This is a genomic window from Streptomyces sp. NPDC060366, from assembly GCF_042725135.1.
Classification (GTDB): domain Bacteria; phylum Actinomycetota; class Actinomycetes; order Streptomycetales; family Streptomycetaceae; genus Streptomyces.
Genome location: NZ_JBHXDC010000002.1, coordinates 765,542 through 821,676, shown reverse-complemented (window position 1 = coordinate 821,676; position 56,135 = coordinate 765,542). Strand labels below are relative to the sequence as shown.

Here is a 56,135-nt window from a genome sequence, read left to right as displayed (position 1 = left end):
CCGCCCCGTACCGGCTCGGGCGCACCGTACTGCGCACGTCCACCGCCGGCACGGCTGCCTGCGCGCTGCTCCTGGGCCGCACGGGCCGCTGGTCCTGATCGCCGGGCGGACACCCTCCGCGCCGGCGGGCGGATAGCATGCCTCAGTACGGAAGCGACCAGGGACGACCGGCCGACCGACGCGAGGAGACCCGGACCATGGCGGGAGAACGACAGGCCGACTGCCTGTTCTGCAAGATCGTCGCCGGGGAGGTGCCCGCCACCGTCGTACGTGAGACGGACACCACCGTGGCCTTCAGGGACATCAACCCGCAGGCCCCCACCCATGTACTGGTGATCCCCAAGGTCCACTACCCGGACGCGGCGGCGCTCGCCGCCGCCGAGCCGCAGATCGCCGCCGACATACTGCGCGAGTCCGCCGAGGTCGCCGCCGAGGACAAGACCGTCGGCACCGGCTACCGGATCGTCTTCAACACCGGCAGCGGCGCCGGCCAGACCGTCTTCCACGCGCACGCCCACGTACTGGGCGGACGCGGCCTCAACTGGCCCCCCGGGTAGGCGGAGCCGACACCGTGTCCGTACGAGAGCTCGTCGTCCTCGGCACCGCCAGCCAGGTCCCCACCCGGCACCGCAACCACAACGGCTATCTGCTGCGCTGGGACGGCGAGGGCATCCTCTTCGACCCGGGCGACGGCACCCAGCGCCAGATGGCGCGCGCCTCGGTCGCGGCGTACGACATCAACCGCATCTGCGTCACGCACTTCCACGGAGACCACTCGCTCGGTCTCGCCGGAGTGATCCAGCGCATCAACCTGGACGGCGTCCCGCACGAGGTCACCGCGCACTACCCGGCGAGCGGACACGTCTTCTTCAGGAGGCTGCGTTACGCGACGGCGTACCGCGAGAGCGTCGACATCACCGAGGCACCCGTCGAAGCCGACGGCGTACTCGCCCGCACCGACTCGTACACCCTCCGGGCGCACAAGCTCTCGCACCCCGTCGAGTCCTACGGCTACCGGATCACCGAGCCCGACGGCCGCAGGATGCTCCCCGAACGCCTCGCCGCGCACGGCATCAAGGGGCCCGACGTCGGACGCCTCCAGCGGGACGGCGAACTGCGCGGGGTGACGCTCGCCGACGTCAGCGAGGAGCGCAGGGGCCAGAACTTCGCCTTCGTCATGGACACCCGGCTCTGCGACGGCGTGCACGCCCTGGCCGACGGCTGCGACATGCTGGTCATCGAGTCCACCTTCCTCGACGAGGACCGTCAACTGGCGGACGACCACGGTCATCTGACGGCGGGCCAGGCGGGAGCGGTGGCACGCCAGGCCGGCGTACGGCACCTCGTACTGACGCACTTCTCGCAGCGCTACAGCGACCCGGCGGAGTTCGAGCGGCAGGCCAGGGCGGCCGGATACGACGGCGAGCTGACCGTCGCCGCTGACCTCGTGCGGGTGCCGCTCCCCAAGCGCTCGCCCTGACCCGCGCCCGGCCCCGACCGGTGCCTGCCCGGTGGCCGACCCGGCGGCAGCCCCCACGGCCTGTTTCACGCCGACTGTCAGTGCCATCGGGCACACTGTCCGGATCCGTAAGCCGATCCGGGAGCGCGACCGTGACCCCACGTGAAGGAACGCCGCAGGCACACACCGCCGATGTCGACCCGCTGGGCGCCCTGCGCTCCCCCGACGACCCGGACTGCGACGTCTACCTGACCGGCACGGTCTTCCTCGACATCATCTTCACCGGCCTCGACAGCGCCCCCGTGCGCGGCACCGAGTCCTGGGCCAGGGGCATGGGTTCGAGCCCCGGCGGCATCGCCAACATGGCCAGCGCGCTGGCCCGGCTGGGACTGCGCACCTCGCTGTCGGCCGCCTTCGGCGACGACCACTACGGGGAGTACTGCTGGGACGCGCTGGAGCAGGGCGAGGGCATCGACCTCTCCCGCTCACGCACCGTCCCCGGCTGGCACTCACCCGTCACGGTCTCCATGGCGTACGAGGGCGAGCGCACGATGGTCTCGCACGGCCACGAGGCGCCGCCGCCCGAAGGCACCCTGCCCGAGTGCCCGCCACGCGCGCGTGCCGCCGTCGCCGCGCTCACACCGGGCCGCAGCGAGGGGTGGATCGCCCGCGCCGCCGGCCACGGCGCACGGGTCTTCGCCGACGTGGGGTGGGACGACACGGGCCGCTGGGACCTCGCCGGACTCCCCGACCTGGCGCACTGCGAGGCGTTCCTGCCCAACGCCGAGGAGGCGATGCGCTACACCCGCGCCGAATGCCCCAGGGCCGCCGCGCGGGCGCTCGCCGAGCTGGTGCCGCTGGTGGTCGTGACCCTGGGCGCGGAGGGCGCGTACGCGGTCGACAGCGCCACCGGCGCCACCGCCGAGGTGCCGGCCATCGACGTGGAGGCGCTCGACCCGACGGGCGCGGGCGACGTGTTCGTCGCCGGGTTCGTCACCGGCACCCTCGCCGGCTGGCCGCTCGCCGACCGGCTCGCCTTCTCCGGGCTCACGGCGGCCCTGTCGGTCCAGGAGTTCGGCGGATCGCTGTCGGCCCCCGGCTGGGCGGAGATCGCCGCCTGGTGGGGCTACGTCCAGGAGTCGTCCGACCAGGACCCGGCGGCGCTGCGCCGGTACGCCTTCCTGGCGGGGCTCCTGCCCGCGCCGAGCAGGCCGTGGCCGCTGCGCAGGGCCGTACCGACGATCGGGTTCGGCCGCTCGGGCTGACGCGCCGGGTCCCTTCCGGAGACTGTTCGAAACGCCCGTCCGAAAGGCGCGCGGAAAAGCCCTACGGGCTTGTCGGTGCGGAGTCGTACGCTGGTACCCAGAGGTTGTCGAGCGGCGAGAACCCTGCAACGGGAGGTATGTGCAGGCCACAGTGCCGGCCCATGACTCAGACACCCACAGTCCGTACCCCCGCGCCCGGTCAGGCGCGAGCCCACTTCACCATCCCCGCCAAGCACCCGATGGTGACGATCCTGGGTTCCGGTGACTCGCTGTTGCGCGTGATCGAGAAGGCGTTCCCGGCCGCCGACATCCATGTCCGGGGCAATCAGATCAGTGCCGTGGGCGACGCGGCCGAGGTCGCGCTGATCCAGAGCCTGTTCGACGAGATGATGCTGGTGCTCCGCACCGGTCAGCCGATGACGGAGGACGCAGTGGAACGCTCGATCGCCATGCTCAGGGCGAGCGAGAACGGCGGCGCGGACGGACCCGAGACCCCCGCCGAAGTTCTCACGCAGAACATCGTCTCCAGCCGTGGGCGCACGATCCGCCCCAAGACGCTCAACCAGAAGCGTTACGTGGACGCGATCGACAAGCACACGATCGTCTTCGGCATCGGCCCGGCGGGCACCGGCAAGACCTATCTCGCCATGGCCAAGGCCGTGCAGGCCCTCCAGTCCAAGCAGGTCACCAGGATCATCCTGACCAGGCCCGCGGTGGAGGCGGGGGAGAGACTCGGCTTCCTGCCCGGCACGCTGTACGAGAAGATCGACCCGTATCTGCGCCCGCTCTACGACGCGCTGCACGACATGCTCGACCCCGACTCGATCCCGCGCCTGATGGCCGCGGGCACGATCGAGGTCGCGCCCCTGGCGTACATGCGAGGCCGGACGCTGAACGACGCGTTCATCATCCTCGACGAGGCGCAGAACACCAGCTCGCAGCAGATGAAGATGTTCCTGACGAGGCTCGGCTTCGACTCGAAGATCGTCATCACGGGCGATGTCACCCAGGTCGATCTCCCCGGCGGCACGAAGAGCGGGCTGCGCCAGGTCCAGGACATCCTGCACGACGTCGAGGACGTGCACTTCTCCCGGCTCACATCGGACGATGTCGTCCGGCACAAGCTCGTCGGCCGTATCGTCGACGCCTACGAGCAGTACGACAGCCGTAACGGCAACGAACAGCACAGCTGAGCCGGCACCTCGCGGCCCAGCGGCATCTATCCGGGAGAGTCACACCGCACCATGTCGATCGACGTCAACAACGAGTCAGGCACCGAGGTCGACGAGCAGGCGATCCTCGGGGCCGCCCGCTACGCGCTCACCCGGATGCGTATCCACCCCCTCTCCGAGCTCTCGGTGATCGTGGTGGACTCCGCCGCCATGGAGCAGTTGCACATGCAGTGGATGGACCTTCCCGGTCCGACCGACGTCATGTCCTTCCCGATGGACGAGCTGCGTCCACCGGTGAAGGACGAGGAGGAGCCCCCGCAGGGGCTCCTCGGTGACGTCGTGCTCTGCCCGGAGGTCGCGAAGGCCCAGGGCGAGGAAGCGCCGACGCGGCACTCCATGGACGAGGAGCTTCAGCTCCTCACCGTCCACGGTGTCCTGCACCTCCTCGGGTACGACCACGAGGAGCCGGACGAGAAGGCTGAGATGTTCGGCCTCCAGGCGGCCATCGTGGACGGCTGGCGGGCCGAGCAGGGCCTCACCGGTCCCTCTCCCGCACCGACCGTCTCGTGATCGCGCAACTGATCATCGGGGCGGTCGCGCTGGTCGTCGTCGCCTGGCTGGCGGCCTGCGCCGAGGCGGGGCTCGCCCGCGTCTCCACGTTCCGGGCGGCGGAGGCCGAGCGCTCCGGGCGGCGCGGCGCCGACAAGCTGGCGCAGATCGCCGCCGACCCGACGCGGTATCTCAACGTGGCGCTGCTGGTGCGCGTCGCCTGCGAGATGGCGGCCGGGGTGCTGGTCACGTACGTCTGCCTGGAGGAGTTCACGGAGACCTGGATCTCGCTGCTCGTCGCGATCGGCGTGATGGTCCTCGTGAGCTACGTCGCCGTGGGCGTCTCGCCGCGCACCATCGGCCGCCAGCACCCGCTGAACACGGCGACCGCCGCGGCGTACGTCCTGCTGCCGCTGGCCCGGATCATGGGGCCGGTCCCGCAGCTGCTGATCCTCCTGGGCAACGCCCTCACGCCGGGCAAGGGCTTCCGCAAGGGACCGTTCGCGAGCGAGGCCGAGCTGCGGGCGATGGTCGACCTCGCCGAGCAGGAGTCGCTGATCGAGGACGACGAGCGCCGGATGGTGCACTCGGTCTTCGAGCTCGGGGACACGCTGGTGCGTGAGGTCATGGTCCCGCGTACGGACCTGGTCTGCATCGAGCGCTACAAGACGATCAGGCAGGCCCTGACGCTGGCGCTGCGCTCCGGCTTCTCCCGGATCCCGGTCACGGGGGAGAACGAGGACGACATCGTCGGCATCGTCTACCTCAAGGACCTCGTCAGGAAGACGCACATCAACCGTGACTCCGAGGCCGATCTGGTCTCCACGGCGATGCGCCCGGCGGCGTTCGTGCCGGACACCAAGAACGCGGGCGATCTGCTCCGCGAGATGCAGCAGGAGCGCAATCACGTCGCCGTCGTCATCGACGAGTACGGCGGCACGGCCGGCATCGTGACGATCGAGGACATCCTGGAGGAGATCGTCGGCGAGATCACGGACGAGTACGACCGTGAGCTGCCGCCTGTCGAGGAGACGGGCACCGACTCCTACCGGGTCACGGCCCGGCTCGACATCGGCGATCTCGGGGAGCTGTACGGGCTCGACGAGTTCGACGACGAGGACGTGGAGACGGTCGGCGGTCTGCTCGCGAAGGCGCTGGGCCGGGTGCCGATCGCCGGGGCGAGCGCGCTGGTGGAGCTGCCGGACGGGCGCACGCTGCGGCTGACGGCGGAGTCCCCGGCCGGCCGGCGGAACAAGATCGTGACGGTCCTCGCGGAGCCGGCCGAGCGGACGACGGCGCGGTGAGCGCCGCGGTGCGGGACGGCTCGCTGTCGCGGGACGAACTGCGCGCGTTCTGCCTGGAGTTCAACGCCGTGACGGAGGAGTTCCCCTTCAACCCGGAGACCTCGGTCTTCAAGGTCGTGGGGAAGGTGTTCGCGCTCACGGCCCTGGACGCCGAGCCGTTGAAGGTCTCGCTCAAGTGCGACCCGGACGAGGCGATCCGGCTCCGTGCCGCCCATCCGGAGATCGTCCCCGGCTGGCACCTCAACAAGCGGCACTGGAACACGGTCACGGTCGCCGGACTGCCCGCCGGGACGGTCCGCGAGCTGATCGAGGACAGTTACGACCTGGTGGTGGCCGGTCTGCCGAAGGCGGAGCGCCTTCGGCTGGACCGGCCGTAGGTGGTGCGGCTCAGTTGTTGGGCCGCAGCCTGCGGCGCACCTGGCGCCGGACCGCCGGACCGATCCGCAGCGGTGAGCCGTTCTCCAGGTCGGCCAGGCGCCGCTCCATGGAGTTGAGCTTCTTCTGGAGTTCGTTGTTCTTCTTGGTGAGCATCTCGATACGGCGGTCGGTGACGGTGTGACGCTCGTGCAGCCGGCTGAACCGGTAGTGCAGCGAGCCGTCGTCCGTGCCGTCCCACACACCGAGGGACGGCGGGAGGTCGAGGGCGCCGAGCCGCAGGTCGTACGCGGCGCCGCCGTCGCCGTGCGTGAAGGTGTTCTCCAGGCCGTTCCGGTCGAGGAAGCCGATGAAGCGGTCGAAGCGTTCCTTGTGCCCGTTCAGCATCTCGCTGAAGTCGGCCTGGTCGTACAGCTCCTGCGGGTGGATGTCGGCGGGTGTGGCGCTGAGCATCCGGTGCGGTATGCCGAAGTAGCGGCACAGCTCCAGGGTCCGCGAGTCGTGGACGAGCACGACGCTGGGGGTGCCGGCGAGCAGGGGCGCGATGTTGCCGTGGATGCGGGTGCCGTAGACGAAGTCGTACGTCGCCAGCTCGTCCATCCATGTCTTGGGATCCAGCGGGACCCTGACCCGGTTCTCCTCGAACAGCGGGTGGGTCAGCCGGCGGGGGAAGCGGGTCTTCGGGCCGGTGACGGCGGAAGTGTCGCCCCAGAAGAGGATCTCGGCGTCGGCGAGGTTCTGCGCGTAGTACCTGAGGTGCGGGAAGCGTTCCAGCGCGTGGCGGGCCAGGCCCTCCAGGTCGCCGACGGTTGTCGCGCCCGGCGACATGTTGATCACGATCCGGGAGTGGGCGTCTATCGTGCCCGGGTCCCGGGGGGTCGGGAAGGTGTCGCCGTGGAGGAACATCGACGGACAGCCGATGACCTCGATGTGCTTCTTGAAACCGAGCCGCTCCAGGTAGGAGGCGGTCAGCTCACCGCGTACGCCCATGGAGGCGGACCTGTCCAGGACGGCCCTGACGAACCGCTTGACCGAGGTCTCGATGGGCCCCAGCTTGGCGGTGTTGTAGTCATGAGTCGCCTGCGCGCCCACACCCACGACCACGACGGGGATGGTGAGCTGCTCGATCAGGGTGGAGAGTTTGTCCAGCGCGCCCTTGAAGGACGGACGGAAGGCATTGGCGAGGGGCACGACGAAGACGTCGTACTGCTCATTGATCTGGCGCGCCCGCTCGGCCGTCGGGACGGTGCTGAGCCCGTTGGAGGTGATCTCGGTGCGCTCGGTGAGAAGGATCTTGTGCGCGGCGTCGCTGAAGAGCAGGTTCCCGGAGTTCGTGCCGATCAGGTCCTTCTGGATGAACTCCTGCTGACTGGCGACGTAGAACGGGCTCTTACCAGAGCGTATGAGTATGCGCTTCATGACCTTCTTCCTCGTTTGCTCAGACACACCTGGTCTGGGAGCCCGGCAAGCGCTCTCCCCCACCGGCACCGGTCTCGGTCAGTGACCGGGCCGCGTGGAACGGGACGATACCCGAGATCAAAAGCTAGAAGACATGGGTATTTCATGCTTTGTTGGGATGCCGTTCATGTGATCTACAGCTCGTGCGTGATGCCGGAATCGTGGAGTTCAACGCTGCGTCAGGTGAGCTGTGCGCTCCGTGTGTCGGCGGCGCTCCGGTGACGGTGGAACCCGTCCGCCGGGACACCCGTCATACAGCGGTCCCAAGTCGTCGGAAGGACAATCGACCAGTGATCGGCAAACTGCAGTGCGTGGTGCTGGACTGCCCCGATGTGGGGGTACTCGCACGGTTCTACCAGGCGCTTCTGGGCGGCGACGTCAACCGGCCCGATCCCCGGTGGGCCGTGGGTGACGGCTTCGCCACCCTGCACACCGGGGACGGCCCTGTCCTCGCCTTTCAGCGGGTGCCGGGGTACCGGGCGCCGCGGTGGCCGGACGCCGCGTATCCGCAGCAGTTCCATCTGGATCTCGACGTCGAGGACATCGACCTGGCCCAGGAGCAAGTGCTCGGTCTCGGTGCGACGTTGCTTCTCGTCGATCCCGCCGGGTGGCGGGTCTTCGCGGATCCGGCGGGGCATCCCTTCTGTCTTCTCGGCTGACGAGGGCGGGCCGCTTCGCCGGTGAACCGGCTCTCTATGCTCGGGCCATGACGCAGAGCACCGACCTCGATCCCGAGGACCGCAAGATCATTACGTTGGCCCGCAGCGCCCGTGCGCGTAACGGGGTACCCGAGGGGGCCGCCGTGCGGGACGACACCGGGCGGACCTATGTCGCCGGGACCGTCGGCCTCGACTCCCTCAAGCTCAGCGCGCTGCGGACCGCCGTCGCCATGGCCGTCGCGAGCGGCGCCACCTCGCTGGAGGCCGCGGCGGTCGTCACCGACGATCAGGCGCCGAGCGAGGAGGACCGGGCCGCCGTACGCGATCTCGGCGGGCCCGGAACACCCGTACTGGTGGCCGCTCCCGACGGGACCCTGCGGCTGACCGTCAGTGCCGGCTGAGGCATCCGGAGGGTCCGTCTGCGGGCCGACTGGTCGGCGGGGGCGGGACGATCGGGGAGAATGGGCGCCATGAGCGCTCGTACCCCTTCGTCTCCCGAGACTTCCGCCGAACCGTCCGAAGCCCCCCACCGGGCCGGTTTCGCCTGCTTCGTCGGTCGCCCCAACGCGGGCAAGTCCACCCTCACGAACGCTCTGGTCGGCACGAAGGTGGCCATCACGTCGAGCCGGCCGCAGACCACGCGGCACACGGTGCGCGGCATCGTGCACCGGCCCGAGGCGCAGCTGATCCTGGTCGACACCCCCGGTCTCCACAAGCCGCGCACGCTGCTCGGCGAGCGGCTGAACGACGTCGTGCGGACCACCTGGGCCGAGGTCGACGTCATCGGGTTCTGTGTGCCCGCGGACCAGAAGCTAGGCCCCGGTGACCGCTTCATCGCCAAGGAGCTCGCCGGGATCAGGAAGACGCCGAAGGTCGCGCTCGTCACGAAGACCGACCTCGTCGACTCCCGCGTCCTGGCCGAGCAGCTGATCGCGATCGACCAGCTCGGCAAGGAGCTGGGCTTCGAGTGGGCGGAGATCGTCCCGGTCTCGGCCGTCAGCGGCGACCAGGTGGGCCTCGTCGCCGATCTGCTGGTCCCGCTGCTGCCGCAGAGCCCGCCGCTCTACCCGGAGGGCGACCTCACCGACGAGCCCGAGATGGTCATGGTGGCCGAGCTGATCCGCGAGGCCGCGCTCGAAGGCGTACGGGACGAGCTGCCGCACTCGATCGCGGTCGTGGTCGAGGAGATGCTGCCGCGCGAGGACCGGCCGGCGGACAAGCCGCTGCTGGACATCCACGCGAACGTCTACATCGAGCGGCCGAGCCAGAAGGGGATCATCATCGGCCCCAAGGGCAAGCGGCTCAAGGAGGTCGGGACGAAGTCCCGCAAGCACATCGAGGCGCTGTTGGGCACGCCGGTCTTCCTGGACCTGCACGTCAAGGTCGCCAAGGACTGGCAGCGCGATCCCAAGCAGCTGCGCAAGCTGGGCTTCTGAGCGCGGTCGGGCCCGCAGGTCCGGTTTCCGGGCGCGGGCCGATCCACAGCCCAGCGGAACGGGGCTTTTCCGGGCATTTGACCCGTACCCCCGATGATCCCGCATACTGATACGGCCCCGCGCGGACCGCGCGGCTCCGCTAGGCTGCGGCACATCATGCGTTTCGGGCTGCTTCTCCTTAGCTGCCGCGGCGAGGGTCTGTAGTCGTAGGCCGACCCCCTCCCCGCGGAGTCTGGTGATGCGGTTTTCCCGCCCCGTCGGCCGTCCCAGCGGACACACGAGGAGCCCAACGCAATGTCTGAGCGCACTTCCGAGCGCATGTCCGACCCCGCGGCAGGCGGATCGGCCGTCGGCCGTCCCACCCCCGTCACCAACGCCACGCACACCCAGAAGCCGTCCGGGATGCCGATCCACAAGTACGGGCGTTACGAGGCCGTGGACATCCCCGACCGCACGTGGCCGGACAATCGCGTCACCCAGGCGCCCCGCTGGCTCTCCACCGATCTGCGCGACGGCAATCAGGCCCTGATCGACCCCATGTCGCCCGCCCGCAAGCGCGAGATGTTCGACCTGCTGGTGCGCATGGGCTACAAGGAGATCGAGGTCGGTTTCCCGTCGTCCGGCGAGACCGACTTCGGCTTCGTGCGGTCGATCATCGAAGAGGGCGCCATCCCCGAGGACGTGACCATCTCCGTCCTGACGCAGGCCAGGGAAGAGCTGATCGAGCGCACCGTCCAGTCGCTCGTCGGCGCCCACCGCGCCACCGTCCACCTGTACAACGCCACCGCCCCCACCTTCCGCCGCGTCGTCTTCCGCGGCACCCGTGAGCAGGTCAGGCAGATCGCCGTGGACGGTACGCGGCTGGTCTCCGAGTACGCCGAGAAGATCCTGGGCCCGGAGACGGTCTTCGGCTACCAGTACAGCCCGGAGATCTTCACCGACACCGAGCTGGACTTCGCCCTGGAGGTCTGCGAGGGCGTCATGGACGTCTGGCAGCCCGAGGAGGGCCGCGAGATCATCCTCAACCTGCCGGCCACCGTCGAGCGCTCCACCCCCTCCACGCACGCCGACCGCTTCGAGTGGATGTCGCGGAACCTGTCCCGGCGCGAGCACGTCTGCCTCTCCGTGCACCCGCACAACGACCGCGGCACCGCCGTCGCCGCCGCCGAGCTGGCGATCATGGCCGGGGCCGACCGTATCGAGGGCTGTCTGTTCGGCCAGGGCGAGCGCACCGGCAACGTCGACCTGGTGACCCTGGGCATGAACCTGTTCTCCCAGGGCGTCGACCCGCAGATCGACTTCTCGCAGATCGACGAGATCCGTCGCACCAGCGAGTACTGCAACCAGATGGAGATCCACCCGCGCCACCCCTACGCGGGCGACCTCGTCTACACCTCCTTCTCCGGCTCGCACCAGGACGCCATCAAGAAGGGCTTCGACGCCATGGAGGCCGACGCGGCCGCCCAGGGCAAGACCGTCGACGAGATCGAGTGGGCCGTGCCGTACCTGCCGATCGACCCCAAGGACGTGGGCCGTTCGTACGAGGCGGTCATCCGGGTCAACTCGCAGTCCGGCAAGGGCGGCATCGCCTACGTACTGAAGAACGACCACAAGCTGGACCTGCCGCGCCGGATGCAGATCGAGTTCTCCCGGATCATCCAGGCGAAGACGGACTCCGAGGGCGGCGAGGTCACGCCCAGGGAGATCTGGTCGGCCTTCGAGGACGAGTACCTGCCCAACCCCGGCGACGCCAACGCCCGTTGGGGCCGGATCCAGCTGCGTTCGGGCCAGAGCACGACCGACAAGGACGGCACGGACACCCTCACCGTCGAAGCCGTCGTGGACGGCGCGGACACCGTACTCACCGGCTCCGGCAACGGGCCGATTTCGGCCTTCTTCGCCGCCCTGGCCGCCGTCGGGGTCGACGCCCGGCTGCTGGACTACTCCGAGCACACCATGAGCGAGGGCGCCAGCGCGCAGGCCGCCTCGTACATCGAGTGCGCCATCGACGGAAAGGTGCTCTGGGGTATCGGCATTGACGCCAACACCACGCGCGCCTCGCTGAAAGCCGTTGTCTCCGCGGTGAACCGCGCAACGCGCTGACCTGAGCGTTTACCGGCCCCGTCCACCTGTCACGGTGGGCGGGGTTCGGCCATGTCGTGGCGACCTGACGCCGAGGTAATGACGCCGCATCGTTGCTGTGGTTAACATCACGTCAATGCGGCAAAGTTGCCGAAGCGTTACGGAGGTGCGCGACGTGCTGCCAGGCCAGGGATCGAACGGCAGGAAACTGCGTATCTGCGGCATCAACACCGCGTGGAACACGATCGGGGACGGGGAGTTCTTCTGCCCCGACTGCGGCGGTGACCGCAACTACCGCCGTCGCACCGGGCGTCGCCGCTTCGCCGTGCTCGGAGTGCCGCTGGTGCCGCGCGGCTCGGCCGGTCCCGTCGTCGAATGCGCCGCCTGTCACGGCCACTTCGGCACGGACATCCTCGACCACCCCACCACCGTCCGCTTCTCCGCGATGCTCCGCGACGCCGTCCACACGGTGGCGCTCGCCGTCCTCGCCGCGGGCGGCACGTCCTCCCGTACGGTCCGGGAGACCGCCGTCGGCACGGTCAGGGCGGCCGGGATCGAGGACTGCACCGAGGAGCAGCTCACGGAGCTGGTGGAGGCGCTGGCAGCCGACACGGGGCGGTTCCTGATCGACCCGGGGCCCTGCGGGGCCGCGCTCGCCATCGAGCTGCACGAGGCGCTGGAGCCGCTGGCCCCGCACCTCGCCGCGGCCGGCCGGGAGTCGATCCTGCTCCAGGGCGCGCGGATCGCGTTGGCCGACGGGCCGTACAGCGCGGCGGAGCGCGATGTGCTCTCCACCGTCGGCGGCGCGCTGCAACTGTGCGCCGACGACACGGCCCGGCTGCTCGAATCGGCCCGTACGCCGTCGTCCTGAGCCCTTCCCTGCTGAAGACTTCGCCCCCTGAAGCCTTCTCCGGAGCGGCCGGCCCCCGAGTCGTGCCTCCCGGCGCCCGGCGTACTCCTGCGGGAGTAACCGCGCGCCCCGGTCACCCGGGGCAGTAACACCCATCTCGCTCTCACGCGCGACGACCGCGGCTCCTTCCGCCGCGAGGCTGGACTCCGACTCTGACCGGCTGCGCAGAAGGGGGGCCCGCGATGGGGCCCGATATCAAACGCCGACGTCTGCTGCCCTGGGCGGTGGTCGGACTGTGGGTGGTCGTGATCGCCGTGGCCGCGATGTTCGCCGGGAAGCTCGGTGACGTACAGCGCGACGAGGCCGTCGACTACCTCCCGGCGAGCGCCGACTCCACCCATGTGGAGAAGGTCCGGCAGGAGCTGCCCGGCGGTGAGACGACCGATCTGATCGTCGTCTACCACCGCGACGGCGGACTCACCGCCGCCGACCGGACGACCGCCGAGGAGCAGCTGGCGCGGGTCGCGACCGAGCAGAAGCTCACCGCCCCGCCCAAGGGAATCCCGTCCGAGGACGGCACGGTCGTTATGTACCCGATCGCGAGCGCCGTGCCCGACGAGCCGGGCGTCGACAAGGAGGCCGCGCAGATCGCCTTCGTCGAGGACGTACGGGCCCTCACCACGGAGGGCGGCGGAAGCGGCGCGGGCGGCGGCGGCAGCGGACTCGACATCGAGGTCGCCGGGGCCGGCGCCGTCCAGTCCGACATGGAGGCCGTCTTCGAGTCCATCGACGGCACCCTGATGGTGGCGACCGTGCTGGTCGTCGCCGTCCTGCTGATCATCACCTACCGCAGCCCGTTCCTGTGGATCGTGCCGCTGTTCGTCGTCGGCGCCGCGGCCGTCAGCTCCATGGCGGTCGTCTACGGACTGGTGCGGTCCTTCGACACCGTCGTGAGCAGCCAGAGCTCGGCGATCATGACGGTGCTGGTGTTCGGCGCGGGCACCGATTACGCGCTGCTGCTGGTCGCCCGCTACCGGGAGGAGCTGCGCCGCGTACCCCTGCCGTACGACGCCATGCGCATCGCTCTGCGCGGCTGCGGTCCCGCCGTCCTCGCCTCCTCCGGCACCGTCGCCGCCGGTCTGCTGTGCCTCATGGCCGCCGACCTCAACAGCAGCAGCGGCATGGGACCGATCGCCGCCGTCGGCGTCGTGTGCGCGCTCATCGCGATGCTCACGCTGCTCCCCGCCATCCTGGTGCTGCTCGGCCGCCGCGTCTTCTGGCCGCTGATCCCCGTCCACGGCAGCGAGGGCAAGCAGCGCCGCTCCTTCTTCGCCGCCATGGGCACCTCCGCCGCCCGCAGGCCGGTCGCCGTGCTCGCCACCGGTCTGGTGGTGCTCGGTGCCCTCGCCCTCGGCGTACTGAACCTTCCCGGCGCGCTCAAGCAGGAGGACGGCTTCATCGACCGGCCCGAGTCGGTCGTCGGCATGGCGCGCCTGGCGGACGCCTTCCCGGGGCAGAGCGCGCAGCCCATCAGCATCATGGCGCCGAACGGCAAGGCCGACGCGGCGCTCGACACCGCCCGCTCCGTCTCCGGCGTCGCCGAGGCCGAACGGGGCCGCAGCGGCGGCGGCTGGACGGAGATCACCGTCTTCGCGAAGGACGCGCCGGAGTCGGCGGGGGAGAGCGCCACCATCGAACGGCTGCGGTCCACCCTCGACGGGGAGACATACGTCGGCGGGCCCAGCGCCCAGCAGATCGACCTCGCCGACACCAACGCCAGAGACAGGCTCTACGTCATCCCTCTCGTCGTCGTCGCCGTCCTGCTGATCCTGATCGCCCTGCTGCGCAGCCTCGTCGCGCCCCTGATGCTGGTGGTCGCCGTCGTGGTCGTCTGGGGCGCGTCGATGGGCATCGGCGGGCTGGTCTTCGAGCCACTGCTCGGCTTCGCCGGGATGGATCCGGGGCTCGCGCTGCTCTCGTTCGTCTTCCTCGTCGCCCTCGGTGTGGACTACGGCATCTTCCTGATGCACCGGATGCGCGAAGAGGCGCTGAAGGGCGCGGAGCCCGAAGAGGCCGCGCTGACCGCGCTGCGCACCACGGGCGGGGTGATCGCCTCGGCCGGTGTCGTACTCGCCGCGACGTTCGGTGTCCTGGCCAGTCTGCCGCTGGTGATGCTCGTCGAGATGGGCCTTCTCGTGGCCGTGGGCGTCCTGCTGGACACCTTCCTGGTCCGTACGTATCTGGTGACGAGCGCGAGCGTGCTGCTCGGCCGCAAGGTCTGGTGGCCGGGAGCGCTGTCCCGGCCGCCGGCCGCGCCACGGTCCGACGGCGGCCGGGGCGGACAGGACGGACCCGGCGACCGCGAGCGGGAGCCGGTCGGCACCGGGGCCTGAACGGCGGCGTGTGGGCGGTGCGTTGCGGCTTTCGAGGACGGGGCCGCGGCGCACCGGACGACTTCGTGCGGGCCCGTACCGTGCCGCGGCGTGACGAGAGAGGATGGACCCGTGTCAGACACTCCGAGCAGAGGACCACGCACCGAACGTGTCTTCGCGGTGCTCAACCGCGATCCGCTCGAGGCACCGCACCAATTGCGCACGGACCTGGCGGTCACCGGAGTCGTCGGCGTGCTGGGACTCCTGCTCGCCCTGGCCCTGCCCGGCGACGGCGATCCCCTCGACGCGCTCGGCTGGGCGATGTTCGCCGCCGTCACCACGTCCCTGATCTGGCGGCGGCGCCACCCGGTGCCCGTCCTGCTGGTGATGGTCGTCCTCGTCGGCACCTACCACGCACTGGACTACTCGCACGCGGCCACCACACCGGCCACGATGGTCGCCCTCTACACCGTCGCCGTCACCGGTCCGCCGATGCGCGCGGCGCTGCTCGGTGTCGGCACCGTCGGTCTCACGCTCACGGTGATGTTCCTCCTCAACACCGACCGCGGCCTGGAGATGCTCCGCACGTCCGGCTGGATCATCGCCGTCGTCGTCATCGGCATGGACGTACGCGTCTACCGCAAGTACATCGCGGCGATGGTGGAACGCGCGGAGCGCGCCGAACGGACCCGCGAGGAGGAGGCGGCCCGACGCGTCGCCGAGGAACGCCTGCGGATCGCCCGGGACCTGCACGACCTGCTGGCCCACAGCATCACGCTCATCGGCGTCCAGACGTCGGTGGCGTCGCACGTCCTGACCGTCACCCCCGACCGGCTGGACCGGGCCGCGATCTCGCAGGCGCTCGACGGCATCTCGGACACCTGCCGCGACGCGCGCTCCGAACTGCGCACCACCCTGGAGGTGCTGCGCTCCGCCGGAACCGCCGAGGGCGACGAGGGGACCTGGGACGGGGCCCTGCCCGACCTGTCCGCGCTGCCCGGCCTCGTGGAGGCCGCACGGACGGCGGGCGCGGAGACACTGCTCACGGTGCGGACGGAGGGCGTACGCGTACCGCCGGTGGCCGAGGCCGCCGCGTACCGGATCGTGCAGGAATCGCTCACCAACGCCGTACGGCACGCCGGCCCCGCCCCACGGGTGCGGGTGCGCGTGGAGACGCGGGACGGGGCGCTGCACGTCACCGTGACCGACAACGGGGGCGCGCCCGGCGGCAAGGAGGCGCCCGTCGAGCCCGGCTACGGCATCGTCGGCATGCGGGAGCGGGCCCGCAGCGTCGGGGGCACGCTCGACGCCGGACCGTTCGACGACGGCTTCCGGGTGGCCGCGGTCCTGCCCCTGCGGGAGCACGGCGACCCGGCGGAGGGGGACCCGGCGGGCGACCCGGTGGCCGGGGAGCGGACGGGCGACAGGCGGGCGGTCGGCGGCCCGGCCGGTCCGGGCGGCCGACGGGAGCCGGTCGTATGATCCGCGTCCTGCTCGCCGACGACCAGCGCCTCGTCAGGGCGGCCTTCGCGATGCTCGTCGAGTCCGCCGCCGACATGGAGGTCGTGGGCCAGGCCGGCACCGGCCGGGAAGCCGTCGAACTGGCCCGCTCCGCACGGGCCGACCTCGTCGTCATGGACATCCGGATGCCCGAGATGGACGGTATCGAGGCGACCCGGCTGATCGCCGCCGACGAGGACCTCGCGGGCGTCAAGGTGCTCGTCCTCACCACGTACGACACCGACGACCATGTCGTGGAGGCGCTGCGCGCCGGGGCTTCCGGCTTCCTCGTGAAGGACACCAGACCGGCCGAACTCCTCACCGCCATCAGGACGGTGGCGGCCGGCGACTCCCTGCTCTCACCGGGCCCGACGGCGCGCCTGATCGCCCGCGTGCTGAGCGCGCGCAGCGTCCCGGACACCTCACCGGCCCGCGGCCCCGACTGCCTCTCGGCCCGCGAACGGCAGGTGCTCGCCCTCGTCGCACGCGGCCTCACCAACACGGAGATCGCGGAGTCCCTCGGCCTCAGCCCGCTGACCGCCAAGACACATGTGAGCCGCATCATGGGCAAACTGGACGCGCGGGACCGGGCACAACTCGTGATCATCGCCTACGAGTCGGGGCTGGTGACCCCCGGTGACATCAGGGTCACGGCGCCCGGCGGCGGCTGACCGCCCCCGTCACGAAATCCGGGGCGGCAGCCATCGGCACCCTCCCGGTGCGGGAGAATGGCCCCCATGAGCCTGTTCCGCGACGACGGCATCGTGCTGCGCACCCAGAAGCTGGGTGAGGCGGACCGCATCATCACGTTCCTCACCCGCGGCCACGGCCGCGTCCGGGCCGTCGCACGCGGAGTCCGCCGTACGAAGTCGAAGTTCGGCGCGAGGCTCGAACCGTTCTCCCATGTCGACGTGCAGTTCTTCTCACGCGGCAGCGAACTCGTCGGGCGCGGACTGCCGCTCTGTACGCAGAGCGAGACCATCGCCCCGTACGGCGGCGCCATCGTCACCGACTACCCCCGCTACACGGCCGGTACGGCCATGCTGGAGACCGCCGAGCGGTTCACCGACCACGAGGGCGAGCCCGCCGTCCAGCAGTATCTGCTCCTCGTCGGCGGACTGCGCACGCTCTCGCGCGCGGAGCACGCCCCGCATCTGATCCTCGACGCCTTCCTGCTGCGCTCCCTCGCGGTGAACGGGTACGCGCCGAGCTTCGACGACTGCGCGAAGTGCGGGCTCGACGGGCCGAACCGCTTCTTCTCGGTCGCGGCGGGGGGCGTCATATGCGCCGACTGCCGGGTACCGGGCAGCGTCGTACCGTCGTCGGAGGCGGTCGGTCTCCTCAGCGCGCTGCTGACCGGGGACTGGGGGACGGCGGACGCGTGCGAGGCTCGTCATGTCCGGGAGGGCAGCGGGCTGGTGTCCGCGTATCTGCACTGGCATCTGGAGCGCGGTCTGCGCTCACTCAGATATGTAGAGAAGAATTAGGAGACACGAGCGCATGGCACGACGCGGAATCCTGGGACGGCCCCGCCGCGAGTACAAGGTCCCCGAGCCGCACCCCTCCGGTGCGGTGCCGCCGAAGATCCCCGGCGAGCTGGTGCCCAAGCACGTCGCGTGCGTCATGGACGGCAACGGCCGCTGGGCCAAGGAGCGCGGTCTGCCGCGCACCGAGGGCCACAAGGTCGGCGAGGGCGTCGTGCTGGACGTGCTCAAGGGCTGCCTGGAGATGGGCGTCAAGAACCTCTCCCTGTACGCCTTCTCCACCGAGAACTGGAAGCGCACGCCCGACGAGGTGCGCTTCCTGATGAACTTCAACCGCGATGTCATCCGGCGCCGCCGTGACGAGATGAACGAACTCGGCATCCGGATCCGCTGGGTCGGCCGGATGCCCAAGATGTGGAAGTCGGTCGTCCAGGAGCTCCAGGTCGCGCAGGAGCAGACCGTCGACAACGACGCCATGACGCTGTACTTCTGCGTCAACTACGGTGGCCGCGCGGAGATCGCGGACGCCGCGCGGGCTCTCGCCGAGGACGTGGCGTCGGGGAAGCTCGACCCGTCCAAGGTCAACGAGAAGACCTTCGCCAAGTACCTGTACTACCCGGACATGCCGGACGTGGATCTCTTCCTGCGGCCGAGCGGTGAGCAGCGGACGTCCAACTACCTGATCTGGCAGAGCAGTTACGCCGAGATGATCTTCCAGGACGTGCTCTGGCCCGACTTCGACCGGCGGGATCTGTGGCGGGCCTGTCTGGAGTACGCGCACCGGGACCGCCGTTTCGGTGGGGCGCTGCCCAACCTGTCCGACAAGTCGGGCGAGTTGAGCGAGAAGAACCACGAGGGCGAGGGCGAGTAGGGCTTCTCCGCCGGGGCCGGGACCGGCGGCGTACGGGGCGGGACTTCGAGGACACGGCCCGGCGCCGGTCCCGCGCCGGTCACCGGCCCGTCAGGTCCTGACCGGCCGAGGGGCCCGTGCCCGCTCCGGGGTGCGCCCCGGGAGCGTTCCCCGACGCGCACTCCGCGCAGGTGCCGAAGACCTCCACCGTGTGGGCCACGGCCACGAAGCCGTGCTCGGCCGCGATCGTCTCGGCCCACTGCTCCACGGCCGGACCCTCGACCTCGACGGCCTTGCCGCACACCCGGCACACCAGATGGTGGTGGTGATCACCGGTCGAGCAGCGCCGGTAGACGGACTCCCCGTCGTTCGTGCGCAGCACGTCGACGTCGCCCGCGTCGGCGAGCGACTGGAGCGTGCGGTAGACCGTCGTCAGCCCGACCGAGTCGCCGCGGTGCTTCAGCATGTCGTGAAGCTCCTGCGCGCTGCGGAACTCGTCCACCTCGTCCAGCGCGGCGGCCACCGCGGCACGCTGCCGGGTCGATCGGCCGCGTACAGGGGCGGTGCTCGCCCCACCGCCAGGCGCAGTCGTCACGGATGCCTCCAATACTTCTGCCCGGATCGCTCGTCTGTCGGGCCATTCTGCCAGCTCGTGTCAGACCGTGGCCTCGTCCGACGGTCCACGCATGGCGGGAACGGCCGGAATGTCCGCCGGGTCCTCGGTGCGTTCGCTCTCCGCCGACCTCGCCGCCCGTGCCCGCCGTCTCGCGAGCGGGGTCGCGAGCACCGTCAGGACGAGGAAGACGCCGATGGCCAGCAACACAATTGTCGCTCCGGGCGGTACGTCCTGGTAGTACGAGGTGACCGTGCCGGCCAGCGTGACCGCCGTACCGATCACCACCGCCAGTACGAAGGTGACGGCGAAAGACCGGGTGATCTGCTGCGCCGCCGCGACCGGCACCACCATCAGCGCGCTGACCAGCAGCAGGCCCACGACCCGCATCGCGACGGTGACGGTCACGGCGGCCGTGACGGCGACGAGCAGGTTGAGGGCGCGCACCGGCAGCCCGGTGACCCGCGCGAACTCCTCGTCCTGGCTGACGGCGAACAGCTGCCGCCGCAGCCCCACGGTGACCAGCACCACCAGGGCCGCCAGGATCCAGATCGCGTCCAGATCGGCCTCGGAGACCGTGGAGAGCGAGCCGAAGAGATACGAGCTGAGGTTGGCGTTGGAGCCGGTCGGCGAGAGGTTGATCAGCAGGACGCCGCCCGCCATACCGCCGTAGAAGAGCATGGCCAGCGCGATGTCACCGCGGGTGCGGCCGTACGCCCTGATCAGCTCCATCGCGATGGAGCCGACGATCGCCACGAGCGTCGCCATCCAGACGGGGCTGGTGGAGAGCAGGAAGCCCAGCCCGACGCCGGTCATGGCGACATGGCCGATGCCGTCGCCCATCAGCGCCTGGCGCCGCTGGACGAGATAGATGCCGACGGCGGGCGCGATGACGCCGACCAGCACGGCCGCGATCAGGGCCCGCTGCATGAGGGCGGTCTCAAGGATTTCCATGATCAGGTCAGCAGTCCTGTACGGAGCGGCTCTTCGGCCGTGTGCGGGTGGCAGCCCTGGTTGGTCAGGGGCTCGGGGTCGTGGCCGGTCGGCGCGTGCTGCCCGGGGGCGGTCCTCGGCGGCGGCCCGTCGTGCGTCACACAGCCGTCGCGCAGCACCACGGCGCGGTCGATCAGCGGCTCCAGCGGGCCCAGTTCGTGCAGGACGAGCAGTACGGTCGTACCGGCCGCCACCTGGTCACGCAGCGTGGCCGCCAGGATCTCCTGGCTGGCCAGGTCGACGCCCGCCATCGGCTCGTCCATGATCAGCAGTTCGGGTTCGGCGGCGAGGGCGCGCGCGATGAGCACCCGCTGGTGCTGACCGCCGGAGAGGGCCTCGACCGAGTCCTTGGCGCGGTCCGCGAGACCCACCAGCTCGATGGCGTGCCGAACGGCCGCCCGGTCGGCCTTGGAGGGCCACCTCAGCAGCCCGGAGCGGGAGAGCCGCCCCGAGGACACGACCTCGCGGACGGTCGCGGGCACGCCGCTCGCGGCTGTGGTGCGCTGCGGTACGTAGCCGACGCGCGCCCAGTCGCGGAAACGCCGCAGCGGGGTGCCGAACAGGGTCACCTCACCACCGGTGAGCGGGACTTGGCCGATCACGGAGCGTACGGCGGTGGACTTGCCCGAGCCGTTGGCACCGAGCAGCGCGACGACCTCACCGCGCCGGACGGTGAGGTCGATCCCGCGCAGTACGGGGCGGGCGCCGAGCGTGGCGGTGGCGCCGCGCAGCGACAGGACGGTGGTGGGGGGCGTGGGTGCGGCGGCGTCCTGCCCGGCCGCCTCTGTCCGCCCGCTGTGTGTCGTCGCCACGTTCCGTACCTCCGTTGCCGCTGTCGCCCGGTTCACTTCGCGCCGAGGGCCTTCTCCAGCGCGGCGAGGTTGGACTCCATGACCTCGACGTAGTCAGCGCCCTTGGACTTCTTCGTGATTCCCTCGATGGGGTCCAGGACGTCCGTCCTCAGGCCGCTGTCGGCGGCGACCGTCTTCGCCGTCTTGTCGCTGACCAGTGTCTCGAAGAAGACCGTGCCGACCTTGTCCCGGGTCGCGATGGACCGCAGTTCCTTGATCCGCGCCGGACTGGGCTCGGACTCGGGGGAGAGGCCGGAGATGGACTCCTGCTTGAGACCGTAGCGCTCGGCGAGATAGCCGAAGGCCGAGTGCGTGGTGATGAAGGTCTTGGTGGAGGTGTCGGCGAGGCCCTTGTCGAACGCGGTGTCGAGGGTGGTGAGCCGCTCGACCAGCGCGGTGGTGTTCTTGCGGTACGCGGCGGCGTTGTCCGGGTCCGCCTTCTCCAGCGAGGCGCCGACGCCCTTGGCGACCTCGGCGTACTTCACGGGGTCGAGCCAGATGTGCGGGTCGGTGCCCGCCTCGCCCTCGTCCGCGTGCTCCTCGTCCGCGTGCTCCTCACCGGCGTGCTCGTCGCCGTGGGAGTGGCCGACCTCCGAGCCGTGCTTCTCCAGCGTGGTGAGGGTCGCGGCGTCGACGGTGTTCTTCACACCCGCGGCGGTGATGGCCTCGTCGACGGCGGGCTGGAGGCCCTTGAGGTAGAGGATGTAGTCGGCCTCGCCGAGCTGGGCGGCCTGCCGGGTGCCCAGCTCCAGATCGTGCGGCTCGACGCCGGGCCTGGTGAGGGTGGAGACGTCGACGTGCGTCCCGCCTATCTCCTCGGCCAGATACTGCATGGGGTAGAACGACGCGATCACCGCGAGCTTGCCGTCGCCTTTGCCGCCCGCACCGCCCCCGCCGTCGGCCGCGTCCGAGGGGGAACACGCGGACAGCGCGACCAGGCCGAGGGTGACGGATCCGGCGAGCGCGGCGGTGGGTATCAGGCGTCGTACGTTCATGACAGTCATTTTCAACAAAAGTGGAAACGATTGTCAACAAGGAGTGGTGAGGGCCACCGCGGGACACCGATTTGATACAGGGGGTGCGCCCGCCGCTAATCTGAAGCATTCGCCGTTCGTCGTCGTAATGAAGAGAGCACCGTGGCCGCCGACAAGATCGACAGCATCGTCAACCTGAGCAAGCGCCGTGGCTTCGTCTACCCGTGCAGCGAGATCTACGGCGGACAGCGTGCCGCCTGGGACTACGGGCCGCTCGGGGTCGAGCTGAAGGAGAACATCAAGCGCCAGTGGTGGCGTTACATGGTCACTTCGCGCGAGGACGTTGTCGGTCTCGACTCGTCGGTGATCCTGGCCTCCGAGGTCTGGGAGGCCTCGGGTCACGTCGCCACGTTCACCGACCCGCTCACCGAGTGCACCTCCTGCCACAAGCGTTACCGCGCCGACCACTTGGAGGAGGCGTACGAGGAGAAGCACGGCAAGCCGCCGGTCAACGGCCTCAAGGACCTCAACTGCCCCAACTGTGGCAACAAGGGCACCTTCACCGAGCCCAAGTCGTTCTCCGGGCTCCTCTCCACCCACCTCGGCCCGACGCAGGACTCCGGCTCCGTCGCGTATCTGCGCCCCGAGACCGCCCAGGGCATCTTCACCAACTTCGCCCAGGTGCAGCAGACGTCGCGCAAGAAGCCGCCGTTCGGTATCGCCCAGATGGGCAAGTCCTTCCGTAACGAGATCACGCCCGGCAACTTCATCTTCCGCACGCGCGAGTTCGAGCAGATGGAGATGGAATTCTTCGTCAAGCCCGGCGAGGACGAGACGTGGCAGGACTACTGGATGGAGCAGCGCTGGAACTGGTACCGGGACCTGGGCCTGCGCGAGGAGAACATGCGCTGGTTCGAGCACCCGAAGGAGAAGCTCTCCCACTACTCCAAGCGCACCGCCGACATCGAGTACCGCTTCAGCTTCGGCGGCTCGGAGTGGGGCGAGCTCGAGGGCGTCGCGAACCGCACGGACTTCGACCTCACCGCGCACTCCAAGGCTTCGGGCCACGACCTGTCGTACTTCGACCAGGAGGCCGGTGAGCGCTGGACTCCGTACGTCATCGAGCCCGCCGCCGGTGTCGGCCGCGCGATGCTGGCCTTCCTCCTCGACGCGTACAACGAGGACGAGGCGCCGAACGCGAAGGGTGTGCTGGAGAAGCGCACGGTGATGCGGCTCGACCCGCGCCTGGCGCCGGTCAAGGTCGCGGTGCTGCCGCTGTCGCGCAACCCGCAGCTCTCGCCGAAGGCGAAGGGGCTCTCGGCGGACCTGCGGAAGAACTGGAACATCGAGTTCGACGACGCGGGCGCGATCGGCCGGCGTTACCGCAGGCAGGACGAGATCGGCACGCCGTTCTGCGTCACCGTCGACTTCGACACCCTCGACGACGACGCCGTGACGGTGCGCGAGCGCGACACGATGAAGCAGGAGCGTGTCTCGCTGAGCCAGATCCAGGGCTACCTCGGCGAGCGCCTGCTCGGCTGCTGATCACCGCCGCGGATCACGTTCGTGGCTCGAAGCCCCCGGTTCCGTGACGGAGCCGGGGGCTTCGTCGCACACTGCTGACTGGCCGCATCCGTCTACAGGAGGCACTCATGCCGCCCACGACCAGCAGCAAGGTAAGCCGATGGGACCAGCACGGCCGCGAGCATGTCGTTCATGTCCAAAAGGCCGGCATGCAGCGGACGTTGACCTGCGACACCTGCGGCTGGAGCAAGAACGCGCAGTTCCTGCCGTGGCTCAAGGCGGAGGAACATCTCGCCGAGGCGCACCAGGCGACCGTCGACCCGACGGTGTCCGGCAGCGGCTGAGAGCCGTCGCGGGGCGGCGGGGGCGGCGAGAGGCGTGCGGCAGAGCCGGGTCCGTGCCGGGAAAATGAGGTGACGGGCGCCACCCGCCCGGTGGTAGCGTCTTGCGCATGTTCTTCCAGATCTACGAGTGAGAACGCGGCGGTCACGGTCCGCCTCTCACCAGACGAATCCGCAGATCACTTCGCCTTCACCAATTCGGGAGAACCCGTGGCAAAGAGCCGGAACAACCTTCTCGGCGTGGGCGGACAGCGTAAGAAGCTGTCCCGTGCCGATCAGCAGGGCAACGGCCCCGGCCGGAACGCCGACCGCAAGGTCGCCGAGGACAAGAAGCAGGAACTGGTCCGCAAGATGCGCGAGCGCGCGACCGGTTCGGAGTCCGAGGAGCCGACCGCGGACGCGGCGGACACCACCGACGCGAACAGCGCGGCCGATGTGACCGACGGGTCCGCCGCCCAGTCCTGACACACCGCTTCGGCGCGACGACGGCCCGGACCACCTCGGTGGTCCGGGCCGCCGTCGCGTGGTCCGTCAGCCGGGCCGGGAGCGCAGCGCGGTCCGTCCGCTCGGCGACTCGTGCGGCCCGGGAGCGGACGTCGGCAGATCCCTGGCACGCCCGATCGGGGAGAAGAGCAGGATCAGCGCGGCCAGCGGCACCCCGGCGGTGGTGATCCACATCGCCGTACGGATTCCGAGCACCGTACCGAGCGTGCCGCCCAGCAGGGCGCCCAGCGGGATCGTGCCGTAGTTGAGGAAGGCCGTGCTCGCCGTGAGGCGGCCGAGCAACTCCGGCGGGCAGTAGCGCTGCTGGAAGCTCGCCTTGATCACATTGCCCGCCACCACACCCGCGGCGACACAGAATCCGCCCGCGACGTAGAACAGCACCCCGGCGCCGCCCACGGTCAGCGGGATGAGCAGGGCGAACACCGCCAGGCCCAGCTCGAAGACCAGCGTCGCGCGCGCCGTCCCCACCCGGGCCGCGACCCGGCGCGCCAGGAAGGCCCCCGCCACGCCGCCGGCGCCGGCCGCGGCGACGAGCCCGCCGACCGGCCCGGGGTCCAGGCCGACCGTCCGGACCAGGAAGACCACGAGGATCGACTGGTATCCCATCAGGGCCAGATTGGACGCGGCGCCGAAGAGCGTCAGCGTACGGAGCCAGGGGTCACCGGCGACCAGCCGCAGGCCCTCGCCGACCTCGGCGGCCAGCGCGCCGCGCCGGCGTGGGGTTCGCGGGACGCGCGGCTCGCGGTGGCGGATGCGCGACAGACACAGGAGCGATACGAGGAAGGTCGCCGCGTTGGCGAACATCCCGTTGACCGCGCCCGCCAACTGCGCGATCAGTCCGCCCGATCCGAGCCCGGCGATCTGCGCGGCGGACGCGCTGCCGTGCAGTTTGGCGTTTCCCTCGGGCTGGTCCTCGGGGGCCAGGATGGTGGGGAGATAGGCGGTGTACGCGGTCTGGAAGAACACGGCGGCCGTGCCCGTCAGCAGCGCCACGACCACCAGCAGACCGATGCTCAGCAGACCCGCCCACGCGGCGAGCGGGACGGCGGTGAACAGCGCCAGTGAGAGAGCGGCGGCGGCCAGCATGATCGGTCTGCGCCGGGTCCGGTCCACCCAGACGCCGACCGGCAGGCCGATGACCAGCCAGGGCGCCCAGGTCGCCGCGGTCAGCACGCCGACCTCGAACGTGCCCGCGTGCAGGGTGGAGACGGCGATCAGCGGCATCGCGACCCCGGTGACCGACGTACCGAACTTGCCGGCGGTCTCGCCGAGCCACAGCAGCCGGAAGTCGTGGTGACGGCGCAGCAGCCCGCCGCGTATCGCGCCCGTCCCGCGCTTCACGGGGTGCCGCTCCCGGTCCCGCGCGCCTTGCGGGGGAAGGACTGGAGCTGTACGACGACGGGCAGGGCCGCGGGGTCCGCCTCGGTGTCGGGACCGGGTGTGTGGCGGGCGATGACGGCCATCAACTCCGCGTTGAGCGCGCCCAGTTGGTCCGGGGTGAGACGAAGGTCGTGCCAGTCCGAGACCGTACCGGCGGCGCGCCAGCCGTCGTCCCAGTCCTCGTTCAGATAGTCCGTGACCCGGCTGAAGTACTGGCCCACCAGCTCGTGGAGATAGACGGACAGGGCGCCACGGGTGCGGGGATCGTCGCGGAAGTCCGCGGTGTTCAACTCGTTCGGGACACCGGTCCTGCGCCACCAGCGCTCGCGCTTGGTGCCGCGCCCGGTCTCCTCCTCGATGAAGCCGTGCTCGGCGAGATGGCGCAGATGCCAGCTGACGGTGCCGGTGTTCTCACCGAGGCGCTCGGCGAGGCCGGTGGCGGTGGCGGGCCCGTCGAGGCTGATCGCTTCGAGGATGTTCATCCGCAGGGGGTGGGCGAGCCCGCGCAGACTGCGGGCGTCGATACGGCGGGTGGGGCGCGTGGCCGGCCGCGACGGGCTCTCGGGTTCGTCGGACATGACCGCATCGTATGTTGCAGAGGATCCTCTGCATAGGAGTCTCTGCAACATGGGTCTCCAACAGGTCGGCCGGGTCCGGCCGGACGCGTCAGGCAGCCGCGTCAGGCCGCCGAGTCCGGCACCGACGCCGGCTCCAGCCGCGCGGCGTTGCGGCGCGCCGTTCCCCGCGCCCACTCCCCGCTCGTCAGCGCGCCGACCACCAGCACACAGAACCCGAGCCCGGCGATGATCCACCAGGCGGGCCGGCTCGCGGCGGCGAAGCCCGCCTCGTCGATGCCGCCCCGGTGCGTGGCCGCCGACGCGCCCGCCGCCAGCACCGCTCCGATCACCGCGACGCCCAGCGTCTGCCCGATCTGCCGGCTGGTCGACGCGACCGCGGCGGCCACCCCCGACTGCGCCAGCGGCATCCCGGAGACCGCGGTGTTGGTGATCGGCGCGTTCACCAGGCCGAAGCCCGCGCCGAACAGCACGTATCCGGTGAACAGCAGCGCCGTGTGCCTCTCCGCCTCGAAGACCGCGAACAGCAGCCCGCTCGCCGCGATGGCCGTGCCCGCGAGCAGCAGCGGGAGCCGCGGCCCCCTCGTGCCGACGAGCCGCCCCGACAGCGGCGCGCAGACGAAGGCGAGCGCCGCCATCGGCAGCATGTAGAGCCCGGCGTCCAGGGCGGAGAGGTCCCGCACGTTCTGGAGATAGAGCGTGTTCATGAACAGGAAGCCGCCGAGACCGCCGAACGCGCACACGGCGATGACCGTCGCCCCGCTGAACGGCGCGCTGCGGAAGAAGCGCAGATCGATCAGCGGCTCGGGGCGCCTCGGCTCGTACAGCACCAGCCCGGTCAGCGCGCACACCGCGACCCCGGCGAAGAACAGGATCAGCGGCGACGTCCAGCCGGCCGCCGGCGCCTCGATGATCGCGTACGTCAGCGCGCCGAGGGTGGCCATGACCAGCAGTTGGCCCACAGGGTCGGGGCGGCGCGGCTTCGCGGCACGCGACTCGGGGACGAACCGCCAGGTCAGCACGAACGCCGTGAGCCCCACCGGCAGGTTGATCAGGAAGATCGCGCGCCAGCCGACCGTCTCGACCAGCAGCCCGCCGATCAGCGGCCCGGCCGCCATCGAGATGCCGACGACCCCGCCCCAGACGCCGATCGCGCGGGCGCGCTCACGTGGGTCGGTGAAGGTGTTGGTGATGATCGACATCGCGACCGGGTTGAGCATCGAGCCGCCGACGGCCTGCACCATCCGGAACGCGACCAGCGATTCGAGATTCGGCGCGAGCGAGCACAGCAGCGACCCGAGCGTGAAGACCACGAGTCCGGTCTTGAAGACGCGCCGCCGGCCGATGCGGTCGGCCGTGGAGCCCGCGAGCATCAGCAGTGAGGCGATGACCAGGGTGTACGCGTCGATGGTCCACTGCATGCCGGCGAGCGTGGTGTGCAACTCCTTCTGCATGGACGGCAGCGCCACGTTGAGCACCGTGTTGTCGAGACTGACGATCAGCAGACTCATGCAGCAGGTCCCCAGAATCACCATCCGCCGGCGTGGACCGCACTGCGGCGTGGACTCTTTCGACGGCTCCGGCGAGGAGAAGTGCTGGGGAGCTGGCATGGGCCGATCGTAGGTCCGGCACTCGGCGGCCCTCCTGCCGCCATGCGCGACAATGGGGGGATGACCGCTCCGCTCGCCCCCGCCCTCGCACCGCCCGGCACGCTCGCCGTCGGCCCGTACACGGTGCGCCCGCCGGTGGTGCTCGCACCCATGGCCGGCATCACCAACGCCCCGTTCCGGACGCTGTGCCGGGAGTTCTCGGGCGGCAAGGGGCTGTTCGTCAGCGAGATGATCACCACGCGGGCGCTGGTCGAGCGCAACGAGAAGACGATGCAGCTCATCCGCTTCGACGCGACCGAGACACCGCGCTCGATCCAGCTGTACGGGGTCGACCCGGTCACCGTCGGCAAGGCCGTCCGCATGATCGCGGACGAGGGCCTGGCCGACCACATCGACCTGAACTTCGGCTGCCCCGTCCCCAAGGTCACCCGCAAGGGCGGCGGCTCGGCCCTCCCGTACAAGCGGCCCCTGCTGCGCGCGATCCTGCACGAGGCCGTCTCGAACGCCGGGGACCTGCCGGTCACCATGAAGATGCGCAAGGGCATCGACGACGGTCACCTCACCTATCTGGACGCGGGCCGTATCGCGGTCGAGGAGGGCGTGACGGCGATCGCCCTGCACGGCAGGACCGCGGCGCAGCACTACGGCGGTACGGCCGACTGGGAGGCCATCGCCCGCCTCAAGGAGCACGTCCCCGAGATCCCCGTCCTCGGCAACGGCGACATCTGGTCGGCGGACGACGCGCTGCGGATGGTCCGCGAGACCGGCTGCGACGGCGTGGTCGTGGGGCGCGGCTGCCTCGGCCGGCCGTGGATCTTCGGCGATCTGGTGGCGGCCTTCGAGGGCACGGGAGAGCTCGCCCGGCCCGCGCTGCGCGAGGTCGCCGGGGTCATGCGGCGGCACGCGGAGCTGCTGGGGGAGTGGATCGGCGACGAGGCGCGCGGGGTGATCGACTTCCGTAAGCACGTGGCCTGGTACCTGAAGGGCTTCTCGGTCGGTTCCGAGATGCGCAAGAAGCTCGCGATCACCTCGTCCCTCGCCGAACTGGACGCGCTGCTGGGTCAGTTGGATCTGGACCAGCCGTGGCCGGACGGCGCCGACGGCCCGCGCGGCCGGACGTCGGGGAACAACCGGGTGGTTCTGCCGGACGGCTGGCTGAAGGACCCGTACGACTGCGCGGGCATCGGCGCCGACGCGGAACTGGACACGTCCGGGGGCTGAACGAGGCACGGGGAGGGGCGTGATTCTCGCCACGTCTGATAGGCGCTTCGCTCAGACGAGCGGTTGGTGGGCGGCTGCACTTCCGGAAGGGGTGGCACTGGGTGCCACCCCTTCCGCGTTCGAGAGGTGAACTCAGAAGTCGCTATACCCGCTCGGATGAGCGGGTTGCGTCATGCAAAGGTCATGCCCGGTTCGAGGCATGAAGGGGGCCGGAGCGGCTGATTCCCCGTCATGCGCATTCGATCCAGTGGCGGACGGGTGGTTGCGGCCGTATGACGGACAGGTGGACATATCCAGGCACCTTCGATCTGGGTATGTTCCTCGCCGTCAGGGCAGCCAGCGTCTCCCGGAGGAGCCGAGATCCGTGTCCGAAAGCAAAGACACCCACGTAGCGACAGACACCGCCCCGCAGGACCAGAAGTTCGTCTATGACTTCACCGAGGGCAACAAGGATCTCAAGGGCCTCCTCGGTGGCAAGGGCGCCAACCTCGCCGAGATGACCAACCTCGGTCTGCCCGTCCCTCCGGGCTTCACCATCACCAGCGAAGCGTGCAAGGTCTACCTCGCCACCGGTACGGAGCCGGCCGCCCTGCGTGACGAGGTCGGCGCGCACCTCGACGCCCTCGAACGGAAGATGGGCAAGAAGCTCGGCCAGGCCGACGACCCGCTGCTCGTCTCCGTACGGTCCGGCGCCAAGTTCTCCATGCCCGGGATGATGGACACCGTCCTCAACATCGGCCTCTCGGACAAGTCCGTCGCCGGTCTCGCCAAGCAGTCCGGCGACGAGCGCTTCGCCTGGGACTCCTACCGCAGGCTCATCCAGATGTTCGGCAAGACCGTCCTCGGCGTCGACGGCGACCTCTTCGAGGAGGCGCTGGAGGACGCCAAGCGGGCGAAGAAGGCCGCCACCGACATCGACCTCGACGCGGCCGATCTGAAGAAGCTGGTCAAGCAGTTCAAGAAGATCGTCTCGCGCGACGCGGGCCGCGACTTCCCGCAGGACCCGCGCGAGCAGATGGACCTCGCCATCCGCTCCGTCTTCGAGTCCTGGAACACCGACCGCGCCAAGCTCTACCGCCGCCAGGAGCGCATCCCCGGCGACCTCGGCACCGCCGTCAACATCTGCTCCATGGTCTTCGGCAACCTCGGCCCGGACTCCGGCACCGGCGTCGCCTTCACGCGCGACCCGGCCAGCGGCCACCAGGGCGTCTACGGGGACTACCTCCAGAACGCGCAGGGCGAGGACGTCGTCGCCGGAATCCGCAACACCGTGCCGCTCGCCGACCTGGAGACCATCGACAAGAGGTCGTACGACCGGCTGCTGGAGATCATGGAGATCCTGGAGACGCACTACCGGGACCTCTGCGACATCGAATTCACCATCGAGCGCGGTGAGTTGTGGATGCTCCAGACCCGCGTCGGCAAGCGCACCGCGGGCGCCGCCTTCCGTATCGCGACCCAGCTCGTCGACCAGGGCCTGATCGACGAGGCGGAGGCGCTCCAGCGCGTCAACGGCTCCCAGCTCGCCCAGCTGATGTTCCCGCGCTTCGACGACGGTGCGAAGGCCGAGCTGCTCGGGCGCGGTATCGCCGCGTCACCCGGTGCCGCCGTCGGCAAGGCCGTCTTCGACTCGTACACCGCCGTCAAGTGGTCGCGCTCCGGCGAGCGGGTCATCCTCATCCGCCGCGAGACCAACCCCGACGACCTGGACGGCATGATCGCTGCCGAGGGCATCCTCACCTCGCGCGGCGGCAAGACCTCGCACGCCGCCGTCGTCGCCCGCGGCATGGGCAAGACCTGCGTCTGCGGCGCCGAGGAGCTGGAGGTCGACACCAAGCGGCGCCGGATGACGGTCGGCAAGACCGTCATCGAGGAGGGCGACACCGTCTCCGTCGACGGCTCGACCGGCAAGGTCTACCTCGGAGAGGTCCCGGTCGTCCCCTCGCCGGTGGTCGAGTACTTCGAGGGCCGCATGCACGCCGGGGCCGACGACGCCGACGAACTGGTCGAGGCCGTGCACCGGATGATGGCGTACGCCGACCGGCGCCGCCGGCTGCGGGTGCGCGCCAACGCCGACAACGCCGAGGACGCGCTGCGGGCGCGCCGCTTCGGCGCGCAGGGCATCGGACTGTGCCGCACCGAGCACATGTTCCTCGGTGAACGCCGGGCCATGGTCGAGAAGTTGATCCTCGCCGACACCGACGACGAGCGGGAGCAGGCGCTGAAGACACTGCTGCCGTACCAGAAGAAGGACTTCGTCGAGCTGTTCGAGGCGATGGACGGACTGCCCGTCACCGTAAGGCTCCTGGATCCGCCGCTGCACGAATTCCTGCCCGACATCACGGAGCTGTCGGTACGGGTCGCGCTCGCCGAGTCCCGCAAGGACCACAACGAGAACGATCTGCGGCTCCTCCAGGCCGTGCACAAGCTGCACGAGCAGAACCCGATGCTGGGACTGCGCGGCGTACGGCTCGGCCTGGTCATCCCCGGACTGTTCGCGATGCAGGTACGGGCGATCGCCGAGGCCGCGGCCGAGCGCAAACACGCCAAGGGCGACCCGCGGGCCGAGATCATGATCCCGCTCGTCGGCACCGTCCAGGAGCTGGAGATCGTCCGCGAGGAGGCCGAGCGGGTCATCGCGGAGGTGCGGAAGTCCACCGGGATCGACCTCAGGCTGTCCCTCGGCACGATGATCGAGCTGCCGCGTGCCGCGCTGACGGCAGGTCAGATCGCGGAGGCCGCCGAGTTCTTCTCCTTCGGTACGAACGACCTCACCCAGACCGTGTGGGGGTTCTCCCGCGACGACGTCGAGGCGAGCTTCTTCACCGCGTACCTGGAGAAGGGCATCTTCGGGGTGTCTCCGTTCGAGACGATCGACATGGACGGCGTCGGCGCGCTCGTACGCGGCGCGTGCGAGGCCGGCCGCAGGACGCGGCCCGATCTGAAGCTGGGTGTCTGCGGCGAGCACGGCGGCGACCCCGAGTCGGTGCACTTCTTCCACGAGGTGGGGCTGGACTACGTGTCCTGCTCGCCGTTCCGGATCCCCGTGGCCCGTCTGGAGGCCGGGCGGGCGGCGGCGCAGTCGGACGGCCGCGGCGACACGCGCTGAACCGGGCCGTATCCGTCCTCGGTGCCGTGCCCGACTCGCTGTCGCACGGCACCGAATGTGAAATCCCTTACGGTCGCTCTTCCCGCAATCGATAAGACCGTTACGGAAACAAATCGGGGTGCGGCCGGTGGATCCCCACCCGCCGACCGCACCCCATTTACCGGCCGGGCACGGAGCCGCAACCCTCACCGACCGCCGCCGAGCGAGCAAAGCCCCCCACGGCCTTCACTTCGCCTTTCCGGTGGCTCGGGTTTCGCGCCTGACCTGGTACAGCCTTTCGTTTCGCACCCATTGCGCGCGATGCGTTTCAACTGTGGCTGAAACTCCGTGGTGACGGCCTGTGATGGCATGCATACTCATCGCTGGGGTCGATTGCGGATGCAACAGAGGAAACAAGTGGGGGATAGGTGCTGCGAATTCACTTCACGGGGAGAGACCTCGGCGCGGTCCGGACGGCCGCCGGTCCCGACCCGCTGTGGGAAACGATTCTCAGCTTTCACCGATTGCGGGACCGGCGGGGCGCGCTCGCTTTCGGGGAATGGCGCACGGAAACCAGGGTGAGGTTGAAAGGTGAAACACGTCTGCTCGCCGCGCTGGTGCCGCAGCGCGGCTATTTCCCGGATTTCCTGACGCCCCCGGAGGGCCGCTCCGGGCTGGAGGACGGGCTGGAGGCGCTGCGCGCGACGCCGGGGGACCAGGTCCGTACGGAACTGGCCCTGCTCGGCGCCGGGTCGCCCGCGCTCCCCGCCCGGATCGGCGCGCTGTCCGAGGACGACCCGGCCGAACTGGGCCGGCTCGCCGGGGCGCTGCGCGCCTACCACCGGGCCGCCGTGGAGCCGTACTGGCCGCACATCCGGGCACGCGCCGAGGCGGACCGCGTCGTCAGGGGCCGGGCGCTGCTCGACGGCGGCGCCGACGAACTGCTCGCCACGCTCCCGCCGGTGATCCGCTGGCGGGCGCCGGTCCTGGAGGCGGACTATCCGGTGGACCGTGAACTCTTCCTGGACGGGCGGGGGTTGCTTCTCCAGCCGTCGTTCTTCTGCCGGGGGACACCCGTCGTCTACCGCGATCCGGCGCTGCCGCCGGTACTGGTCTACCCCGTCACCCACGTGGACGCGCCGACCGCCGCCGGCCATCGCGGCCGGGGCACGGGACCGTCCCTCGGCCGACTGGTCGGCCGTACGCGCTCGGCCGTCCTCGGCGCCATCGAGCACGGCACGACCACCAGCGAACTCGCCCGCAGGGCAGGGGTGTCGCTCGCCTCGGCCAGCCAGCACGCGTGCGTCCTGCGCGAGGCGGGACTGGTGGTGACCCTGCGGCACGGCAACGCCGTCCTGCACACGCTGACCCCCCTGGGCGCCGCCCTGCTGAACGGCGGCGCCCAGGGTGTGCCGGGGCCCGAACGGGCCCGCCGGACGGGGGCTACGTCCGGAACGGCCCCGTCACCTCGTACGTGATGCCGCCCGACGAGCTGCCGCTCGTGCCGCGCTGGCTGGAGAAGTACAGCCGCGAGCCGTCCGGCGAGAACGCCGGACCGGTGATCTCGGAGCCGGACTGCCCGCCCACGCGCAGGAACGGCGCGACGACGTCGTCCGGCGTGATCACGCAGATCTCCAGGTTCCCGCCGTCCTCCGCGACGAAGAGATCACCGGACGACGAACCGGTGACGTTGTCGACACCGGTCAGCGGGGCGCCGCCACCGGTGACGAGCGAGTCGTCGTACGTCAACTCGTAGGTGGACGCGGCCGGATCGACCCGCCACACACGGTTGTCGCCCTTCGTGGTGAACCACACCGAGCCGTCCGCGTAGTAGCACCCCTCGCCGCCGTTGAACCGCTTGGCTCCCGAGACCTGGTCACGGGTGACGGTCGGCGTGCCGTCCGGGTCCGGCACCGTCGCCCAGGTGAAGGTGCCCGAGGTGGCGGTGGAGGCCCGCAGCACCTGGAGGGTGCCCGAGGAGAGATCGCCCCAGGTGGTGGGCGTGAAGCGGTAGAAGCACCCGTTCGTCTCGTCCTCGGTCAGATAGATCACCCGGCGCACCGGGTCGGCCGCCGCGGCCTCGTGCTTGAACCGGCCCATCGCGTCGCGCCGTACCGCCGCGTCGACGCCCCACGGGTCGGTCTCGTACACATACCCGCGGTCCACCTCCTCGCAGGACAGCCAGGTGTTCCACGGCGTGCTGCCGCCCGCGCAGTTCTGCCGGGTGCCGGAGAGGATCCGGTACGCGCCGGTGATCGCGCCGGCCGAGGAGAACCGGATCGCGCCCGCGCCGCCGGACGGGTTGATCTCCGAGTTCGAGACATAGATCCAGCCGCTGCCGTCGGCGTAACAGGCGCTGCCGTCAGGGGCGTTGTGCCAGGTGTACGACGTGCCGGGCACGGTCTGCCCGGACCGGGCGACAACCCTGCTGGTGAATCCGGCGGGCAGCCGGATGTTGTTGCCGTCGGCCGCGCCGAGCGCGCCGTACGGTCCCGCGCCCGGCTGCGCGGGGTCGGCGTACGCGGCGCCGCGCCAGAGTGTGCCGCCGAGTGCGGCGGCTGAGCCGGTGACGATCGCTCCACGCAGAAAATTGCGACGTTCCACTGGGCCGCTCCATTGGGGTGGGGTGGGTGTGCGGTCGCGTGCAGCGAGAAACATAGAGCGACGGGGGTGGCCACCGGCTGAACACGGAGGTGACTGCGGATGAGTTCTGGGCCCGGCGGCGGCGCGGGGCCGGGCCCCGCTGAATCCGGGCTGTCAGGCCGACGCGGCTCCGTCGATCACGAGGTCGGCGCCCACGACCGACGCCGCGTCCGGCGAGGCGAGATACAGCACCGCCGCCGCCACTTCCTCCGTCGCCGACACCCGGCCGAGCGGCGACTCCTGCTTCATCCGCGCCGTCCGGTCGGCCGCGCTCTCGCCCGGCCGCAGCGACATCGTGGTGTCGGCCGCGCCGGGGCTGACGGCGTTGATCCGCACCCCGTCCCGGATGTGGTCGAGGGCGGCGGCCCGGCTCAGCGCCGAGACGGCGGCCTTCGACGTCAGATAGCCGGCCAGATTCGGGACGCGCAGGTGCGCGCCGAGGTTGGAGGCGACATTGACGACGGCGCCGCCGCCGTTGGCCCGCATGTACGCGATCTCCGCCTGGAGGCAGTGCAGAACGCCGGTGACGTTGACGTCGAGCAGCGCCTGCCAGTCCTCGACGGGCAGATCGGCGAGGGGCGCGCCGCCCCGGAATATCCCCGCGTTGTTGACGGCGACGTCCAGGCTCCCGAAGTGTTCGACGCTCTCGCGCACCAGGGCGCGCACGTCGTCCGCGCGGGAGACGTCGGCGGTGACGACCAGCGACTCGCCGCCCGCCGCCTCGACCAGGGCGCGGGTCTCCTCCAGCGGCGCGCTGCCCCGGCCGGAGAGGACGACCGAGGCGCCCTCGGCCGCGAACGCCACGGCGACGGCGCGGCCGATTCCGGAACCGGCACCGGTGACGAGGACGGTCCTGCCGGTGAAGCGATCGGACATGGGTGACTCCCTTGGTACGTACGGATGGTGGGTGCGGACGATTTACTGGAACGATCGTTCTGTTATAAGGGCGGCAGAAGCGCCGCCCGAAGGTCTGTCGAACGCGTGCTTTTGTCCCGCCGGTCCCCGGAGCGGGTCTCAGTCGAGCAGGCTCAACGCCTGCTCGGCCGCGTCCCGCACCCGCGCGGGGTCCTGCGAGGTCTTGCCGACGATCTGCATGCCCTGCATCAGCACGAGCAGCATCCGCGCCAGTGCGCGCGGGTCGCGGTCCGGCGCCAACTCGCCCCGGCCCTGGGCCCGGACGAGCGCCGAGTGGATCAGCGTCTCGATGTGCTGCCAGCTCAGCTCCACCCGGCGAGCCGCCTCGCTGTCGTGCGGCCCCAGTTCGGCGGCCGTGTTGGTGATGAAGCAGCCCTTCTCGCGCCGTGGGTCGGTGCTGGCGTCGCCGGCGAACCGCCGCACCACCGCCCGCACCGCGGGCAGCGCCGGACCCGGCTTCGACAGCGCGTCGAGCAGCGACGGGTCGCGGGTCTCGCCGTACCGGTCCATGGCCTTCAGGTACAGCTCGCGCTTGTTGCCGAACGTCGCGTAGATGCTGGCGCGGCCGATGCCGAGGTGCTCGACGAGGTCCGCCATGGACGTCGCCTCGTAGCCGCGCCGCCAGAACAGCTCTAGGGCCGACTGGAGCGCGGCGTCCGGATCGAATTCCTTGGTCCTGGCCACGGACCGGACTCTAGGCTCAACTGGAACGCTCGGTCAAGATTTGATACGGGAGGCGTAGACCGTCACCGACACCGACTCGTCGTCCAGGCAGTGTCCCGTCTCCAGGTCGAAACGCTGCTTCAGCAGCGGCGACGCCACGAAGGCGCGGCCGCCCTGGGTGCCGGTCAGCCCGCGTGAGAGCACCTGGGCGCCGGAGTACGGGTCGCGGTTGTCGATCGCGTACGTACGGCCCGCCCGGTCCATGAAGAGCGCGACCTGCCGCCCGTCCGGCAGCAGCGCGGCCACGCCCCGGCCCGCGATGAGCGCGGACCGGTCGCAGACCGGGAACCAGGCCCCGCCGACGAGGAGTTGGAGGCTCGCCTCCACGCGGCCGGCCGTCAGGCCCGTCGGGCTCGTGGGACTCATCGTGCTCATCGGGCCGTCACCCCTTCCAGGGTCAGAAATGTCAGATCCGGCTTCACCTGGTCGCGCTCCGGCACGAACCGCACCGTCGGATCCGGCGCGTCCGGCGCGTTGACGAAGGAGACGAAGCGGCGCAGCCGCTCCGGGTCGTCCAGCGTCTCGGCCCACTCGTCGCGGTAGCCCGTCACATGGTCGGCCATCAGCTTCTCCAACTCGCCGCACAGGCCCAGCGAGTCGTGGACGACGACGTCCCGTACATGGTCGAGACCGCCCTCGATCCGGCCCAGCCACGCCGAGGTGCGCTCCAGCCGGTCGGCGGTGCGGATGTAGAACATCAGGAAGCGGTCGATCAGCCGCACCAGCGACTCGTCGTCCAGATCCCGCGCCAGCAGGTCGGCGTGGCGCGGCTCTGCGCCGCCGTTGCCGCCGACGTACAGATTCCAGCCCTCCGCCGTCGCGATGATCCCGAAGTCCTTGCCGCGCGCCTCGGCGCACTCCCGGGCACAGCCCGAGACCGCCGACTTGAGCTTGTGCGGCGCGCGCAGGCCCCGGTAGCGCAGCTCCAGATCGATGGCCATCTTCACCGAGTCCTGCACGCCGTACCGGCACCAGGTCTGTCCGACGCACGACTTCACCGTCCGCAGCGCCTTCCCGTACGCGTGCCCGGACTCGAACCCCGCCTCGACCAACCTCGCCCAGATCTGCGGCAGTTGGTCTACCCGCGCACCGAAGAGATCGATGCGCTGGCCGCCCGTGATCTTCGTGTAGAGCCCGAAGTCCCGTGCCACCTCACCGATCACGATGAGCTTCTCGGGTGTGATCTCGCCGCCCGGAATACGCGGCACGATCGAGTACGAGCCGTTGCGCTGCAAGTTGGCCAGGAAGTGGTCGTTGGTGTCCTGGAGCGCGGCCTGTTCCCCGTCCAGGACATGGCCGCTCAGCCCCAGCGTCGGCGCGAGGGAGGCGATGATCGAGGCGACGGTCGGCTTGCAGACCTCGCAGCCGTCACCGCCGCGCGCGCTCTCGCGGCCGTGCGAGTCCAGCAGCGAGGCGTACGACGTCACACGCAGGGTCCGCACGATCTCGTACAACTCGCCGCGCGTGTGCTTGAAGCAGCCGCACAGCCCGCTGTCACCGGAGGCGGGCAGGAGCTGGCCGATCACCTTCACGCAACTGCCGCAGCCCGTAGCGGCCCTGGTGCACTTCTTCACCTCCGGCAGCGTCGCGCACGCGGCGATCGCACCCTTCGTCACGTTGTGACAGCTACAGATCACCGCGCTGTCCGGCAGCGAGCCCGGACCGAGCGCCGCCGGCGCCCCGACCCCCGGCGGCAGGACGAGCTGTTCCGGCGGTACGGGCGGTACGGAACCGGTCAGCGGGCGCAGCATCCCGTACGCGTCGGCGTCACCGACCAGCACGCCCCCGAGCAGCGCGCCGTCCGCGCCGACGACGACCTTCTTGTAGACGCCGGAGCGGGAGTCCGCGTACACGACGTCGAGACAGCCGGGGGCGGCGCCGTGCGCGTCGCCGAAGGACGCGACGTCGACCCCGAGCAGCTTGAGCTTCGTGGACAGATCGGCCCCGGTGAACTCGTGGGCGTCCTCGGTGACTTCGGCGATCGCGTCCGCCGCGGTCAGCGCCATCTCGTAGCCCGGCGCCACCAGTCCGTACACCTTCCCGTCCGCCGTGAGCGCGCACTCGCCGATCGCGAAGATCCGCGGATCCGACGTACGGCACCGCTCGTCCACCGCGACACCGCCGCGCTCGCCGACCCGCAGCCCCGCGTCGCGCGCGAGCTGGTCCCGGGGCCGTACGCCCGCCGAGAAGACGACGAGGTCGGTCGCCAGTACCGAACCGTCCGACAGGGTCATGCCGTTGACGACGCCCTCCGCGTCCGTCGTCACCTCCTGTGTGCCGACGCCCGTGTGGACCGTCAGTCCCATGCCCTCGATGGTGCGCAGCAGCGCCGCGCCTCCGCCGTCGTCCACCTGGACGGGCATCAGACGGGGTGCGAACTCCACGACATGCGTGTCGAGTTCGAGCCCCCGCAACGCGCCCGCCGCCTCGAGGCCGAGCAGCCCGCCGCCCACCACGGCGCCGGTGCGGGCGGTCTTCGCGTACTCCTCGATCGCCAGCAGGTCCTCGATCGTGCGGTAGACGAAGCAGCCGGTGGCGTCCTTGCCCGGCACGGGCGGTACGAACGGGTACGAGCCGGTGGCCAGCACGAGCGTGTCGTACGTGAAGGTCAGCCCGGCGCGCGAGGTGACCGTGCGCGCCGCCCGGTCGACGGTCTCGGCCGGATCGTCCAGATGCAGCTCGATTCCGTGCCGCTCCATGAAGTCCGGCTCGACCAGGGAGAGTTCGTCGGGGGTGCGGCCGTCGAAGTACGAACTCAGCCGTACCCGGTCGTAGGCGGCGCGCGGCTCCTCGCAGAGCACCACGACCCGCGCCCGACCGGTGGTGCCGCGCTCGGCGAGGGCTTCGAGGAACCGCTGGCCGACCATGCCGTGGCCGACGACCACGATGGTGGGGAGGGGCGTTGTGTCGGGCATCTCAGGAGCCTCCGTCGGGAGTGAGCAGGTGGAGCAGCGGGGTGGTGGGCGGCAGCGGTTCGTCGTCCTCCCAGGTGCGGGCGAGCGCGCCGATCGTGGTCAGGTCGCCGAGGAGTACGCCGCCGACGAGACGGTCGCCCCGGACGACGACCTTGCGGTAGGCACCGCGGGTGGCGTCGGTCAGCTGGACGACGTCGTCGCCGGGCAGGGGTGTCGTCTCGCCGAACGCGGCGAGGTCGAGCGGGCCGGAGGGCCCGTCCGTGGGCGGGACTTGGGGGCCCTGGCCACCGAGGGCCGCGAGGGTGAGCCGGGTGAGTGCGCGGGTCCCGGTGTAGCGCGCGGCCCGGCCCGTTGTCCGGCCGGCGGTGAGCGACCGGGCCAGCGCGTCGGCCTGTTCGATGGCGGCCCCGGCGAGACCGTAGAGCCGGTCGCCGTGTTCCGCGCAGTCCCCGATCGCGTGGATGTACGGGTCCGACGTCCTCAGCTCGTCGTCCACGACGATGCCGCGCCGGACGTCGAGCCCGGCGGCGCGGGCGAGGCCGGTGCGGGGGCGTACGCCGCAGGCCAGGACGGTGAGTTCGGCGTCGAGCCGGAAGCCGTCGGCGAGTTCGACGGCTGCCAGCCGGCCGGGGCCGGCGTCGCTGCCGGGGTCGCCTTCGCTCTCGTCGAGCACGAGGCCCCTTACACGGCACTCCGTGTGGACCTCCACGCCCCACGACTCCAGATGGCGCCTGAGCAACAGCGAGCCCGAGCGGTCCAGTTGACGCTCCATCAGATACTCGCCCTGCTGCGCGAGCACCACCTGGGCGCCGCGCTCCGCGAGCGCGCGGGCGGCCGAGACCCCCAGGAGCCCGCCACCGATCACGACGGCGCGGGTTCCGGGCCGTACTTCCGCCGAGAGCGCCAGGCAGTCGTCCATGGTCCGGAAGGAGTGCACCCCGGCCGGCAGACCGTGCCGGTCCGCCTGCCGGAGCCCGCGCAACGCCGGCAGGACGGGGTTCGAACCGGTCGCGAGGACCAGCCGGTCGTACGGGACGACGCTCCCGTCGTCGCACCGCACCAGCCGGTCGGCGCGGTCGATCCGGACCGCCCTGACACCGCGCCGTACGGCGCCGGGCGCCGGTGGCAGGGAGATGACATCGGGGCCGTACCGCCCGGCGAGCACTTCGCCGAGCAGGACCCGGTTGTACGGGGCGTGCGTCTCCTCGCCGAGCAGGGTGACCGTCGTCGCGGGGGTGTCGGCGGGAGCGGTGCCGGAGGCGGCGTCGGCGGCGAGGCGCTGGGCCAGCCGTACGCCGGCCGTGCCCCCGCCGATCACCACGATCTCCGTCGCCCTGCCGTCAGCTGCCATGTCCGCAGACTGCGTGGCCGGTGTTACCCGGCGGCACCACCACTGTTTCCCGCTCGGAACGCTGCGCTCAGCGCGCTCCGGAACGGGGTGTGAGGCCGCGTCGAACCTGGTCGCGAGGTCCCGGGCACGGGCGTGCAGTGGCGTTCGCCACCTCGCCCCGAATCCGTGTCAGGGCCAACCACCTCGTCCCATAGGCTCCCGATCATGCCCGAGATATCGCTGACCATGATCGTCGTTCTCTGCCTCGCGGCAGCCGCCGCCGGGTGGATCGACGCCGTGGTGGGCGGGGGCGGACTGCTGCTCCTGCCCGCGCTGCTGCTCGGTCTGCCGAACGTCCCGGCGGCGCACATCCTCGGTACGAACAAGGCCGTGGCGATCGTCGGCACCACCGGCGCCGCCGTCACTTATGTGCGCAAGGCGCCGGTGGACGTGAAGAGCGCCGTACGGATCGGGCTGATGGCGCTGGCAGGGTCGATGGCCGGGGCGTTCTTCGCCGCCGGGATCAGCAGCGATGTCCTGCGCCCCGTGATCATGGTGGTCCTTCTCGGGGTCGCGGCCTTCGTGATGCTGCGGCCGGCCTTCGGCAGGGCTCAGGCGGGCGGGCCGGTCTCCCGGGGCCGCCATGTCACCGCGATCGTCCTGGTCGGCGGCGGGATCGGCTTCTACGACGGGCTGTTCGGTCCCGGCACCGGCACGTTCCTCGTACTGGCGCTGACCGCCGTACTGCACCTGGATCTGGTGACGGCGTCGGCCACCGCGAAGATCGTCAACGTCTGCACCAACGGCGGGGCGCTCGCGATGTTCGCCTACCAGGGCACCGTGTTGTGGCAACTGGCCGCGCTGATGGCGGTGTTCAACCTGGCGGGCGGGATGTTCGGCGCGCGGATGGCGCTCAGGAAGGGCAGCGAGTTCGTCCGCGGGGTGCTGCTCGTCGTGGTGTTCTCGCTGGTCGCGAAGCTGGCCTTCGACCAGTGGACGGCCTGACCACCACCGCCGGCCCGCCCCGGTGGACTACCGGACGCCGATGAGGTGCGCGTACGTCACCACGTTGCCCTGGTAGCCGGTCTTCTCGGAGAATCCGCCGCCGCAGGTGATGACCCGCAGTTCGGCCCGGTCCTTCTTCCCGTAGACCTTCTGGTCGGGGAAGCTGTCGTTGTCGTAGACCTCGACGGCGTCGACCGTGAACACGGCGGTCCGCCCGTCCTGGCGGGTGACCTCGATCCGCTGCCCCTTCTTCAGGGTGCCCAGGCTGTAGAAGACGGCCGGACCGCGCGCGTTGTCCACATGTCCCGCGATGATCGCCGTGCCCTTGGCTCCCGGGGTGGTGCCGTCCTCGTACCAGCCCGCGACATCGCCTTTCCCGGCCGGCGGGACGTCGAGGCTGCCGTCCTTCGCCAGCCCCAGCCGGGTGACGGGCGCGTCGACGCCGATCTCGGGTATCCGCAGCCGTAGGGGCGGGGAGGCGGGCATCGGGTCGGCGGCGGCGTCCGTGTGAAAGCCGGGCCCGGCGGCGAACGCCTGGGCGGCCGACGGGATCGGCGGGGTGACGGTCCGCGAGCCGTTCTGCACGAGCCACAGACCGACGCACGCGGCGCCGGCCACCAGCAAGGCCTTGCCCTTGGTGGTCATCGGTCGGCCGGCGCGGTCATGGGTCCTCCGGAAGTTGTTCCCCCGCCCCCGGCAGCGATGAGCGTGACGGGGGCGGGGGCCACGGCGGTACGGGGGCGGTGGAGGCCGCCAGGGCCGGTCCGAAGGACGGGCCCCGCCCCGTCAGCTGTCCTGCGCGCCGCTCGCCCGGCGGCGCAGGAGCCGGGTCCCGCCGACGGCGGCAGCGGCCAGAACGACCGCCCCCGCCGCGATCCGGGTGGTGTCGGGGCCGACGCTGCCGCCGACCCCCGTCCGTACATGGCCTGACGGCTGATGCTCGCGGTGGTGCTCGACCGTCAGGTCGCCGCGGGCCTCCCGGCCGTTCTGGCAGCGTACGAAGATGGCGTAGGTACCCGCCCGGGTGTTCTCGGGCACCCGGAACCGGCCCACGACGAAGTCCTTGTCGTCACCGGGCCGCAGACGGAACTCGCCCGCGCCCAGTGAACTCGCGTCGCCCCTGCCGTGCCCGTCCTTGCCGCAGGCGGTGGTGTTGACCGTGACGCTCTCGCCGGGCTCGGAGGTCGACGGGAACAGCTCCAGCCCACCCCGGTCGCCGGCGAACGCGGCGGTGGGGGCCGCGAGGGACAACCCGAGCGAGGCGGCCGCCAGCGCGGTACCGGTCAGCAGGCGGGCGGTGGTGCGCATGGGTTCCTCCGTGGCGGCGCGGTTCTCGTCTCTTCCGAGATAAGGCGCAGCACGGCGCGCACGCCTGCTGATGGAGGATCAGATTGGTCGGTTCACTACGGCGTGTCCCACTTGCCAGTTGATATTCCCGCAGGTCAGCTGTGTGTGATCGGGTGGGAGACATGCCAGGTGACCCGTCGTGCCGAACGGGTGAGCCCCGGCGGAGGCGCTCCGCCCGGCAGAGGTTTCGGACGGCTCAGACGACGTCCCACCCCACCGCTTCGTACGCCGCGGCCACCGTCCCCATCAGCTCCGCGTCGACCGTGAACGCCACCTCGTCGATCCGGTCCACGGGCGCGATGCCCTGCGAGTTGGTGATGAAGGCCGACCTGTACGAGGGCAGATCGGCCAGTGTCACCGGTCGCCGTACGGAAGGCAGCCGCGGCTCCAGCAGCGCCATGGTGATCCCCAGCAGCGAGGGCGCCTGTGGCCAGACCACGTGCGTGCCGTCCCAGAAGGCGATGTTGGTGATGGCTCCCTCCGTCACCAGCCCGCCGGGCGCGGTCAGCAGCGCCTCGTCGAACCCGGCGCGCTCGGCCCGCAGCAGGTAGTACGTCTGCGCGAAGCCGCCCAGGTGCTTGATGTGCGGGACCTCGCGGGCGAACGGCACCGACATCAGGCCGTGCGGCCGGCCGTCCTTGGTCGTCGGCGGCCTGACGGTGATCATCACCCGCGCCTCCTTGTCGCCGTCCGGCCAGTGCACATGGACGCGGGCCGACGCGTCGGACACCTCACGCAGCGCGTGCCGCAGCAGTTCCCGTACGCGCTCCCCGGCCAGGCCCGCGCCGAACAGCTCACGGGTCGCCGAGTCGAGCCTGGCGAGATGCAGATCCAGTCCGCGCACCCGGCCAGCCCTGACCTGCATGGCGGTGAAGTGGCCGTAGCCGCTGAGCGCCGGGACCCGGAGCGTGGTCTCCGTGGCGGGCTCTCCGTTGACCTCGATAGCCTCAGTAGGTGCCATGGGCCCACGGTAGGACCGGTCAGTCCTCGATCAGCCTGCGGGGTCCGGGGCCGTGCGCGGCCAGTTCGTCGCCGGGGTTGGACAGGACGCAGCGGTCCAGCGAGAGACAGCCGCAGCCGATGCAGTCGGCGAGGTTGTCGCGCAGCCGCTGGAGGGTGCGGATCCTGATGTTCAGGTCGTTGTGCCAGCACTCGGAGATCCGGGCCCAGTCCTCCCTGGTGGGCGTACGGTCCTCCGGCAGCAGCCCCAGCACGTCGCGGATCAGCGCGAGCGGGATGCCGAGGCGCTGCGAGGTGCGGATGAAGGCGACACGCCGGAGCGTGTCACGGGTGTAGCGCCGCTGGTTGCCCGTGGTGCGGCGGCTGGTGATCAGCCCCTCGCGCTCGTAGAAGCGCAGGGCGGAGGGGGCGACACCACTGCGTTCGGCCAGCTCGCCGACCGTGGCTTCCTTGGCGTTCCAGGCGAGTTGCGTCATACGGCCCACAGTAGCTTGACCTGAACCATGGTTTAAGTATCACGCTCGTACCCATGAACACCACCACGCACGATTCAGCCACCGAAACGAGCCGGCGGTCCGCTCGGACTCCGGCTCCCCAGGCGCCCCTCAAACTGGCCGTCATCATGGCCAGCAACCGTGAGGGACGGTTCGGCCCCGTCGTATCCGACTGGTTCGTCTCCCGCGCCGCCGGGCGCACCGATTTCACCGTCGACCTCATCGACCTCGCCGACACCGATCTGCCGACGGCGCTCTCCTTCAGCCCGCCCGTCTCGGTCCGGGGCCAGCTCGGCAAGGTCACCCACCGGCTGGCCGACGCCGACGCGTTCGTGATCGTCACCCCCGAGTACAACCACTCCTACCCCGCGTCCCTCAAGGCCCTGATCGACTGGCACTTCGACGAGTGGCGGGCCAAGCCCATCGGGTTCGTCTCCTACGGCGGCATCTCCGGCGGCCTGCGCGCCGTCGAGCATCTGCGCCAGGTCTTCGCCGAACTGCACGCCGTCGCCGTACGCGACACGGTCTCCTTCCACAACGCCGGCGCGCTCTTCGACGACCAGGGCCGGCACCGGGACCCGTCCGGCGCCGCCACCGCCGCCACGGCGATGCTCGACCAGATCGCCTGGTGGGGCCTGGCCCTGCGGGACGCCAAATCCGCTCGCGCCTACGCCGGTTGACCGAGCCGGGCCATGGCCGGGCCATATCGTGGAGCGGGGCGCCCATGACGGACTCCTGGTGTCCGGGGGTGCCTGTGCCCGCCGCCACGCCCCGCAGTTCGCGGCGGCCAGAGAGAAGGAGTGACGCGGATGACCGGTCCGGAGTTTCTGACCGTACTGACCACCACCGACAGCGCCGCGAAGGCGGAGGCCCTGGCCCGGGGCGCGGTGGAGGCGCGGCTCGCCGCGTGCGCGCAGATCTCGGCGCCGGTCACGTCCGTCTACCACTGGCGGGGCGCGATCGAGACGACGGAGGAGTGGCAGGTGCTCCTCAAGACGACCGCCGCCTGCTACGACGCGCTGGAGGCGCATCTGACGGCGGCGCACGACTACGACACGCCGGAGATCCTCGCGTTCCCGGTGGTACGGGGCAGCGCGCCGTACCTGGCCTGGCTGGCGGACGAGACGGCGCCCGGCGACATCGCCTAAGCCGTCCGGTCCGTCCGGTCCGCGCGTCCCGTGAGTTCGCGGGCACGGCGGACCGTCGCCGCGTCGACCATCGCGCCCCCGCTGTCGCGGAACGCGCCGCTGCCCGCGTCCAGCCGGTGCTCGAACAGGTCCAACAGGGCGTGCGCGTCGGCCAGTTCGCCGGGGGCGACGCCGAACACCTCGTTGGCGACGGCGACCTGGACCGGGTGGATACAGGCACGCCCCTGGAAACCGAGCCCGCGCAGCCGCAGGCTCGACACCCGGAACGCCTCGGGATCCGAGGTGTGCACCGACACGGGTGCCACGGCCGAGACGAGACCGCGCGCGGCCGTGTGCGCGACCGTCAGGCCGCGAGCCCAGTCGAGCAGCTGGTCCCCGGGGACGGGGTCCGGGGCCATCCGCAGATCCGCCCGCAGGTCGACCTCGCCGAGCTGGAGATGGCGTACTCCGGGGCGGCCCGCGGTGTCACCGAGCGAGAGCACCCCGGTGGCGCTCTCGATCAGCAGCCCGAGCGCGACCTCAGGGGCGGCGGCCACCAGCGCGACCAGCGCGTCCAGATCTGTCCCGGCCGTCGCCTTCGGCATCCACAGCCCGTCGACACGGCCCGTCGCCAGCAGCGCTCGGGCGTCGTCCCGGCCACGGGCGCCCTCGTTGATCCGTACCCACAGCTCTGGGCCCCCGGTGGTGCGCTCCTCGGCGAAAGCGACGGCGGCGGCACGCGCCCCGTCCTTCCTCGACGGCGCGACGGCGTCCTCCAGATCGAGGATCAGCGCGTCCGCCCCCGAGCGCGGCGCGGCGCGCAGAAAGCGGGGCTGGTCGGCGGGTACATACAGATGGGAGCGGGGCGGCTGACCGGGTACGGACGCTGACATGAGCACTCCTTACACATCATGAATCAGATGATGCATTTTCCATGATGGTGATGTAGTTTGCGACTCACCATACTTCAAGACCGGGTGTCACGTACGGAAGTGGGCGTGGTCCCCGGACCCGTGACCCGGACTCGTAACTACGGGAGGACCGCGGCGTGTTCGAAGCCGACAGCGTGACGATTACCGTGCTGGTCGAGAACCAGGTGGACATGCTGCTGCCCGACCAGGCCAGCCCCACCGGCGGCCACGGGGGCGAGGGCGTGGACGACCACTGCGTCTCCCGGTACGGCCTGATCGAGCACTTCGATCCCAAGCGCGTGCCGCCCCAGGCCGAGAACGGCATCAGCTTCCTGGTCGAGGCGGTACGCGGACGCCACAGCGTGCGCGTCCTGTTCGACGTCGGCCTCACCGGCACCGTCCTCGAACACAACATGCGGGTGCTCGGCGTCGACCCCGCGTCCATCGACCATGTCGTCATCAGCCACGGCCACCCGGATCATTTCGGTGGAATCCACCGCTTCCTCGACCTCGCCGGGCGCCGTATCCCCGTCGCCACCCACGCCGACGCGGAACTCCCGCGCTACGCCGTGATGGGCGACGGCCGCACCTCCTCCGTCTACAACGCCGCGTTCCGGTTCGGCGAGGTCGAGAGGTCCGGCGGCGTACCCGTACTGACCCAGGACTCCCTCGACCTCGGCTGCGGCGTGCACACCACCGGGGTGATCCCCAGGAAGATCGCCTTCGAGGCGGGCGCCGCACCGGCGTTCAAGCCCGGCGACCCCGGCCTCTACCAGGTCTCGCCGGAGGGAAAGCTCCGCCGCGACGAGGTCATGGACGAGATGGGGCTCGTGATCGACGTACGCGGTGAAGGGCTCGTCGTCCTCACCGGCTGCGCGCACGCCGGCGTCGTCAACACGATCGAGCAGGCGCGCGTGGTGTGCGGACCCAAGCCCGTGCGCGCCGTCATGGGCGGTTTCCACCTCGGCTTCCCCACCACCCCGGCGGAGAACGTCGAGCTGACCGCCGCCGCGTTCGCCGAACTGGAGGTCGCGACCGTCATGCCGATGCACTGCTCCGGACTGCGCACCCACACCCGGCTGTCCACCGACATGTCCGCCAACTACGTGCAGCCCGCGGTCGGCACCGTGCTGCGCTTCGGCCGCTGATGACCGGCGACCTGCGGGGCATCCGGGTGATCGCGGTCGAACAGGCCGTCGCCGCACCCCTGTGCACCCGCCATCTGGCCGACCTCGGAGCCGAGGTCGTCAAGATCGAGCGGCCCGGCGGCGGCGACTTCGCCCGCGGCTACGACGAGAGCGTGCACGGTCTGGCCAGCCACTTCGTCTGGCTCAACCGGGGCAAGCGCAGCGTCGTACTCGACCTGAAGACCGAGCCGGGGCGCCGGGCGCTGCGCCAACTGCTCGCCGGGGCCGACGTCCTGGTCTGCAATCTGGCGCCCGGCGCCCTGAACCGGATCATCACCGACGAGGCCCTGGCGGAACTCAACCCGCGCCTGGTGCGCTGCTACCTCTCCGGCTACGGCCCGAGCGGCCCGTACGCCGACCGCAAGGCGTACGACGCGCTGGTGCAGGGCGAGGCCGGCACGATCTCCGCCACGGGCACGCCCGAGACCCCGGCCAAACCCGGCGTCTCCCTCGCGGACCTGGCAGGTGGCTCGTACGCGCTCAGCGCCGTCACCTCGGCCCTGTACGCACGCGAACGGACCGGCCTCGGGCAGCGGATCGACGTCGCGCTGTTCGACGTGCTGCTGGAGTGGATGAGCCCGCTGCTGCTCGCCGAACTGCACTCCGGTTCCGCGCCCGCGCCGGCCGGACTGCGGCACGCCAGCATCGCCCCGTACGGGCCGTACACGACGGCCGACGGGCAGGACGTGCTGATCGCCGTGCAGAACGAGGGGCAGTGGCAGCGGCTCTGCCGCACCGTGCTCGACGACTCCGCGCTGCTCGACGACCCGGACTTCAGCTCGAACAGCGCGCGCGTACGGCACCGTGAACGCACCGAACGGGCGGTGCAGGCACGGCTGATCGCCCTGTCCACCGCCGAGGTCACCGCCCGCCTCGAAGCGGCGGACGTGCCGCACGCGCGGCTGAACCAGATCGCCGACGTACTGGCCCATCCGCAGGCGGAGGCCACCGGACGCTGGTCGGAGGCGACGCTGCCGGACGGGCGGGCGGTCCGGGTGGTCACATCGCCGCTGCACCGCGCGCCCGAGCCGCCGGGCGGCCGGAGGGTGCCCGGACTGGGGGAGCACACCGCGGAGGTACTGGCCGAACTCGGGCTGTCCGAGGCGGACATGGCGGAGCGGGAGCCCGCGGGATAGGACCTGTCCGTCCTTCGATCGCCGCTTGCGCCGTCCGGGCCGGCCCGGACGGCGCAAGCAGCCCTGCCGGTCTCAGTCGTTGTCGACGTCGAACGGGTCGGCCACCGGCCGGCCCGTCAAGTGCTTGCCCAGTGCCAGGAAGCTGCGCGAGAGGTGCCACTCCGTGGCCTTCGCCAGCGCGTCGCCGTCGCCGAGGCGGGCGGCGGCCAGCATGGAACGGTGTTCGTTGGAGGTCTCGTCGGCGCGGTCGTGGAGTACCTGGAGCACGTCCCACGGGAACTTCTGCCAGAGCTGGTCGATCTCCGCCGACAGCCCCTCGTTGCCGCACTTGGCGTAGAAGAGGAAGTGGAACTGGTAGTTGGCCGCGTTCAGCCGCGCCCTGTCCCCCTCCTCCGCCGCCTGCTCCATGTCGGTGACCAGCCGCTCGGCCAGGTCGATGTCCAGCGGCGAGAGCCGCCGGGCGGCGCGCTGCATGGCGTACGGCTCCACGAGACGCCGAAGCAGGTAGACGGTCTTGACCTGCTCGTAGTCGGCGTCCGCGACCCTGACACCCTTGTGCGGCTCGCCGACCAGCACACCCTCGGCCTCCAGCAGGCGCAGCGCCTCGCGGACCGGCGTGATGCTGGTGTCGAACATCGCGGCGAGCACGTCCTGCTGGATACGGCTGCCACGGGGCAGCTCGCCCTCGCTGATCATCCGCCGCAGCTCGGTCGCGATGCGATCCCGCTTGGTCGGCGCCTTGGCGGACGACTTGGCCGGTTTCGGCACGGTTTTGGCGACGCCCTTGGGTACGACGCCGTCAGTCGTGGTGGTCTTGGTTCGTCGGGACTGCGGCGGCATGTCGTGGTCCTTCTGTCGTGGGCGCTCGGGGAGCGGTGGGGGGAGCGGGCGGCGGGCCTGACGAGTGTCGCATCGAACGGAACGAACGGTGTGGCGTGGGCAATTGAGGACGGACCGGCGGACCGGCGGGCGGGCGGACATCAGTCGGCGGGTGCGGTGCGCAGCCCGTCGTGGAACGCGGCGAGCGCGGTGGCGAAGGCTTCGGGTTCGTCCAGATAGGCGACATGGCCCGCGCCCGGCACGACGGCGCTGCTGCCCCCGAGCCGTTCGGCGAGTGCGTCGGCCGCCGCGGCGGGGACCCGGTGGTCCCGCGCGCCGCGCAACACCTGACAGGGCAGGCCGAGCGGGCCCGGCCGCGCGTGCGCGGTCCAGCCGAGTGTGGCGCGCAGTGAGTCGAGCAGGACCTCGGGCCGGGTGCCCGCCATCGCGCGGCGCAGCAGGTCACGGTGGCCGGGGTCGGCGGACAGGAGCGTGCTGTCCACATAGTTCCGGGCGAAGAGGGCCGCGCCGTCGCGCTTGAGCGCGGCCCGGGTGTCGGCGGGGCGGCGGGCCGCCTCGGCGCCACCGGCCGGGGGGAATCCGACCAGCGTCAGCGAACGCACCCGGTCCGGGTGCCGCTGCGCCAGGGCGAGCGCGACGAGCGCGCCGAGCCCGGAGCCGACCACGTCCACGGGCCCGGCCACGTCCACCTCTTCGGACCCGCTCGCGTCTTCGGACCCCCTCGCGGTACCGCTCGCGTACGCGGACACGGCCGTGCCCACCGCCCCGTCCACGGTGAACGGCTCGGTGGCGCGGGCCCCGTGGCCCGGCAGGTCGAGCGCCTTCAAGTGCCGCCCGTCCGCGCCGAGATGGCGCAGCGCGGGCCCCCAGGTCGCGGCGTCGCCGCCCCAGGTGTGCAGCAGGAGAAGAGGGTTCGCCCTCGTGGTCATAGGCACCTCATACCAAGATGATGCATTTTCCAGTTTCTGAAGTATAGCTATTGCATGTCAGGCATCCTAGTCCCAGAATCCCCGGTATGACCACGATCAAAGCGGTGCGCCAAGCCGCACCGGCCGACGGCGACGACGCCGGTGCCACGGTCAGGCTGGACGGCCTGACCATGCGATTCGGCGAGCGCACGGTTTCCCAGGACATCAATCTGACCATCGGCGCCGGCGAGGTGCTCTCCATCGTCGGCCCGTCCGGCTGCGGCAAGACGACCCTGCTACGGGCGGTCGCCGGTCTCATCCCGCCGGCCGAGGGCGCCGTCAGCATCGACGGCCGCGTGGTGGACGGCACCCCGGACGGCGTGGCCATGGTCTTCCAGCACTTCGGCCTCTTCCCCTGGAAGACGGTCGAGTCGAACGTCGCCTACGCGCTGCGCGTGCGGGGGACGGGAAAGAAGGAAGCGCTCGACCGGGCGCGGGAGTTGATCACCCTCGTCGGCCTCACCGGCTTCGAGAAGTCGTACCCCCATCAACTGTCCGGCGGAATGCAGCAGCGCACCGGCCTGGCCAGGGCACTGGCCGTACGCCCCCGGCTGCTCCTCATGGACGAGCCCTTCGGCGCGCTGGACGCCCAGACGCGCGAAGTGCTCCAGTTCGAACTGCTGCGCATCTGGCAGGACCACCCCGTGACGATGCTCTTCGTCACCCACTCGATCGACGAGGCCGTTCTCTTCGGGAACCGGATCGCCGTGCTCAACGGCCGACCCAGCGGCGTCGCCGAGCTGATCGACGTAACGCTTCCGCGCCACCGGGACCGTTCCGTGACGGCGATGCCGGAGTTCCTGGCGATCCGCGAGCGCGTCTGGTCCCTGATCATGAACGCCGAATCCGGCCGCTGACCGGCGCCGTCGCGCCGAGCCCGGTCCTGACCTGACTCCTCCGGTCCTGTCCGGCCCGGACGTATCCGACGTGTCCGACGCGTCCGCCACGCCACACCCACCCTCAGCCCTGCCGTGCACCCTGGCGCGGAAGAAGAAGGAGCAGTTCTCATGAAGTTTCCGCGACGCAGGTCCGCCCTGGTCGGTGCGGCCACCGTCCTCGCTCTCGTAGGTGCCCTCGCCGGCTGCGGCGACGGCGGCTCCGACACGGCGGCGGGTTCCGCCCCGGGCGGCGGCAAGATGACCATCGGCGTGCCGGGCATCCCGCCCATCTTCCTCAACACCGTGATGTACGTGGGTGAGAAGCAGGGCTTCTTCAAGGACCGCGGCCTCGACGTCACCCTGCGCCCGCTGACGACCGGCGCCGACGTCGGCCGCGCGGTGCAGAGCGGTGAGATCCAGGGCGGCATCATCGGCACCCCGGGCGCCGTCGCCCTGCGGGCCACCGGTGGCTCGGTCGTCTCCGTGATGGGCTTCCCCAAGCCCACCTATCTGCTGGCCAGCACCGACCCCGGCATCACGGACTGCGAGGCGGTCAAGGGCAAGACGGTGGCGGTGGACGCGGTGGGCGCGCCCAAGGCCCTCGCCCTGGCGGGCATGCTCAAGAGCTGCGGCCTCGGCAAGAACGACGTCAGCACGATCAACGTCGGCGGTCCGCCCACGGTCGACGCGCTGGTGGCCGGACAGGTCAAGGTCGCCGTACTGCACCCGGACGAACTCGCCACCGTGCAACAGAAGATCAAGTCCGGCACCGAGGCCCACGAGATCATGACGCTGGCCGGGGTCGACCCGCTGGAGCACTACACGGTCCTCGTCGCGCCCAAGAGCGCGCTGGCCGGCGCGGCCCGCGAGCAGTGGGTCGACGTGGTCGCCGCGGTACGCGAGTCCATCGCGTACATGAACGACCCGGCCAACCTCAAGGAGGTCGCGGCCATCGCCGCCGGGGTCACGAAGGCGCCGGAGAGCGTCACCGAGGCCGCTATGCCGAAGTTCCTCTCCCTCGGCGTCTGGCCCGAGTCGGGCGACGGCCTGGACCGCAACGCCATCGAGCACACCATCGAGGGCGCCGTCGCGGCGGGCAACGTGCCCAAGCAGAAGGCGCCGACGTACGACGACATGGTCGACCCGTCCGTGTTCGCCGACGCGACGGGCAAGTGATGGGTACACCCCCGGCCATGTCCCCGGCCAAATCCCCGCACCCCGTGGCGCCACCCGACACAGCCGTGCCCCCGGCCGGGACGGCGCCCCCGGCCGGCCCGCCGCGCGGCCGCCGCGTCGTCCGACGGCTGACACCGCTCGGCATCTCGGCCGCCGGACTGCTCGTCGGACTCGGGCTCTGGCAGTGGGCGGGCCTGCGGGACCCGGTCCTGTTCGCCACACCCGGCCGCTCGCTCTCGGCCCTGGGCACCCTCACCGAGGACGGCACCCTGCCCAGCGCGCTGCTCTCGTCGGGCCGTCTGCTCGTCGTCGGACTCGCCCTCGCGATCGTCGCCGGGGTCGGATTCGGCCTGCTGCTCTCCCGGGCCCGGCTGCTGCGCAGCAGCACCGACTGGCTGCTGTTCGCCCTCCAGTCCGTTCCGATCGTCGCCCTGGCCCCGCTGATCCTCTCGGCGTTCGGCTTCGGGCTGCCGGCCAAGACGCTGGTGGTCTTCCTGACCGCGGTGTTCCCCATCGCCGTCAACACCGCCGAAGGAGCACACCGGGTGCCGACCACCCTGCTGGAAGTCGCGCGCACGTTCCGCAGCAGCGAGTGGCGGATCTGGAAGGACGTCCTGCTGCCGCACACAGTGCCGTACGCCATGACCGGCGTACGGCAGGGCATCGCGATGGCCTTCGTCGGCACCCTCGCCGCCGAGTTCTTCCTCAACGCCAGCGGCGTGGGCGGGCTGTTGCTCGCCGCGAGCACCCAGTTCGACTCGGCCACCGTGCTCGGGCTGACCCTGCTGGTGTCCGTGCTGGCCGTCGCCCTGATGGGCTGCGGCCGGGCCGTCGAGGGCTACTTCGCGCGGTGGCGGGAGGTGCGGTCATGACACAGCGGACCATGACAACGAAGGCGCAGGCCGCGGCCCCGCCCGCCCGGAAGCGGCCCCGGCGCCGTGGTCCGGGCACCGACCGGCCCGTCGGCCGACGCGCCGACATCATCGGGAAACTGACCGTCGCCGCCCTCGTCCTGGCCGTCTGGGAGCTCTCCGTACGGCTCTGGCTGCCCGACTATCTGCCCACCCCCTCCGGCGTCGCCGGGGCCGCCTGGCCGACCCTGACCTCCTCCGAGTTCTCCACGGCGCTGGGCGAGACCCTGGGCGGAGTGGTGCTCGGCCTGCTCATCGGCTGCGTCGCGGGCACCGGACTCGGTCTCGCCGTAGGACGGGTGGCGTGGCTGCGCCATCTGACGTCCCCGTACGTCAGCGGTCTGTACGCCATGCCGATGCTCGCGATCGTCCCCATGGCGACGATCTGGCTGGGCTACTCCGGCGAGACCCGGCTGGCCGTCATCGCGCTCTCGGCGTTCCTGCCCTGCGTGGTCAGCACGGGCGACGGCGCCCGCAACGTACCGCTCCAGCTCTCCGAACTCGCCCAGATGCTGCGGCTCTCCCGCCCCCGGGTGGTGGTCGACGTACTGCTGCCGGCCACCCTCCCGTTCGTCGTCGCGGGTGTTCAGGTCGCCGTGGGCCGGGCGCTGGTCGGCGCGGTGGCGGTGGAGTTCCTCGCCAGCCTGCCGGGACTCGGCACGTTCATCCTCACCAACGCCCGCTCGTTCGACCAGGACGCCGCGTTCGTCGCCGTCCTCGTGCTGGCCGTGCTCGGCATCGCCGCACGCACCGGGACCGAGGCGGCGCTTCGCCGGCTCGCGCCCTGGCACCTTCACGTCAACCGCTGACCACACCAAGAGCCGCGAAAGCGCGGTGAGCAAGGAGCGAGAAATGCCCGACGCCGGTGACGTACGGCCGTTGCGGACCGAGGTCGTCCGCGGCATGCGGATCGAATGGGACGTGCCCGTCGAGATGGACGACGGAGTCGTCCTGCGCGCGGACGTGTTCCGCCCGGTGACCGACGGACCGGTACCGGTGATCATGACGTACGGCCCGTACGCGAAGGGCCTGCCCTTCGAGCGCGGTTACCCCAGCGCCTGGAAGGCCATGGCGCGGGACCACCCCGACACCGTGACCGGCACCTCGAACACGTACCAGAACTGGGAAGTCGTCGACCCGGAGAAGTGGGTGCCGGACGGCTACGCGTGCGTGCGCGTCGACTCGCGGGGGACCGGCCGTTCACCGGGCCGCGTCGACCCGTTCTCACCGCGCGAGACCCGCGACTTCCACGATTGCGTCGAATGGGCGGGCACCCGCGACTGGAGCAACGGCCGGGTCGGCCTCAACGGCATCTCCTACTACGCGATGAACCAGTGGCAGGTCGCCTCGCTGCGGCCCCCGCACCTCGCCGCGATCTGCCCGTGGGAGGGCGCCTCGGACTTCTACCGGGACGGCTCGTACCAGGGCGGCATCCGCTCCACGTTCTGGGACAACTGGTACGACATGCAGGTCAAGACCGTGCAGTACGGCGTCGGCGAGACCGGTGGCCGTGACCCGAACACGGGGCAGCTCATCTGCGGCGACGACCTCCTCGACGCGGCCGAACTCGCCGCCAACCGCACCGATCTGGGCGCCGACATCGCCGCGCACCCCTTCTACGACAGTTACCACCGGGAGCGGTCGGCCGACTGGGACGCCATCGACGTCCCCGTACTCAGCTGCGGCAACTGGGGCGGACAGGGCCTGCATCTGCGGGGCAACGTCGAGGGATTCGTCCGGGCGGCGTCCGGCGCCAAGTGGCTGGAGATGCACGGCCACGCGCACTGGCCGCTGTTCTACACCGATTACGGCGTCGACCTCCAGAAGAGATTCTTCGACCGCTACCTCAAGGACGAGCCGAACGGCTGGGAGGACCGCCCGGCGTTGCAGTTGCAGGTCCGGCACGTCGACGCGACCTTCACGGAGCGCGGCGAGGACGCCTGGCCGCTGCCGTCCACCCGGTGGACGAAACTCCATCTGGACGCCGCCGGCTCGTCCCTCGCCGAAGGGGCACCGGCCGACGCCGCGCCGGCGGAGTTCGCCGCGCTCGGCGACGGCGTGGAGTTCAGCACCCCGCCGCTCACCGAGGAGACCGAGATCACCGGCCCGCTCGCGGCCCGGCTGTACGTCTCCAGCAGCACCACCGACGCCGACCTGTTCCTCGTCGTACGGGTCTACTC

General features: G+C 70.9%; 55 protein-coding genes (2 of these 55 running past the window's edge). 34 read left to right on the top strand and 21 right to left on the bottom strand.

Annotated elements, in window-relative coordinates; genetic code table 11:
- From ACFWHU_RS08355 to ACFWHU_RS08320, 8 genes are all read left to right on the top strand, one after another.
- A protein-coding gene (locus tag ACFWHU_RS08355) for a 16S rRNA (uracil(1498)-N(3))-methyltransferase (RefSeq protein ID WP_387224393.1) crosses the window boundary here: on the top strand, positions 1 to 98 show its end. Its footprint begins 643 nt before the window's first position; the window shows 98 of its 741 coding nt (coding positions 644-741); the start codon falls outside the window, past its left edge; the stop codon is at positions 96 to 98.
- Positions 99 to 197: 99 nt separating this feature from the next.
- Positions 198 to 557 (top strand): histidine triad nucleotide-binding protein, encoded by a 360-nt coding sequence (locus ACFWHU_RS08350; RefSeq protein ID WP_385795135.1) that lies wholly within the window; start codon positions 198 to 200, stop codon positions 555 to 557.
- Between the two features lie 14 nt (positions 558 to 571).
- Positions 572 to 1,480, top strand: coding sequence for a ribonuclease Z (locus tag ACFWHU_RS08345; RefSeq protein ID WP_385795132.1), 909 nt, complete (start codon positions 572 to 574; stop codon positions 1,478 to 1,480).
- Between the two features lie 131 nt (positions 1,481 to 1,611).
- Positions 1,612 to 2,724: a carbohydrate kinase family protein gene (locus tag ACFWHU_RS08340; protein ID WP_387224392.1), complete on the top strand. Its 1,113-nt coding sequence runs from the start codon at positions 1,612 to 1,614 to the stop codon at positions 2,722 to 2,724.
- Between the two features lie 161 nt (positions 2,725 to 2,885).
- Positions 2,886 to 3,917, top strand: a complete 1,032-nt coding sequence (locus tag ACFWHU_RS08335; RefSeq protein ID WP_242570982.1) for a PhoH family protein — start codon at positions 2,886 to 2,888, stop codon at positions 3,915 to 3,917.
- A gap of 51 nt (positions 3,918 to 3,968) precedes the next feature.
- Positions 3,969 to 4,466, top strand: a complete 498-nt coding sequence (gene ybeY / locus ACFWHU_RS08330) for an rRNA maturation RNase YbeY (protein WP_385795126.1) — start codon at positions 3,969 to 3,971, stop codon at positions 4,464 to 4,466.
- Entirely contained in the window at positions 4,463 to 5,749 is a 1,287-nt protein-coding gene (locus tag ACFWHU_RS08325) for a hemolysin family protein (RefSeq protein WP_385795124.1), read from the top strand. Before ybeY ends, ACFWHU_RS08325 begins: the two co-directional genes overlap by 4 nt.
- 23 nt (positions 5,750 to 5,772) lie before the next feature.
- Complete coding sequence (locus ACFWHU_RS08320; protein WP_385795337.1) at positions 5,773 to 6,126, top strand: MmcQ/YjbR family DNA-binding protein; 354 nt, start codon at positions 5,773 to 5,775, stop codon at positions 6,124 to 6,126.
- 10 nt (positions 6,127 to 6,136) lie between these two features.
- Here ACFWHU_RS08320 and ACFWHU_RS08315 read toward each other — a convergent pair whose 3' ends face one another.
- Positions 6,137 to 7,543 carry a polysaccharide pyruvyl transferase family protein gene (locus ACFWHU_RS08315; RefSeq protein WP_387224391.1) on the bottom strand — a complete coding sequence of 469 codons (1,407 nt, stop codon included), beginning with the start codon at positions 7,541 to 7,543 and terminating at the stop codon, positions 6,137 to 6,139.
- Between the two features lie 329 nt (positions 7,544 to 7,872).
- Between ACFWHU_RS08315 and ACFWHU_RS08310 the strand changes: the two genes are divergently transcribed.
- The 10 genes from ACFWHU_RS08310 to ACFWHU_RS08265 all read left to right on the top strand — a co-directional run bounded on the left by ACFWHU_RS08310 (position 7,873) and on the right by ACFWHU_RS08265 (position 18,836).
- Positions 7,873 to 8,241: a VOC family protein gene (locus tag ACFWHU_RS08310; RefSeq protein ID WP_385795118.1), complete on the top strand. Its 369-nt coding sequence runs from the start codon at positions 7,873 to 7,875 to the stop codon at positions 8,239 to 8,241.
- Positions 8,242 to 8,288: 47 nt separating this feature from the next.
- Positions 8,289 to 8,642, top strand: coding sequence for a cytidine deaminase (locus tag ACFWHU_RS08305; RefSeq protein ID WP_385795116.1), 354 nt, complete (start codon positions 8,289 to 8,291; stop codon positions 8,640 to 8,642).
- A 60-nt stretch (positions 8,643 to 8,702) separates the two neighbouring features.
- Positions 8,703 to 9,677 (top strand): GTPase Era, encoded by a 975-nt coding sequence (era, locus tag ACFWHU_RS08300; protein WP_385795114.1) that lies wholly within the window; start codon positions 8,703 to 8,705, stop codon positions 9,675 to 9,677.
- Positions 9,678 to 9,971: 294 nt separating this feature from the next.
- On the top strand, positions 9,972 to 11,780 hold the full coding sequence (gene leuA / locus ACFWHU_RS08295) for a 2-isopropylmalate synthase (RefSeq protein WP_387224390.1): 1,809 nt from the start codon (positions 9,972 to 9,974) through the stop codon (positions 11,778 to 11,780).
- 154 nt (positions 11,781 to 11,934) lie between these two features.
- Positions 11,935 to 12,630 (top strand): TerB family tellurite resistance protein, encoded by a 696-nt coding sequence (locus ACFWHU_RS08290; RefSeq protein ID WP_385795109.1) that lies wholly within the window; start codon positions 11,935 to 11,937, stop codon positions 12,628 to 12,630.
- 221 nt (positions 12,631 to 12,851) lie between these two features.
- Positions 12,852 to 15,002, top strand: a complete 2,151-nt coding sequence (locus ACFWHU_RS08285; RefSeq protein ID WP_387224389.1) for an MMPL family transporter — start codon at positions 12,852 to 12,854, stop codon at positions 15,000 to 15,002.
- A 111-nt stretch (positions 15,003 to 15,113) separates the two neighbouring features.
- The gene (locus tag ACFWHU_RS08280; RefSeq protein ID WP_387224388.1) at positions 15,114 to 16,463 is read left to right on the top strand and encodes a sensor histidine kinase; all 1,350 of its coding nucleotides are present in this window, start codon (positions 15,114 to 15,116) and stop codon (positions 16,461 to 16,463) included.
- Complete coding sequence (locus ACFWHU_RS08275) at positions 16,460 to 17,152, top strand: response regulator (protein WP_385795102.1); 693 nt, start codon at positions 16,460 to 16,462, stop codon at positions 17,150 to 17,152. Before ACFWHU_RS08280 ends, ACFWHU_RS08275 begins: the two co-directional genes overlap by 4 nt.
- A gap of 66 nt (positions 17,153 to 17,218) precedes the next feature.
- Positions 17,219 to 17,968, top strand: a complete 750-nt coding sequence (gene recO / locus ACFWHU_RS08270; protein ID WP_387224387.1) for a DNA repair protein RecO — start codon at positions 17,219 to 17,221, stop codon at positions 17,966 to 17,968.
- A gap of 13 nt (positions 17,969 to 17,981) precedes the next feature.
- Positions 17,982 to 18,836 (top strand): isoprenyl transferase, encoded by an 855-nt coding sequence (locus tag ACFWHU_RS08265; RefSeq protein ID WP_385795096.1) that lies wholly within the window; start codon positions 17,982 to 17,984, stop codon positions 18,834 to 18,836.
- 79 nt (positions 18,837 to 18,915) lie between these two features.
- On the opposite strand, the gene ACFWHU_RS08260 is transcribed toward ACFWHU_RS08265, so the two are convergent.
- From ACFWHU_RS08260 to ACFWHU_RS08245, 4 genes are all read right to left on the bottom strand, one after another.
- The gene (locus ACFWHU_RS08260) at positions 18,916 to 19,410 is read right to left on the bottom strand and encodes a Fur family transcriptional regulator (RefSeq protein ID WP_385795093.1); all 495 of its coding nucleotides are present in this window, start codon (positions 19,408 to 19,410) and stop codon (positions 18,916 to 18,918) included.
- 60 nt (positions 19,411 to 19,470) lie between these two features.
- On the bottom strand, positions 19,471 to 20,382 hold the full coding sequence (locus tag ACFWHU_RS08255; protein WP_387224386.1) for a metal ABC transporter permease: 912 nt from the start codon (positions 20,380 to 20,382) through the stop codon (positions 19,471 to 19,473).
- 2 nt (positions 20,383 to 20,384) lie between these two features.
- The gene (locus tag ACFWHU_RS08250; RefSeq protein ID WP_385795334.1) at positions 20,385 to 21,158 is read right to left on the bottom strand and encodes a metal ABC transporter ATP-binding protein; all 774 of its coding nucleotides are present in this window, start codon (positions 21,156 to 21,158) and stop codon (positions 20,385 to 20,387) included.
- A gap of 107 nt (positions 21,159 to 21,265) precedes the next feature.
- Entirely contained in the window at positions 21,266 to 22,267 is a 1,002-nt protein-coding gene (locus ACFWHU_RS08245; RefSeq protein WP_387224385.1) for a metal ABC transporter substrate-binding protein, read from the bottom strand.
- Positions 22,268 to 22,408: 141 nt separating this feature from the next.
- Between ACFWHU_RS08245 and ACFWHU_RS08240 the strand changes: the two genes are divergently transcribed.
- From ACFWHU_RS08240 to ACFWHU_RS08230, 3 genes are all read left to right on the top strand, one after another.
- Entirely contained in the window at positions 22,409 to 23,791 is a 1,383-nt protein-coding gene (locus tag ACFWHU_RS08240) for a glycine--tRNA ligase (RefSeq protein ID WP_078077434.1), read from the top strand.
- A gap of 107 nt (positions 23,792 to 23,898) precedes the next feature.
- The gene (locus ACFWHU_RS08235; RefSeq protein ID WP_385795087.1) at positions 23,899 to 24,114 is read left to right on the top strand and encodes a hypothetical protein; all 216 of its coding nucleotides are present in this window, start codon (positions 23,899 to 23,901) and stop codon (positions 24,112 to 24,114) included.
- Between the two features lie 207 nt (positions 24,115 to 24,321).
- Positions 24,322 to 24,576, top strand: coding sequence for a DUF6243 family protein (locus tag ACFWHU_RS08230; protein WP_387224384.1), 255 nt, complete (start codon positions 24,322 to 24,324; stop codon positions 24,574 to 24,576).
- Positions 24,577 to 24,642: 66 nt separating this feature from the next.
- Here ACFWHU_RS08230 and ACFWHU_RS08225 read toward each other — a convergent pair whose 3' ends face one another.
- From ACFWHU_RS08225 to ACFWHU_RS08215, 3 genes are all read right to left on the bottom strand, one after another.
- A complete protein-coding gene (locus ACFWHU_RS08225) occupies positions 24,643 to 25,956 on the bottom strand; it encodes an MFS transporter (protein ID WP_387224383.1) in 1,314 nt (437 codons plus the stop codon).
- Positions 25,953 to 26,573: an ArsR/SmtB family transcription factor gene (locus ACFWHU_RS08220; protein WP_387224382.1), complete on the bottom strand. Its 621-nt coding sequence runs from the start codon at positions 26,571 to 26,573 to the stop codon at positions 25,953 to 25,955. The genes ACFWHU_RS08225 and ACFWHU_RS08220 overlap by 4 nt, the downstream gene beginning before the upstream one ends.
- A 101-nt stretch (positions 26,574 to 26,674) precedes the next feature.
- Entirely contained in the window at positions 26,675 to 28,105 is a 1,431-nt protein-coding gene (locus ACFWHU_RS08215; protein ID WP_385795331.1) for an MFS transporter, read from the bottom strand.
- A 117-nt stretch (positions 28,106 to 28,222) separates the two neighbouring features.
- Here ACFWHU_RS08215 and dusB point away from each other — a divergent pair, with 117 nt between their 5' ends.
- The 3 genes from dusB (at position 28,223) to ACFWHU_RS08200 (ending at position 33,967) form a co-directional block, all read left to right on the top strand.
- A complete protein-coding gene (gene dusB, locus ACFWHU_RS08210; RefSeq protein ID WP_385795076.1) occupies positions 28,223 to 29,401 on the top strand; it encodes a tRNA dihydrouridine synthase DusB in 1,179 nt (392 codons plus the stop codon).
- Between the two features lie 364 nt (positions 29,402 to 29,765).
- Complete coding sequence (ppdK, locus tag ACFWHU_RS08205; protein WP_385795074.1) at positions 29,766 to 32,510, top strand: pyruvate, phosphate dikinase; 2,745 nt, start codon at positions 29,766 to 29,768, stop codon at positions 32,508 to 32,510.
- A 407-nt stretch (positions 32,511 to 32,917) separates the two neighbouring features.
- Positions 32,918 to 33,967 carry an ArsR/SmtB family transcription factor gene (locus tag ACFWHU_RS08200; protein WP_387224381.1) on the top strand — a complete coding sequence of 350 codons (1,050 nt, stop codon included), beginning with the start codon at positions 32,918 to 32,920 and terminating at the stop codon, positions 33,965 to 33,967.
- Here the strand turns inward: ACFWHU_RS08200 and ACFWHU_RS08195 are convergent.
- The 6 genes from ACFWHU_RS08195 to ACFWHU_RS08170 all read right to left on the bottom strand — a co-directional run bounded on the left by ACFWHU_RS08195 (position 33,933) and on the right by ACFWHU_RS08170 (position 41,036).
- A complete protein-coding gene (locus ACFWHU_RS08195; protein WP_387224380.1) occupies positions 33,933 to 35,093 on the bottom strand; it encodes an alkaline phosphatase PhoX in 1,161 nt (386 codons plus the stop codon). The two genes, ACFWHU_RS08200 and ACFWHU_RS08195, sit on opposite strands and share 35 nt — an antisense overlap.
- Before the next feature lie 153 nt (positions 35,094 to 35,246).
- On the bottom strand, positions 35,247 to 36,008 hold the full coding sequence (locus ACFWHU_RS08190) for an SDR family NAD(P)-dependent oxidoreductase (protein WP_385795068.1): 762 nt from the start codon (positions 36,006 to 36,008) through the stop codon (positions 35,247 to 35,249).
- A 138-nt stretch (positions 36,009 to 36,146) separates the two neighbouring features.
- Positions 36,147 to 36,731 (bottom strand): TetR family transcriptional regulator, encoded by a 585-nt coding sequence (locus tag ACFWHU_RS08185; protein WP_359809558.1) that lies wholly within the window; start codon positions 36,729 to 36,731, stop codon positions 36,147 to 36,149.
- A 33-nt stretch (positions 36,732 to 36,764) separates the two neighbouring features.
- The gene (nirD, locus tag ACFWHU_RS08180) at positions 36,765 to 37,145 is read right to left on the bottom strand and encodes a nitrite reductase small subunit NirD (protein ID WP_387224379.1); all 381 of its coding nucleotides are present in this window, start codon (positions 37,143 to 37,145) and stop codon (positions 36,765 to 36,767) included.
- On the bottom strand, positions 37,142 to 39,685 hold the full coding sequence (gene nirB / locus ACFWHU_RS08175; protein ID WP_387224378.1) for a nitrite reductase large subunit NirB: 2,544 nt from the start codon (positions 39,683 to 39,685) through the stop codon (positions 37,142 to 37,144). Before nirB ends, nirD begins: the two co-directional genes overlap by 4 nt.
- A 1-nt stretch (position 39,686) precedes the next feature.
- A complete protein-coding gene (locus ACFWHU_RS08170; RefSeq protein WP_387224377.1) occupies positions 39,687 to 41,036 on the bottom strand; it encodes an NAD(P)/FAD-dependent oxidoreductase in 1,350 nt (449 codons plus the stop codon).
- A gap of 204 nt (positions 41,037 to 41,240) precedes the next feature.
- Here ACFWHU_RS08170 and ACFWHU_RS08165 point away from each other — a divergent pair, with 204 nt between their 5' ends.
- The gene (locus ACFWHU_RS08165; protein WP_078077447.1) at positions 41,241 to 42,020 is read left to right on the top strand and encodes a TSUP family transporter; all 780 of its coding nucleotides are present in this window, start codon (positions 41,241 to 41,243) and stop codon (positions 42,018 to 42,020) included.
- Positions 42,021 to 42,047: 27 nt separating this feature from the next.
- Here the strand turns inward: ACFWHU_RS08165 and ACFWHU_RS08160 are convergent, their stop codons facing one another.
- The 4 genes from ACFWHU_RS08160 to soxR all read right to left on the bottom strand — a co-directional run bounded on the left by ACFWHU_RS08160 (position 42,048) and on the right by soxR (position 44,803).
- A complete protein-coding gene (locus tag ACFWHU_RS08160) occupies positions 42,048 to 42,665 on the bottom strand; it encodes a class F sortase (RefSeq protein ID WP_385795056.1) in 618 nt (205 codons plus the stop codon).
- Positions 42,666 to 42,806: 141 nt separating this feature from the next.
- Entirely contained in the window at positions 42,807 to 43,328 is a 522-nt protein-coding gene (locus tag ACFWHU_RS08155) for a hypothetical protein (RefSeq protein ID WP_385795054.1), read from the bottom strand.
- Positions 43,329 to 43,563: 235 nt separating this feature from the next.
- Positions 43,564 to 44,328 (bottom strand): aminotransferase class IV, encoded by a 765-nt coding sequence (locus tag ACFWHU_RS08150; protein WP_387224376.1) that lies wholly within the window; start codon positions 44,326 to 44,328, stop codon positions 43,564 to 43,566.
- A gap of 19 nt (positions 44,329 to 44,347) precedes the next feature.
- A complete protein-coding gene (soxR, locus tag ACFWHU_RS08145; RefSeq protein WP_385795049.1) occupies positions 44,348 to 44,803 on the bottom strand; it encodes a redox-sensitive transcriptional activator SoxR in 456 nt (151 codons plus the stop codon).
- Between the two features lie 53 nt (positions 44,804 to 44,856).
- Here soxR and ACFWHU_RS08140 point away from each other — a divergent pair, with 53 nt between their 5' ends.
- Both ACFWHU_RS08140 and cutA read left to right on the top strand, forming a co-directional pair.
- Positions 44,857 to 45,501 carry an NADPH-dependent FMN reductase gene (locus ACFWHU_RS08140; RefSeq protein WP_387224375.1) on the top strand — a complete coding sequence of 215 codons (645 nt, stop codon included), beginning with the start codon at positions 44,857 to 44,859 and terminating at the stop codon, positions 45,499 to 45,501.
- Positions 45,502 to 45,630: 129 nt separating this feature from the next.
- Positions 45,631 to 45,969: a divalent-cation tolerance protein CutA gene (gene cutA / locus ACFWHU_RS08135; RefSeq protein WP_387224374.1), complete on the top strand. Its 339-nt coding sequence runs from the start codon at positions 45,631 to 45,633 to the stop codon at positions 45,967 to 45,969.
- Here the strand turns inward: cutA and ACFWHU_RS08130 are convergent.
- Entirely contained in the window at positions 45,966 to 46,841 is an 876-nt protein-coding gene (locus ACFWHU_RS08130) for an HpcH/HpaI aldolase/citrate lyase family protein (protein WP_387224373.1), read from the bottom strand. The genes cutA and ACFWHU_RS08130 overlap by 4 nt on opposite strands.
- A gap of 155 nt (positions 46,842 to 46,996) precedes the next feature.
- Here ACFWHU_RS08130 and ACFWHU_RS08125 point away from each other — a divergent pair, with 155 nt between their 5' ends.
- Together ACFWHU_RS08125 and ACFWHU_RS08120 are read left to right on the top strand one after the other, a co-directional pair.
- A complete protein-coding gene (locus tag ACFWHU_RS08125) occupies positions 46,997 to 48,007 on the top strand; it encodes an MBL fold metallo-hydrolase (protein ID WP_387224372.1) in 1,011 nt (336 codons plus the stop codon).
- Positions 48,007 to 49,182 carry a CaiB/BaiF CoA transferase family protein gene (locus ACFWHU_RS08120; protein ID WP_385795036.1) on the top strand — a complete coding sequence of 392 codons (1,176 nt, stop codon included), beginning with the start codon at positions 48,007 to 48,009 and terminating at the stop codon, positions 49,180 to 49,182. Before ACFWHU_RS08125 ends, ACFWHU_RS08120 begins: the two co-directional genes overlap by 1 nt.
- Positions 49,183 to 49,254: 72 nt before the next feature.
- Here ACFWHU_RS08120 and ACFWHU_RS08115 read toward each other — a convergent pair whose 3' ends face one another.
- On the bottom strand, positions 49,255 to 50,022 hold the full coding sequence (locus ACFWHU_RS08115) for a GntR family transcriptional regulator (RefSeq protein WP_387224371.1): 768 nt from the start codon (positions 50,020 to 50,022) through the stop codon (positions 49,255 to 49,257).
- Between the two features lie 140 nt (positions 50,023 to 50,162).
- Entirely contained in the window at positions 50,163 to 50,951 is a 789-nt protein-coding gene (locus tag ACFWHU_RS08110) for an alpha/beta fold hydrolase (protein WP_387224370.1), read from the bottom strand.
- Between the two features lie 86 nt (positions 50,952 to 51,037).
- Here ACFWHU_RS08110 and ACFWHU_RS08105 point away from each other — a divergent pair, with 86 nt between their 5' ends.
- From ACFWHU_RS08105 to ACFWHU_RS08085, 5 genes are all read left to right on the top strand, one after another.
- On the top strand, positions 51,038 to 51,847 hold the full coding sequence (locus tag ACFWHU_RS08105; RefSeq protein ID WP_385795029.1) for an ABC transporter ATP-binding protein: 810 nt from the start codon (positions 51,038 to 51,040) through the stop codon (positions 51,845 to 51,847).
- A gap of 150 nt (positions 51,848 to 51,997) precedes the next feature.
- Positions 51,998 to 53,044 carry an ABC transporter substrate-binding protein gene (locus ACFWHU_RS08100; RefSeq protein ID WP_387224369.1) on the top strand — a complete coding sequence of 349 codons (1,047 nt, stop codon included), beginning with the start codon at positions 51,998 to 52,000 and terminating at the stop codon, positions 53,042 to 53,044.
- A 17-nt stretch (positions 53,045 to 53,061) separates the two neighbouring features.
- Positions 53,062 to 53,916: an ABC transporter permease gene (locus tag ACFWHU_RS08095; RefSeq protein WP_385795024.1), complete on the top strand. Its 855-nt coding sequence runs from the start codon at positions 53,062 to 53,064 to the stop codon at positions 53,914 to 53,916.
- Positions 53,913 to 54,764, top strand: coding sequence for an ABC transporter permease (locus tag ACFWHU_RS08090; protein WP_385795021.1), 852 nt, complete (start codon positions 53,913 to 53,915; stop codon positions 54,762 to 54,764). The genes ACFWHU_RS08095 and ACFWHU_RS08090 overlap by 4 nt, the downstream gene beginning before the upstream one ends.
- A gap of 43 nt (positions 54,765 to 54,807) precedes the next feature.
- On the top strand, positions 54,808 to 56,135 hold the 5' portion of the coding sequence (locus ACFWHU_RS08085) for a CocE/NonD family hydrolase (RefSeq protein WP_387224368.1). 436 nt of this gene lie beyond the right edge of the window; the window shows 1,328 of its 1,764 coding nt (coding positions 1-1,328); its start codon is at positions 54,808 to 54,810; the stop codon falls past the right edge of the window.

Excerpts from the sequence above, each read along its gene's own strand:
- cutA (WP_387224374.1), top strand. The coding sequence starts at position 45,631 with ATGACCGGTCCGGAGTTTCTGACCGTACTGACCACCACCGACAGCGCC.
- ACFWHU_RS08220 (WP_387224382.1), bottom strand. The coding sequence starts at position 26,573 with ATGTCCGACGAACCCGAGAGCCCGTCGCGGCCGGCCACGCGCCCCACC.
- ACFWHU_RS08150 (WP_387224376.1), bottom strand. The coding sequence starts at position 44,328 with ATGGCACCTACTGAGGCTATCGAGGTCAACGGAGAGCCCGCCACGGAG.
- ACFWHU_RS08245 (WP_387224385.1), bottom strand. The coding sequence starts at position 22,267 with ATGAACGTACGACGCCTGATACCCACCGCCGCGCTCGCCGGATCCGTC.
- era (WP_385795114.1), top strand. The coding sequence starts at position 8,703 with ATGGGCGCCATGAGCGCTCGTACCCCTTCGTCTCCCGAGACTTCCGCC.
- ACFWHU_RS08335 (WP_242570982.1), top strand. The coding sequence starts at position 2,886 with ATGACTCAGACACCCACAGTCCGTACCCCCGCGCCCGGTCAGGCGCGA.
- ACFWHU_RS08235 (WP_385795087.1), top strand. The coding sequence starts at position 23,899 with ATGCCGCCCACGACCAGCAGCAAGGTAAGCCGATGGGACCAGCACGGC.
- ACFWHU_RS08170 (WP_387224377.1), bottom strand. The coding sequence starts at position 41,036 with ATGGCAGCTGACGGCAGGGCGACGGAGATCGTGGTGATCGGCGGGGGC.
- ybeY (WP_385795126.1), top strand. The coding sequence starts at position 3,969 with ATGTCGATCGACGTCAACAACGAGTCAGGCACCGAGGTCGACGAGCAG.
- ACFWHU_RS08255 (WP_387224386.1), bottom strand. The coding sequence starts at position 20,382 with ATGGAAATCCTTGAGACCGCCCTCATGCAGCGGGCCCTGATCGCGGCC.
- nirD (WP_387224379.1), bottom strand. The coding sequence starts at position 37,145 with ATGAGCACGATGAGTCCCACGAGCCCGACGGGCCTGACGGCCGGCCGC.
- ACFWHU_RS08265 (WP_385795096.1), top strand. The coding sequence starts at position 17,982 with ATGGCACGACGCGGAATCCTGGGACGGCCCCGCCGCGAGTACAAGGTC.
- ACFWHU_RS08155 (WP_385795054.1), bottom strand. The coding sequence starts at position 43,328 with ATGCGCACCACCGCCCGCCTGCTGACCGGTACCGCGCTGGCGGCCGCC.
- ACFWHU_RS08285 (WP_387224389.1), top strand. The coding sequence starts at position 12,852 with ATGGGGCCCGATATCAAACGCCGACGTCTGCTGCCCTGGGCGGTGGTC.
- ACFWHU_RS08110 (WP_387224370.1), bottom strand. The coding sequence starts at position 50,951 with ATGACCACGAGGGCGAACCCTCTTCTCCTGCTGCACACCTGGGGCGGC.
- ACFWHU_RS08095 (WP_385795024.1), top strand. The coding sequence starts at position 53,062 with ATGTCCCCGGCCAAATCCCCGCACCCCGTGGCGCCACCCGACACAGCC.
- ACFWHU_RS08305 (WP_385795116.1), top strand. The coding sequence starts at position 8,289 with ATGACGCAGAGCACCGACCTCGATCCCGAGGACCGCAAGATCATTACG.
- ACFWHU_RS08120 (WP_385795036.1), top strand. The coding sequence starts at position 48,007 with ATGACCGGCGACCTGCGGGGCATCCGGGTGATCGCGGTCGAACAGGCC.
- dusB (WP_385795076.1), top strand. The coding sequence starts at position 28,223 with ATGCGCGACAATGGGGGGATGACCGCTCCGCTCGCCCCCGCCCTCGCA.
- ACFWHU_RS08130 (WP_387224373.1), bottom strand. The coding sequence starts at position 46,841 with ATGTCAGCGTCCGTACCCGGTCAGCCGCCCCGCTCCCATCTGTATGTA.
- leuA (WP_387224390.1), top strand. The coding sequence starts at position 9,972 with ATGTCTGAGCGCACTTCCGAGCGCATGTCCGACCCCGCGGCAGGCGGA.
- recO (WP_387224387.1), top strand. The coding sequence starts at position 17,219 with ATGAGCCTGTTCCGCGACGACGGCATCGTGCTGCGCACCCAGAAGCTG.
- ACFWHU_RS08315 (WP_387224391.1), bottom strand. The coding sequence starts at position 7,543 with ATGAAGCGCATACTCATACGCTCTGGTAAGAGCCCGTTCTACGTCGCC.
- ACFWHU_RS08190 (WP_385795068.1), bottom strand. The coding sequence starts at position 36,008 with ATGTCCGATCGCTTCACCGGCAGGACCGTCCTCGTCACCGGTGCCGGT.
- ACFWHU_RS08165 (WP_078077447.1), top strand. The coding sequence starts at position 41,241 with ATGCCCGAGATATCGCTGACCATGATCGTCGTTCTCTGCCTCGCGGCA.
- ACFWHU_RS08105 (WP_385795029.1), top strand. The coding sequence starts at position 51,038 with ATGACCACGATCAAAGCGGTGCGCCAAGCCGCACCGGCCGACGGCGAC.
- ACFWHU_RS08115 (WP_387224371.1), bottom strand. The coding sequence starts at position 50,022 with ATGCCGCCGCAGTCCCGACGAACCAAGACCACCACGACTGACGGCGTC.
- ACFWHU_RS08160 (WP_385795056.1), bottom strand. The coding sequence starts at position 42,665 with ATGACCACCAAGGGCAAGGCCTTGCTGGTGGCCGGCGCCGCGTGCGTC.
- ACFWHU_RS08100 (WP_387224369.1), top strand. The coding sequence starts at position 51,998 with ATGAAGTTTCCGCGACGCAGGTCCGCCCTGGTCGGTGCGGCCACCGTC.
- ACFWHU_RS08275 (WP_385795102.1), top strand. The coding sequence starts at position 16,460 with ATGATCCGCGTCCTGCTCGCCGACGACCAGCGCCTCGTCAGGGCGGCC.
- ACFWHU_RS08350 (WP_385795135.1), top strand. The coding sequence starts at position 198 with ATGGCGGGAGAACGACAGGCCGACTGCCTGTTCTGCAAGATCGTCGCC.
- ACFWHU_RS08215 (WP_385795331.1), bottom strand. The coding sequence starts at position 28,105 with ATGGTGATTCTGGGGACCTGCTGCATGAGTCTGCTGATCGTCAGTCTC.
- soxR (WP_385795049.1), bottom strand. The coding sequence starts at position 44,803 with ATGACGCAACTCGCCTGGAACGCCAAGGAAGCCACGGTCGGCGAGCTG.
- ACFWHU_RS08090 (WP_385795021.1), top strand. The coding sequence starts at position 53,913 with ATGACACAGCGGACCATGACAACGAAGGCGCAGGCCGCGGCCCCGCCC.
- nirB (WP_387224378.1), bottom strand. The coding sequence starts at position 39,685 with ATGCCCGACACAACGCCCCTCCCCACCATCGTGGTCGTCGGCCACGGC.
- ACFWHU_RS08140 (WP_387224375.1), top strand. The coding sequence starts at position 44,857 with ATGAACACCACCACGCACGATTCAGCCACCGAAACGAGCCGGCGGTCC.